This is a genomic window from Veillonella caviae (assembly GCF_003992125.1).
GTDB classification, from domain to species: Bacteria; Bacillota; Negativicutes; order Veillonellales; family Veillonellaceae; genus Veillonella; species Veillonella caviae.
This window is the reverse complement of sequence record NZ_RQUY01000010.1, coordinates 1-57,671: the sequence shown is the minus strand read 5'-3', so window position 1 is coordinate 57,671 and position 57,671 is coordinate 1. Positions and strand designations below refer to the sequence as shown.

Annotated in this window: 47 protein-coding genes and 1 tRNA gene (1 of these 48 running past the window's edge); 2 read left to right on the top strand and 46 right to left on the bottom strand. The window is 38.0% G+C overall.

Annotation, left to right across the window (positions count from 1 at the left end; genetic code table 11):
* From EO120_RS04945 to thiT, 31 genes are all read right to left on the bottom strand, one after another.
* A protein-coding gene (locus EO120_RS04945) for a BamA/OMP85 family outer membrane protein (RefSeq protein WP_127134369.1) crosses the window boundary here: on the bottom strand, nt 1-2,092 show its 5' portion. 80 nt of this gene lie to the left of the window's left edge; 2,092 of the gene's 2,172 nt are visible here — the first part of the coding sequence; the start codon lies at nt 2,090-2,092; the stop codon falls past the left edge of the window.
* Between the two features lie 154 nt (nt 2,093-2,246).
* Nucleotides 2,247-6,527, bottom strand: coding sequence for a translocation/assembly module TamB domain-containing protein (locus EO120_RS04940; protein ID WP_127134368.1), 4,281 nt, complete (start codon nt 6,525-6,527; stop codon nt 2,247-2,249).
* Between the two features lie 203 nt (nt 6,528-6,730).
* Nucleotides 6,731-8,194, bottom strand: coding sequence for a TolC family protein (locus EO120_RS04935; RefSeq protein WP_127134367.1), 1,464 nt, complete (start codon nt 8,192-8,194; stop codon nt 6,731-6,733).
* A gap of 23 nt (nt 8,195-8,217) precedes the next feature.
* Nucleotides 8,218-9,480 carry an MlaD family protein gene (locus EO120_RS04930; RefSeq protein ID WP_127134366.1) on the bottom strand — a complete coding sequence of 421 codons (1,263 nt, stop codon included), beginning with the start codon at nt 9,478-9,480 and terminating at the stop codon, nt 8,218-8,220.
* Nucleotides 9,480-10,238, bottom strand: coding sequence for an ABC transporter ATP-binding protein (locus EO120_RS04925; protein ID WP_127134365.1), 759 nt, complete (start codon nt 10,236-10,238; stop codon nt 9,480-9,482). Before EO120_RS04925 ends, EO120_RS04930 begins: the two co-directional genes overlap by 1 nt.
* Nucleotides 10,239-10,259: 21 nt before the next feature.
* Complete coding sequence (locus EO120_RS04920; RefSeq protein WP_127134364.1) at nt 10,260-11,021, bottom strand: MlaE family ABC transporter permease; 762 nt, start codon at nt 11,019-11,021, stop codon at nt 10,260-10,262.
* Nucleotides 11,022-11,032: 11 nt separating this feature from the next.
* A complete protein-coding gene (locus EO120_RS04915) occupies nt 11,033-12,967 on the bottom strand; it encodes a SpoIVB peptidase S55 domain-containing protein (protein ID WP_127134363.1) in 1,935 nt (644 codons plus the stop codon).
* Between the two features lie 11 nt (nt 12,968-12,978).
* Nucleotides 12,979-13,263: a biotin/lipoyl-containing protein gene (locus EO120_RS04910; RefSeq protein WP_127134362.1), complete on the bottom strand. Its 285-nt coding sequence runs from the start codon at nt 13,261-13,263 to the stop codon at nt 12,979-12,981.
* Nucleotides 13,264-13,347: 84 nt separating this feature from the next.
* The gene (locus EO120_RS09310; protein ID WP_241234890.1) at nt 13,348-14,208 is read right to left on the bottom strand and encodes a phosphodiester glycosidase family protein; all 861 of its coding nucleotides are present in this window, start codon (nt 14,206-14,208) and stop codon (nt 13,348-13,350) included.
* Nucleotides 14,181-14,681 (bottom strand): AMIN domain-containing protein, encoded by a 501-nt coding sequence (locus tag EO120_RS09305; RefSeq protein WP_241234889.1) that lies wholly within the window; start codon nt 14,679-14,681, stop codon nt 14,181-14,183. Before EO120_RS09305 ends, EO120_RS09310 begins: the two co-directional genes overlap by 28 nt.
* A 33-nt stretch (nt 14,682-14,714) precedes the next feature.
* Nucleotides 14,715-15,845 carry a rod shape-determining protein gene (gene mreB / locus EO120_RS04900; protein ID WP_420906950.1) on the bottom strand — a complete coding sequence of 377 codons (1,131 nt, stop codon included), beginning with the start codon at nt 15,843-15,845 and terminating at the stop codon, nt 14,715-14,717.
* Nucleotides 15,846-16,176: 331 nt separating this feature from the next.
* A complete protein-coding gene (murA, locus tag EO120_RS04895; RefSeq protein ID WP_127134361.1) occupies nt 16,177-17,442 on the bottom strand; it encodes a UDP-N-acetylglucosamine 1-carboxyvinyltransferase in 1,266 nt (421 codons plus the stop codon).
* Between the two features lie 245 nt (nt 17,443-17,687).
* Nucleotides 17,688-18,650 (bottom strand): class II fructose-bisphosphatase, encoded by a 963-nt coding sequence (glpX, locus tag EO120_RS04890; protein ID WP_127134360.1) that lies wholly within the window; start codon nt 18,648-18,650, stop codon nt 17,688-17,690.
* Between the two features lie 120 nt (nt 18,651-18,770).
* On the bottom strand, nt 18,771-19,415 hold the full coding sequence (gene fsa / locus EO120_RS04885) for a fructose-6-phosphate aldolase (RefSeq protein WP_127134359.1): 645 nt from the start codon (nt 19,413-19,415) through the stop codon (nt 18,771-18,773).
* 122 nt (nt 19,416-19,537) lie between these two features.
* The gene (gene serS / locus EO120_RS04880) at nt 19,538-20,818 is read right to left on the bottom strand and encodes a serine--tRNA ligase (protein WP_127134358.1); all 1,281 of its coding nucleotides are present in this window, start codon (nt 20,816-20,818) and stop codon (nt 19,538-19,540) included.
* Between the two features lie 170 nt (nt 20,819-20,988).
* A complete protein-coding gene (locus tag EO120_RS04875) occupies nt 20,989-21,942 on the bottom strand; it encodes a cation diffusion facilitator family transporter (protein WP_127134357.1) in 954 nt (317 codons plus the stop codon).
* A 97-nt stretch (nt 21,943-22,039) separates the two neighbouring features.
* Nucleotides 22,040-23,359, bottom strand: a complete 1,320-nt coding sequence (potE, locus tag EO120_RS04870) for a putrescine-ornithine antiporter (RefSeq protein ID WP_127134356.1) — start codon at nt 23,357-23,359, stop codon at nt 22,040-22,042.
* Between the two features lie 59 nt (nt 23,360-23,418).
* Nucleotides 23,419-25,593, bottom strand: coding sequence for an ornithine decarboxylase SpeF (gene speF / locus EO120_RS04865; RefSeq protein ID WP_127134355.1), 2,175 nt, complete (start codon nt 25,591-25,593; stop codon nt 23,419-23,421).
* Nucleotides 25,594-26,005: 412 nt separating this feature from the next.
* The gene (gene lysS, locus EO120_RS04860) at nt 26,006-27,526 is read right to left on the bottom strand and encodes a lysine--tRNA ligase (RefSeq protein WP_127134354.1); all 1,521 of its coding nucleotides are present in this window, start codon (nt 27,524-27,526) and stop codon (nt 26,006-26,008) included.
* 25 nt (nt 27,527-27,551) lie between these two features.
* Nucleotides 27,552-28,025, bottom strand: a complete 474-nt coding sequence (greA, locus tag EO120_RS04855; protein WP_127134353.1) for a transcription elongation factor GreA — start codon at nt 28,023-28,025, stop codon at nt 27,552-27,554.
* Nucleotides 28,026-28,230: 205 nt separating this feature from the next.
* Nucleotides 28,231-29,553: a nucleobase:cation symporter-2 family protein gene (locus EO120_RS04850; protein ID WP_127134352.1), complete on the bottom strand. Its 1,323-nt coding sequence runs from the start codon at nt 29,551-29,553 to the stop codon at nt 28,231-28,233.
* 68 nt (nt 29,554-29,621) lie between these two features.
* Entirely contained in the window at nt 29,622-30,242 is a 621-nt protein-coding gene (locus tag EO120_RS04845; RefSeq protein WP_127134351.1) for a cyclodeaminase/cyclohydrolase family protein, read from the bottom strand.
* Nucleotides 30,243-30,389: 147 nt separating this feature from the next.
* On the bottom strand, nt 30,390-32,060 hold the full coding sequence (locus tag EO120_RS04840; protein ID WP_127134350.1) for a formate--tetrahydrofolate ligase: 1,671 nt from the start codon (nt 32,058-32,060) through the stop codon (nt 30,390-30,392).
* A gap of 287 nt (nt 32,061-32,347) precedes the next feature.
* A complete protein-coding gene (locus EO120_RS04835; RefSeq protein WP_127134349.1) occupies nt 32,348-33,622 on the bottom strand; it encodes an SLC13 family permease in 1,275 nt (424 codons plus the stop codon).
* Nucleotides 33,623-33,748: 126 nt separating this feature from the next.
* Nucleotides 33,749-35,017 (bottom strand): SLC13 family permease, encoded by a 1,269-nt coding sequence (locus EO120_RS04830; RefSeq protein WP_127134348.1) that lies wholly within the window; start codon nt 35,015-35,017, stop codon nt 33,749-33,751.
* A gap of 100 nt (nt 35,018-35,117) precedes the next feature.
* The gene (ttdB, locus tag EO120_RS04825; protein WP_127134347.1) at nt 35,118-35,729 is read right to left on the bottom strand and encodes a L(+)-tartrate dehydratase subunit beta; all 612 of its coding nucleotides are present in this window, start codon (nt 35,727-35,729) and stop codon (nt 35,118-35,120) included.
* Nucleotides 35,729-36,631: a L(+)-tartrate dehydratase subunit alpha gene (gene ttdA / locus EO120_RS04820; RefSeq protein WP_127134396.1), complete on the bottom strand. Its 903-nt coding sequence runs from the start codon at nt 36,629-36,631 to the stop codon at nt 35,729-35,731. Before ttdA ends, ttdB begins: the two co-directional genes overlap by 1 nt.
* A gap of 415 nt (nt 36,632-37,046) precedes the next feature.
* Nucleotides 37,047-38,081: an AraC family transcriptional regulator gene (locus tag EO120_RS04815; protein WP_127134346.1), complete on the bottom strand. Its 1,035-nt coding sequence runs from the start codon at nt 38,079-38,081 to the stop codon at nt 37,047-37,049.
* A gap of 14 nt (nt 38,082-38,095) precedes the next feature.
* Nucleotides 38,096-39,313 (bottom strand): molybdopterin molybdotransferase MoeA, encoded by a 1,218-nt coding sequence (locus tag EO120_RS04810; RefSeq protein ID WP_127134345.1) that lies wholly within the window; start codon nt 39,311-39,313, stop codon nt 38,096-38,098.
* Nucleotides 39,294-40,487: a molybdopterin-guanine dinucleotide biosynthesis protein MobB gene (locus EO120_RS04805; protein WP_127134344.1), complete on the bottom strand. Its 1,194-nt coding sequence runs from the start codon at nt 40,485-40,487 to the stop codon at nt 39,294-39,296. The genes EO120_RS04810 and EO120_RS04805 overlap by 20 nt, the downstream gene beginning before the upstream one ends.
* Nucleotides 40,480-41,010 carry an energy-coupled thiamine transporter ThiT gene (gene thiT, locus EO120_RS04800; RefSeq protein WP_127134343.1) on the bottom strand — a complete coding sequence of 177 codons (531 nt, stop codon included), beginning with the start codon at nt 41,008-41,010 and terminating at the stop codon, nt 40,480-40,482. The genes EO120_RS04805 and thiT overlap by 8 nt, the downstream gene beginning before the upstream one ends.
* Nucleotides 41,011-41,271: 261 nt before the next feature.
* Here thiT and EO120_RS04795 point away from each other — a divergent pair, with 261 nt between their 5' ends.
* A complete protein-coding gene (locus tag EO120_RS04795; protein WP_127134342.1) occupies nt 41,272-42,258 on the top strand; it encodes a GMP reductase in 987 nt (328 codons plus the stop codon).
* A 146-nt stretch (nt 42,259-42,404) separates the two neighbouring features.
* Here EO120_RS04795 and EO120_RS04790 read toward each other — a convergent pair whose 3' ends face one another.
* From EO120_RS04790 to ilvB, 11 genes are all read right to left on the bottom strand, one after another.
* Entirely contained in the window at nt 42,405-43,583 is a 1,179-nt protein-coding gene (locus EO120_RS04790) for a M20 metallopeptidase family protein (RefSeq protein WP_127134341.1), read from the bottom strand.
* 202 nt (nt 43,584-43,785) lie between these two features.
* Nucleotides 43,786-43,968, bottom strand: coding sequence for a hypothetical protein (locus EO120_RS04785; protein WP_127134340.1), 183 nt, complete (start codon nt 43,966-43,968; stop codon nt 43,786-43,788).
* 37 nt (nt 43,969-44,005) lie between these two features.
* A complete protein-coding gene (locus EO120_RS04780; protein WP_127134339.1) occupies nt 44,006-45,196 on the bottom strand; it encodes an aspartate aminotransferase family protein in 1,191 nt (396 codons plus the stop codon).
* 107 nt (nt 45,197-45,303) lie between these two features.
* Complete coding sequence (gene argB / locus EO120_RS04775) at nt 45,304-46,164, bottom strand: acetylglutamate kinase (protein WP_127134338.1); 861 nt, start codon at nt 46,162-46,164, stop codon at nt 45,304-45,306.
* Between the two features lie 115 nt (nt 46,165-46,279).
* Nucleotides 46,280-47,230 (bottom strand): N-acetyl-gamma-glutamyl-phosphate reductase, encoded by a 951-nt coding sequence (gene argC, locus EO120_RS04770; RefSeq protein ID WP_127134337.1) that lies wholly within the window; start codon nt 47,228-47,230, stop codon nt 46,280-46,282.
* 123 nt (nt 47,231-47,353) lie between these two features.
* Entirely contained in the window at nt 47,354-48,364 is a 1,011-nt protein-coding gene (gene argF / locus EO120_RS04765) for an ornithine carbamoyltransferase (protein WP_127134395.1), read from the bottom strand.
* A 125-nt stretch (nt 48,365-48,489) separates the two neighbouring features.
* Nucleotides 48,490-49,677: a M20 metallopeptidase family protein gene (locus EO120_RS04760; RefSeq protein ID WP_127134336.1), complete on the bottom strand. Its 1,188-nt coding sequence runs from the start codon at nt 49,675-49,677 to the stop codon at nt 48,490-48,492.
* 262 nt (nt 49,678-49,939) lie between these two features.
* Nucleotides 49,940-51,262, bottom strand: coding sequence for a purple acid phosphatase family protein (locus EO120_RS04755; RefSeq protein WP_127134335.1), 1,323 nt, complete (start codon nt 51,260-51,262; stop codon nt 49,940-49,942).
* A gap of 178 nt (nt 51,263-51,440) precedes the next feature.
* Nucleotides 51,441-52,037 carry a beta-class carbonic anhydrase gene (locus EO120_RS04750; protein WP_127134334.1) on the bottom strand — a complete coding sequence of 199 codons (597 nt, stop codon included), beginning with the start codon at nt 52,035-52,037 and terminating at the stop codon, nt 51,441-51,443.
* Between the two features lie 149 nt (nt 52,038-52,186).
* On the bottom strand, nt 52,187-52,696 hold the full coding sequence (gene ilvN, locus EO120_RS04745) for an acetolactate synthase small subunit (protein ID WP_127134333.1): 510 nt from the start codon (nt 52,694-52,696) through the stop codon (nt 52,187-52,189).
* A 9-nt stretch (nt 52,697-52,705) separates the two neighbouring features.
* Nucleotides 52,706-54,433 carry a biosynthetic-type acetolactate synthase large subunit gene (gene ilvB, locus EO120_RS04740; RefSeq protein ID WP_127134332.1) on the bottom strand — a complete coding sequence of 576 codons (1,728 nt, stop codon included), beginning with the start codon at nt 54,431-54,433 and terminating at the stop codon, nt 52,706-52,708.
* A gap of 184 nt (nt 54,434-54,617) precedes the next feature.
* Between ilvB and EO120_RS04735 the strand changes: the two genes are divergently transcribed.
* Nucleotides 54,618-54,896 (top strand): glutaredoxin, encoded by a 279-nt coding sequence (locus EO120_RS04735; RefSeq protein ID WP_127134331.1) that lies wholly within the window; start codon nt 54,618-54,620, stop codon nt 54,894-54,896.
* A gap of 151 nt (nt 54,897-55,047) precedes the next feature.
* Here the strand turns inward: EO120_RS04735 and EO120_RS04730 are convergent, their stop codons facing one another.
* The 4 genes from EO120_RS04730 to EO120_RS04710 all read right to left on the bottom strand — a co-directional run bounded on the left by EO120_RS04730 (nt 55,048) and on the right by EO120_RS04710 (nt 57,374).
* Entirely contained in the window at nt 55,048-55,755 is a 708-nt protein-coding gene (locus tag EO120_RS04730) for an NAD(P)H-dependent oxidoreductase (protein ID WP_127134330.1), read from the bottom strand.
* Nucleotides 55,756-55,832: 77 nt separating this feature from the next.
* Nucleotides 55,833-56,165, bottom strand: a complete 333-nt coding sequence (locus EO120_RS04725; protein WP_127134329.1) for a nitrous oxide-stimulated promoter family protein — start codon at nt 56,163-56,165, stop codon at nt 55,833-55,835.
* Nucleotides 56,166-56,387: 222 nt separating this feature from the next.
* A tRNA-Arg gene (locus EO120_RS04720) sits at nt 56,388-56,462 on the bottom strand.
* Nucleotides 56,463-56,651: 189 nt separating this feature from the next.
* The gene (locus EO120_RS04710) at nt 56,652-57,374 is read right to left on the bottom strand and encodes a DUF4198 domain-containing protein (protein WP_127134328.1); all 723 of its coding nucleotides are present in this window, start codon (nt 57,372-57,374) and stop codon (nt 56,652-56,654) included.
* Nucleotides 57,375-57,671: the final 297 nt, after the last annotated feature.

Below are 57,671 nucleotides of genomic sequence, written 5' to 3'. Positions count from 1 at the left end.
GTGTAGTGACACGGACGCCGGCACCAACGCCATAGTTAAAGGATTTTTTACTATCATACCATGTAACATTAGGCGCATCCCAAGCATCACCGATATCAGCGAATAAAACACCAGTGACTTTTTTAACTAATGGGAATCGGAATTCCAAAGTAGCATTATACATTTTTTTACCGCGGAATTGGTCATCTTCATAACCACGTAAAGAGTCTGCACCACCTAAAGTGAACAATTGGCTATATGGTGCATCACCTTGGATAAAACCTGCACGAGCACGGAATGCCAAGACATTTTTAGCACCTATTTTTTTATACATCCGCGTTTCAGCAGTAAATTTATAGAAATCAAAATCACCGCCTAAGCCATGACCTGCCCATTGTGCAGTATAAGAAATACGACGACCACGAGTTGGTTCATAAATATTGTCACGGGAATCATATACTTTTTGCCATGTAGCAGAATTAATACGTCCAAAGTTGTTTTCTACATAGTTATCATCGGCAAAATTATAGCTGCCATTATCCCAACGATTACCTGCCCCAGCATTTCTGTCATATCGGTATCCTGAACTGTCATCATCATCCCATTTATATTCATCTTTACGAGACTCTAGGGTTAAATAATCACGAGTATATTCTCCTGTTTGGCGTCCAAAAGAAATGTTAAATCCACGAGATTTTTTATTATATTCTGCCACTTCAGAACCATTTTCATTGTAATCAGTGTATTCATCTTCGCGATTAAAGTATGAAAAACCAAGGGAAGTCCCTTTACTATCAATCCAAGGTTTCAAATAAGATACTTGATAATTTTTGTAATTATCTTTACCTCCGATTTCCCAATGTACTTTAAATTTATCACCTGTACCTCGGAAATTTTCTTCCCCAAATTCGATAATACCCACCAAGCCATCAGATTTAGAGTAGCCTGCACCTAAGGTAACAGTACCTGTTTTATGTTCTAACACATCGACTTCGATAATAACATTATTAGGATTTTCATTGCCTGGTAACATTCTTACATTTACATCATCAAAGAAACCTAAGTTATATACCCGTTCTACAGATCGACGAACCAAGAACTTGTTAAACGGTTTACCTTTCTTTTGTACAAATTCCCGAGTGATAACCTTATCGCGAGTCTTTTTATTTCCTGCAGGGATGATATCTTCTACTACACCCTCTACTACGCGAATATGGAGAATACCATTATCATCTACTGCCACGCCATCTACGTGAGCCAACATATATCCATCGCGCGCATATGCAGCATTAATACCTTGAATTTTTTGTCCCACATAGACAGAGTTTAGCACTTGATCTTGTGGTAGAGCCATATAATTAGTTAATACTTCTGATGTATAAACAGTATTACCTTCAAATGTAACACCATGCACAACTGGATTAACGACTACTGCAAAATCTAATTTTACACCTTCTGGAACGGTAGTAAAAATTGGGTTAACTTCAGAAAAATAACCTGTATTACCTAAATTTTGCACATCTTTAAGTATATTATCAACGGCAACTACATCGCCTACCTTCTCAGTAAGAATCGGCATTAATTGTACCGCTTGTGCTTCAGATACACCAGAAATAGAGATGCCAGAAATTGTTTTACCAACAAACGGATTTACTGTTTCTGCATTAACAGATGTTACATATTGTGCCTCAATAGATGTAACAGTTTGTGTTTGACCATTTTCCGCAGCTTTGTCCAAATCTGTACCACCAGTAGTTTTGGAAATCATTTTAACTTGATTGTCATCTGTTTTTAATGCTGCATTATTAACGGTTACTGTACCATCAGAACCTTGTACAACAGTACCATCTTGAGATAATGCAGTATCCCCACGAGCAGCTAATATTGCCGCATCAGTTTCATCAGCAGCATTAGTTACAACTGTATTTTGTTCATTATACAGATTTGTTTCTGTGCGCACATCTCGTCTAGTAGCCATATCAGTACTAGTCACTATATTCATATCTGGAGTATAGCCTGCTTGTATTTCTGCAGCAAATACACTGCCAGTCCCCATAATGGTAGTCAATACTGACGCTGCCAGCATACTTTTATAGGCTTTCTTTGTTAACATAAATTCCTCCTAAAATCTATCCCTCTTAAAGAGTGTTAAATCTTTATTATTATAGCATATAATACTGGGAATGAGTACTACTTTAAATCAATTTTATAAAATCAAAATGACTATAACGAAGACAAATATAAGTATCTCCGTTATAGTCATAACATTAAAATTCGCGTGTCCAACGACCACCTAAATATGTATTCCCTTTAGAAGTATGCCAACTTGTCAATTTCAAATTTCTCTTTACAGAATACTCTACACCATATTTAGTTTGGCTATTATTAATTCCTTGTGTATAAGTGATCATCGTTCTAGGCAAGATATATTTACCTATTTCAATATTATAATGGCCTGCTGTATCATGGTTGGTCGGTTCATCAGGATCGATAGATCCAGTTGTTATATTAACACGATCAAGTCCCAAAGTATTTTGCAATGCATCTTGAACATACCCGAACGCAAACATCTGCACGCCAGCAACTGCTATAGCATTTGCATCTTCATTAGAAATGGAGCTACTATTAGTTGATGTACCTCTACCAAAGGTTAGCATAGAAATAATTTGTTTTCTTGATAGTTGCGGATCAGATTTAAGTGTTAAATTCATTTGATCCACAGTACCATTGACACCAATCATTATCGTATAATTATTAGTCGTCGTTTCCGCATCTAATTGAAGTCGTGGTAAATACGAACCATTTACAAAATTAGCCGTTCCTTTTGTAATAGCGAATGTATGACTTAAGTATTTAAAAGTACCATTATCCACATTAAACTGACCACGAGCTTCCGGATAAAATACAGACCCACCAAAATGTACATCGCCACCAATGGTCATATCGTATAAAGTTCTATCATAAAGCCGTACATTTTTGCCAGCATGTACAGTAACATCCATACCAAGATTTTTAGTACTTTCACTACTTTCATAGGAAAGCGGAATCTTAAGTTTCATATCCTCTAGATCAATATGACCCATCAATGTAGGAATTCCATCTCTATCAGCAATATATAGTTCACCTTTTAGAGGACCTGATACATATTCATTAGCTAAATCAATACCTTCTAACTGAGCTGCCATCCGATAATTAGTCATTATATGACCTTCCCAATTAACCTTAGCAGCAAGACCTGCAGTCCCCTTACCCATTATAAAACGAGATTGGAAATCGCCTTGTTGTCCTGAAAAAATAAGGTCTGCATCGATATTATTTATTGGGTTTCCAATTTTATCAATGCTAATCATTCCATTTCGGATAGATACAGTGCCATACGCCTCTGGTTGATCAATGGTTCCTGTAATATGAACAAGCCCTTTTAATTGTCCAGTCGCATCCTTTACTGATGATAACATCAATGGAAGTACGGCCATATCAGCATCATTAAAGTCTATGGTCATATCCATAGCTTTGCTATCATTAGCATCTAAATAACCAGATGTATAAATAGCTGCCAATGGGATTTTACCATAAGCACTTAGTTTGTAAACTCCTTTATCACCTTGAATACGTTGGATATTAATTACACGATTTTCCATTGTTGCCAACATAAATGCTTGATCAATGGAAACACCATTAAATGAACCATCTACAAGACTAGCAGATAATTCAATTTTAGGATTTTGTGTTTTCCCCGTCATATTTACAACACCTGTAACCGAACCGGTAGCATTAATATCCTTACCAATCAATGGGATGAATTGTTTCACATCTACATTGCGAAGAGCAACTTGTATATCTGAATCGCCATCTAAATCCATAGATCCCCCTGCAGCAATAATCCCATCACCAACAGGTAGTTTCATCGTTTTAACGGTTATTTTACGGTTTTCTAATCCTGCATCTACCTCTGCATCCCCAACAACTTGTTTATCAATAGTCACATCTTTTACGGTACCTACGACATGCACGCTAGGATTATCACGGGTACCAGCAATATCCATAGCGCCATTTAAGGATCCATCTAGATTTGGCACTGATTTTCCTAAAAGTTCAAGTAAGTTATTAACACGACCGCCCTGTACATCTAAGGAGCCAAATAAACGATGATCCCCGACTAAGGACATGCCTCCTTTTGCCTTATAATGACCGCCATTTTCTTCATCAAAAGAAAGGTTCTCGGAATTTATGACCGCCGAGTCAATATATAGCATACCAAATAAATTAGAAATAGTTTCACCATTTATGGTAAGCGCTTTCGAATTAATCACACCATAAAATCGAGGGTCATTTACATTTCCTTGAATTCGACCCTTAGCCGATACATACCCATCTACATCGTAATCAGTATTAATAAGCAATCGTTTTACATCGATATCATCGCCTACAAAATCAATGTCAAGCTTATCCCTAGATGCCGTACCACTACCAGTTATTGTGGCACCATAACCTTTGATGCTAATAGAGGATAATCTTAGCTCTTGATTATCTACGGTATAAGACGCACGAGCATCACTGATGAGCTTGCCATATAGCGAACCATCATATAAATGTGATTCTCCCACAATACGAGGATTCTCCACAGTACCAGTAATTTTATTATGTGTTTCAAACCAACCTGTAATAGGCACATCAGTGAACGGTCTAATTAAATTCTCAATCCTCGTAGCTGTCGCATTGAGTTCTAATTCTAAAGATTTAGTATCTAACCCAAAGGTACCATCCATAGCATAGTTGCCATTACCATCACTAATACGACCATTATTTATAGCCAATACACGATTTGCAACTTCAAAATCAGCGTTAATAGAATTGAAATGTGCACCACCATAGTGAAGCTCTCCACTAGCGATAGAACCGACTATATTCGGATTATCTATAGCCCCTTTTATAGTAGCAGTTGCATTTATATAACCATCAATATCAGCACCTACCAAATTTTTAAAGTTCGATACATCTAGTAAATTGCCAGATACTGATAAATCCAAATCAGAATCTAGTAAGGTACCATAACCACTGAAAGTACCTGTTCCCACAGCGCCATTGAGGGCCACATTTGTGGCATTTCCATCATAATCAAATGTTCCCTGTACAGTATCGATGGTAACACCACGTACAGATACAGTATCAGCTACAATAGATCCTTGTAAGGCAGTAACGGTATTATTCTTACCTACCGCTTTAACAGAACCATTTAAAATGCCCGCCATCGGTTCAGGTAATCCTGCACTAGCAGCTGCTACATTCACATTATGCATCGTCATAGAAACATCAAAATCACTTGAATCGATGCGATATCGCCCCTCGCCTTTGATATGACCATCGCCAATAAATGCTGTACCTTGTTTTAACGTAACCACACCATCAGTGTACATCACATCCGCTTCGGCATTATCAATAAAATAACCATTGTACCCAAGACCACTACTTTTAACAGAAGCAATAACCAAAGGGTTTACACTAGTGCCTCCTATATGAGCACGACCACCTACAGTACCTGTTATCATTTGTTCTGTAAAAGCACCTATATCAGCAGAATCAACTACTACATTAAGATTCAAACCAACATCATCCGATTCAATATCAACTAAACCATTAGTTTTTACAGTTTGATTATTAACGAGAAATGCACTACGAGAAATCAATATATGTTTATCTTGTAAAAATACACGGCCATTACCATTGGCTAAAGAAACTTTTTTATTACCGTATAAAACATTCCCTGCCACATCTTCAAACTGTACGCTACCCGCTAAGGAATATATACCATCGCGAGATGTAACCTGAATCCTAGCATCTTTTAAAATACCTGTAGAAAATGTTACATTTTTATTTACAGGTAGTAACTCGATAAATGGCGCCACATTTAGTTGATTAGCCGAAACAAAGATGTCAAAGTTATCTTTCTTGTTCATATCAATAGAGCCATTGGCATTAAACGATTGATTATCTAACGCCCCTGATATAGTTCCTTTAGAAATCGTATCTACATCGATAGATAATACACCATCAAGGTTTGTTATGGCATGTGTATTGCCATTTTGCCATTGCAATTTAGCAGTCCCATTATGTACTATCACATCGCCATTAAAGGATTTTTTAGAACTATCTTGACTCGATTTAATCAAGGTTGTTACGTTCCAAGTACCATCGGGCATCTGCCATATATGCACATCTGGGGCATCTAAATCAACAGTACCTATAATCCCAACACCACTCGTATTCCCCCATACAATAGAAGGTATAGACGATAAGTTTAAGGATACAGATGCATTCGGGACAGTAGCAACTAAATGCTCATCCGAGTCACGAATAACAAGATTTTGCAAATGCACATCACCATTCCAGCCAACAGATAGCGAATCGTATTGAACACTGCCATTAAGGGATGTATGTAATTGTTCTTGTACAATAGGTGCTACGTATTGGTTAGCTATAGGATTAACAGCACCTACTGAAATACCTAATAAAGCAGCACAAACTAAGCACCATTTCTTTCGCATCATGGAGCACTCCAGATTACAAAATAACCACATTATATATGTATAATTTTACCATAAACCAGACATTAACAATAGGTATATATTATATTTTATAAAGCCTTTTTCTGCCACCTTTACAGTATTTTCTTTGAAATAGAACATTAATATGTATAATATAATTACAAAAAACGACGTCCTATACTGGACGTCGTTTTCTACATATTATATTAATTACGTGTATTACTTAAGGCTGCCAATTCAGCTTCAGCACCACTATTGGCAATCACAGCTGCACCTTCACCAACTAGAGTTTCTAAAGGTATCCCTGTAGCTTGTTCAAGAGCAGCAATGCTTACATTGTATTTATACAATGCTTGAACGTAGTTGTTACGAGCTGTAGTCAATGTAGTTTCTGCATCAAGTACATCAAGATTAGTACCTACACCAGCACGATAACGTAATGTAGCAATGCGGAAATTTTCTTGACCTTGTGTTACTGCCGTTTGTGTACTTGCAATAGTTTGCTCAGCAGAACGCAAATTTAAATACGCTTGTTGTACTGCAAGATTCACGGAATCAACAGCAGCTAAGTTAGCTTCTTTCGCTTTTTCTAAATTTGCTTCGGCTTGTTTAATTGCATTTTGAGTAGCGCCACCATCCCAAATACTCCAAGATGCACCAGCGCCAATACTCCAAGATTTGTTGTCACTACCAATATAGCCATCTGTATCAGCATAGCCACGACCTGCAGAAACAGATACGGTTGGTAAATACCCATATTTTGCAGATTTAACAGATTCTTCTGCAGCTTCTACTTGCATAGCGGATTGTATTAATGCAGAACGGTGTAACATAGCATATGCTTTTGCTTGTTCTAATGTAACATTGTACGGTCTGTATTGTAAGTTTTGTTCCGCTGTAGTAATCACTGTTTGCACCGGATAGCCGATAACATTGTTCAAATTAGCTTCAGAAAGATTAGCTGTATTTTGACGTTCTACCAATGTAGTTTGAGATTCTGCTAAATTAGTATTTGCTGCCAATACATCAGAATTTGCTACTAAACCAACATTATATTGTGCATTTACATTATCAACATGACCTTGGTAGTCACGAACAGCTTGATTTGCTACTTCTACTAAATTACGATTCATAATCAAAGTATAGTAACCATTAATAGCATCATATTTCGCTTGTTGAAGAGCTTCTTCGTAAGCAGCACCAGCACCTTCACGAGAATAACGAGCAGAATCAATGGATGCATCTAGTTGAGGGCTAAATACAGGTGCCGATAGTTTGAAACTATGACTTCCATTTTTACCATTACCCGTATCTCCACCACTACGCGTACCGCTCCAACTATATGTAAAGGACGGATTTTTCCCAGCCGCCACTTGACTTACATTAGCTTTGCTTGCCTCATAACTCCACATAGATTGCTTTGCAGTTCTATTATTTGCTAATGCTAAAGCTACGGTATTCGCTTCATTTAATGCAATAGACGATTCATAGGTTTTAGCACCTTGAGCTGCTTTTTGAGCTAATTGTTTTTGCGTCAATTGAACTGCTTCTTTTTGATATTTTGATAATTTGGCACTGTTATTCACAGATGTAGACACAACGTCTGTCGCAAAAGCGCCTGTTGTAGCCATAGAGAGAATAATAGCTAAGGAAAGGGCTTTCTTATTCATGAGTTTACCTCCACATAAAGTGTTTAAAATACTTGTTTAATACCAAAGTAGGTGCCTCCATTAGATGAACCAAAAGGTCTCGTCATTTGTACTACACCATACGTGTCTTTATTTATTCGTATATCAGAACGCAATCGGTATTTACGATGATTTAAATCATACATAACAGCAGATAGTGAAAAAGACCCACGTGGATTATAGTCAATTCCCACCCCTAGCTTATTTTCAAAAATACCGCCACGGACTAACCATTTGGATGCGATGAATTTACCACCATTTAAATCAAAATCAGATCCATCACCTAAATTAGAAACTCCAATTTCTCCCATACCTTTATCTGTAAATAAACGTACACGACCATTTACGCGCAATTCATTCTCATTAGTATTATAAAGTAAATCCATAGAAGGTTCTACTTTAAGGGAAGACTTTTTTTCAGAATCTTCTCCTATTTCGCCTTCTACGTTTCCTGATTCACTATGATAAGCCTTACCGCCCATCAATTTATTAACACGTGCAGAAATCTGCGCCGTATTATGCAATGTTTCTTTTAAATTGTCTTGTGCTTTTGGATCTGTTACAGTTCCTTCCATAGTACGTGCCATATTATCTACTCGTTCTGTGGTTTGTTTAATATTTGTTAAAATAGCACGCATATCTTCACCAGCATTACCATCTGCATTAAACTGTTGCGCCGCTGCATTTAATTGCGCTGTCACATCAGCCATATTTTGTGTAATAGCCACTGCATTATCTGCCATAGTAGCCGTAGATTGCAATGAATATTTTAGTGCACTTTGCGTTTGAGGGTCACCGATAATATTATTGATAGATTGCAACATTTGCTCTGTTCCAGCCATCAGCTTTTGCGCGCTGTGCATAGCTTTATCCATCGCATCTGCGCCTTCACCTTTAACAGCATCGCCGTCATGCAAATACACTTTAGAACTACCTGGTGAAATTTGAATAAATTTATCGCCTAAAAAACCATCAGAACCTAGTGTAAATTGAGAGTCAATTGGAATTTTAGTATTATCATCGACTTTCATACTCACCACAACACCTGTAGATGTAATTTCAATATCTGATACAGTACCGATAGCTACACCAGAAAATTTAACTTGGTTCCCATTTTTCAAACCATTTACTTGTTCAAAATCACCTGTAATAGTCATTTGTGGTTTCCCGAAAACATCTACTTTTCCCACAAATAAAATACCTACAATAAATAATACTATACCAATTATTGTGAAAGCCCCTACTTTGGCTTCCGTTGTCCACTTCATTATATGTCTCCCCTTGTTACTATATCGATAGCTTCTGCTTCACCATTTATAAATTGTTGTACCTTTGGATGTGAAGAATGCTTAAACTCTTCCGCTGTTGAGATTTCAACAAATCGTCCTTTATCGAGTAAAGCGATTCGATCGGCTACATAAAATGCGGACTGCATATCATGCGTAACCACTACAGATGTACAACCTAATCGTTCTTGCATACCTCTAATGAGCATACTAATGGTACCAGACGTAATCGGGTCAAGACCAGATGAAGGTTCATCATATAATATCAGCGTAGGATCTAATGCAATAGCTCTTGCCAAACTAACACGCTTTTTCATGCCTCCAGATAATTCATTGGGCATATAAGATTCATAACCACTAAGGCCTACCCACCCCAAGCGTTCACTCACAATATCAAAGATTTCCGTCTCTGATTTTTGTGTATGTTGTCGTAAACCAAAAGCTACATTCTCCCCTACATTCATAGAGTCAAATAATGCAGAGTATTGAAATACCATCCCCATCTTTTGGCGCACCTTATTAAATTCTTCTTCAGAAATAGTAGTAATATCTATGCCATCTACTATAATCTGACCAGATGTAGGTCGTTGTAAGCCAATAAGCAAACGCAAGAGTGTACTTTTACCACTACCACTACCACCTAAAACAACTAATGTTTCGCCATCAGCTATAGTAAGATTGATAGAGTCTAAAATCACTCGAGAATCATAGGCCACAACTACATCATGTAATTCTATCATATATGCCTCGCGTAAAGATTTTTAATAAAGCAAAGAAGATAAGAAGTAATTCAATACAAATACTAAGATAATGCTAGTTACAACAGAACTAGTAGTGGAAAAACCAACTGCTTCTGCACCCATTTTAGTTTGCATCCCTTTATAGGCACCAACCAAAGCAATGACTGCACCAAAAACGCTAGATTTCACTAAACCTAATGTAAAATCAGAAATAGTAGAAAACATTTGTATGGAATCTAAATAAGTAGTAGGTGCTAATCCTTTAATTGATGTGGCTACAAAATAGCCACCTCCAATGCCAATCACAACACCATAAAAGGCAAGGATAGGGACCATAAGCATACAAGCTACTACACGAGGTACAACTAAATAAGCAATCGGATTCACGGCCATAACGCGGAGTGCATCAATTTGCTCAGTTACCTTCATCGTACCAATCTCTGCAGTAATAGCAGCACCAACACGACCAGCCAAGACGACTCCAACAAGAATAGGTCCTAATTCACGTCCCATAGCCACTGCCATCAACCCACCTACAGTGCTTTGTGCACCGTATTTAATAAGAACATCTGTAATCTGCAAGGTCATAACGCCACCAGCAAATAGTAATGTTAAGCTAATAATTGGCAGCGAATCTACCCCAAGATGTGCCATTTGTTGCAATACATGCCAAATATTTAGCATTCTTAATTGTTTTATAGTTTGCCAAATCAGAAGCATAGCCGTTCCCACTTGAGATAGGCCATTGATTACTTTACGACCTAGCACTTCAAATACGTTCACCGTGCTCCTCCTTACTTAGCTACATCTTGTTTATTTTTGCTACCCGATACTTTTTCACTATCTTTTGAATGCTCTAGTTTTTCTAATTCTAATTTATGTTCCATTTTCGCCTTAGCTTTCGCTTCTTTTTCACGTTTTTCTAACACTTTATCTCGCTTACGTGGATCCATAACTTGAATTGTAAATTGCCCATCACCTTGTACAATATATTCTGTATCAACTGCAGTTTTTTCCTTTTTCTTATCATCATCTTTACCATCGCCAATATCATCAGTAGATTTCTTTTTCTTAATCCCCTCTGGTGATGGTTTCTCTTCTACATCTCGTAGTTTTGCTTTTTTTACAGCTTTTGTAGATGATTCTTCATTAACTAAGCTAATACCATCTTCTAAGAATTCAACAACAATTTGATTATTCGTATCTGTTTTTTGCAATTCATCAAACAAATCGTCAAAATCTTTATATACTTTTAATCGACGTATTACTTCATCAGTAAGATTGTATTTCTGTTTTTCCAGTACATATGGCAAAGGAATTTCTCCACCACCACGAACTTCTAATGTATAGGTCCCAAGAGGTTTATCTTTAGGAACAGTAAAGAAAATTTCCTTAACGATTTTATCGCCACGATATGGTTCAAGAACGACATCGATAACAATGGTATCTCCTGGTGAAACAATAGTAGAAGATGCAGTGGCATCAATGAGCTTAGCTGTTTTCTTATCTTGTGTTACCTTTGTTTTCACCTGAATATCAGTAATTTCATAATCAATAAAACGATTATTCATCAACACGTCAATAACATTATAGAACTCATCAACTGTTTTTTCACTAATAGAATCAGAGCTATAGAACATATTCGTTCTAGTTAATGATTTTAAATTTTTATTTCTAGGCGTAATAGTATAACTAATAGTAGCTGTACCAGAACCACTACGATCCAATGTTTTATTAAGCATATTATATAAAGACGTAGCCGCTAATGTAGGGGTCATCTCCTTATCTTCAATAACTTTCACATTAGAGACTGTATCTCGCCCCATATCTAAATCAATTAGATTAAATCGCATTGGAATGCCACTAGAAATAACACCAGATACACCAGCAATACCAGCACCACGATCTTCTGTTACGGTCCCGATTTCACTACCCATAGATCCTAATTTAAAAGCTGATTCATAACTTTTAACTACGGTAAAAATATTGGCATTATGCATAAAATAATTAGCTGAACCATGTTTTAAAAATGGATGTCCAAAAGCTACTATTTGATTACCATCTACATAAGTAACAGTACCAATAGCACCAAGTTTTAAATCACCATCTACTAAGAGAGCTGCTACAGAACCACCATCTACAAGTGGTTTAGCTATATCATCACCACTAGAGGAAGCCGTATCATAGGTTTCATAATTATATTGTGGTAATTTAGATTTAAAGTAATCCATCGATGTTCTATCAAAACCATAAGCCATCAATGGTGTTTTCATAGGGATTAATTGTTGGTCAGACCATATGTTAGTCAGATTTTTTTCATACGGAATATTCCATAGTTTCACCATATCTTCGATAGGTGTAATCATACCAATAGTACCATCTGCAAAACCCCAACCATAAGCTACAGCACCAACTAACTTACCATTGATATATACAGGGCTACCACTCATACCATGTGCAATACCACCAGTCTGTTCCATTACAGGGCCTGAGAATTTTGCCAATATCAAATGACCCGAAGGACCTTTATCCTTCATAACACCTAATACCTTTACATCAAAAGCAGAAATGGTATCTCCCACAATTACTGTTTTTGCTATACCTTCCATACCGGTCTCAACATCACTAACAGACATAAAATCTACAGCCTGCACCGATGTTAGAGCACTACAGAAGAAAAGCGCCAGTATCGTTTTTCTATACCGACGCCAAGAATGAGTAAACTTCATTCCTATCTCCTTTATTTGCTTTCCACTGTGACAACGACTTGGTCACGAGAAACGTCAGATCCTACTGTAACATTCACTGCAGATACAGTACCAGTTACAGTAGATTTAGCTGCCGCCATTGGACCTGCTAAGGTTTCTACAGTTACTAATGTCTGTCCCTCTGTAACAGGCGCACCAACATTAACAACAGAAGCTACTTTACCTGTTAATACACTTTGATATGATACAGGGGCCGCCATTGCAGAAGTAATGCCTATTGCTGTTAATGCAACTAAGGCTAACATTGTTTTTTTCATAACGCTCCCTCCTTTTTTAATTAGATACATAAGTGTATTATACTAAATTTAAATGTTTTTCTCAAACAAAATTGCACACAACTTTTATTTGATAAGCAATATATTTTTATATTCTGTGTATTGATTGTCAGTTTTATGAATATAATCTCGATTAACTGTTATATCAACACCACCTTGGTTAGATAACTCAAATCCATTAATAGCCCCCATAGAAGATAGTAATGCTGCACCCTCCTCTAAGGTAACCCCCACCGATGTAGGTAATGCTTTGTCAACAACAGCAACCACTAACTTTTCATCCTTCGTAGTACCTATTAACGAACGACTTTCATTTAGCGAATGGCTAGGACCTACATAATGCCCCTGCTTCAACACCAATGTTCCTCCCTCAAACAAGGATCCCCCATCAGTATCAATTTTAGCTAACTCTGGTCTCGTTTCTAGTACAACAGGGGTACCTACTTTCAAAGTTTTTAATGCTTTAATCGCTTCGCCATGTGCAGAAAGGACATATCCCCCCTCAGTTATGGGCGAATTCCCTTTTGATAGATTTACCACTTTCCCAGACTTAACAGTCACTTCATAACCATATTGATTGGTATTGGTAGAGGAACCATACTGATTTGTATACAATGTTAACGTATTGTTACGACGCGGTTCATTAACAGCAGAAATCAACAATGTATCGTTACCAGCTTTTGCTTGTAACAAAGGTCGCTTCTCTTCTACAAAATAACCTCTACTAGGCGTATATCGCAACACCCCAGTAGATTGTATTTTATCAACATCCGCTTCACCTGTTTTGCTCACTGCATATGGTTTATCAAAATTAGCATTTACCGTCTTTAACCCAACTGCCGCTACATGAGATTGACCAATTTGAGACAATGCTATACCTTGTGTAGAATTGATAATTTTCATAGGCGATTCATTACTAACCACCATAGATAACGCCTGAATGATACCTTCTGCACAGTACTTTTAATTTTTGATATTTGTATAGAGTCGTTAATGTTTCGAGTCGTCTTTTGACTATAATCAGAAAACATATCCACCACAAGACGTTCTGGTTTAGATAAAGTAAAAGCATGATAATTAATATCTTGATTACCTATCAATTTAACTTGTAATCCACCGTTAATTGTGGTAAACCCAATACCTTTTAGCACTCCCTTTTGATTGGTATCCCTATCTATGGATTGATTAACTTTATTATTTGTATTCGCTAAATTCAAGGTTACCGTATTAGTCGTATCATTATAAGATTTAGTCCAAGACAGTGGCAATTCTGTCAAGTCTAATACAATACGGCTCGTGCCATCATAGTTAGATATCCGAACAGCTGTTAAATCACCTGCGAAAGCTGTATTCCCTAAAATAGTGGTTGCTAATACTGCTAACAGAGTTCGACGAATCATAAAGGCTCCTTTCTCTATTGTAACGTTGCATTATTATTGCAAATCTTCTAATGTATCACGAAGAGACGCCATTTCATCCAAAGCTTTAGCCACCCCTTTTATAACTGCATACCGAGGATTTTCCACTACATATGCCGCAATGCCAACAGAGCGAGTAATCACTCGGTCTAAACCGTCAATTAATACACCGCCACCCGTTAGAATAATACCATGATCACTAATAGAAGCTACTAACTCTGGAGGTGTTTTTTCTAATATTCCCTTAACCCCCTCCAGAATACTCATCACTTGTGATTCTAAGGCACGTTGAATTTCCAGAGACGTAAGGCTTACGGTCTTAGGCAGTCCTGATATAACATCACGACCGCGAATATCCACTATTTCCTCTTGAGAACGTCTGTCTACAGTGCCTATGGAAACCTTTATCTCCTCAGCCGTTAAGGGCCCAATAACTAATTTCTTTTTTCTTCGTACATAACGAATGATAGAGTCTGTAAAAGTGCCCCCACCAATACGAATAGATTCACTCACTACAACACCGGTATCAGATAGAACTGCAATATCTGTAGTTCCACCACCAATATCAACTACCATAGCCCCAACTTGTTCTGCTTCATTTAAATTAGTTCCCATCGCAGCAGCTAAAGGCTCTTCTATGAGTACGGTTTTTTTAGCCCCAGTACGAAGAAGAGCTTCTAAAATAGCACGCTTTTCAACAGGTGTAATCCCTGATGGTACACATACGACAATACGTGTTTTCATAAGCCGAGACGCAGGTACTACAGAGCGAATAAAATATTTCAGCATAAACTCGGTCATATCGTAATCAGCAATAACTCCAGCCTGCACAGGATGAATCACAGAGATACCTCTCGGCGTACGACCAATCATACGACGTGCTTCTTCACCAACTGCAAGTACATCACCAGTATGAGTCTCTTTTGCTACACATGAAGGTTCATCAAGGACAAGCCCTTTTCCTTTCGCATAAATCAATACATTGGCGGTACCTAAATCAATGCCCAAATCAAATGTCAATAATCGGCCAATCTTTGCGACTGCTTCACCTACATTAACAGGCGACACTATTCGCTTCAATGTCATAGCCGGTGTCGTTTTTGCAATAGGCTCCATTCGTTTTTCTTGCCGTTCTTTACGACGCATAGCAGTAACCTTAACGGAGGCACTACGAGTCGTACGATTTTTTACAAGTTCTTTTAGTTTACTATCAATACGACTCAATACAGGTTGTGATGCAATCTGTTGATTAATTCTCTTTTTACGCCGAATAATACGACGCGAGTTAGCCTGTGAATTTATTGTGGCATTACGGCCATGAAGGGCGTCCACATCAGAGTGTACACTACCAGCACCTTCTATATAACTGGAAGCATCCTCACTCCCACTATTATTCGCCAATCTATTTATGCGACTTGAAGCCGGCACTTGTTTACGCCGGCTTCGTTTCAATGTATTCTGTTTTTGGTTCCTATTCTTATTCGTCAACCCGAACAATATCGGCACCTAACCTTTTCAATTTACCCACTAAATCATCATAACCACGGTCAATGTGATGTAACCGACCAATTTTCGTAGTACCTTCTGCAGCAAGACCTGCACAAACAAGGGCTGCACCAGCTCGTAAATCTGTAGCGTTTACCTCAGCACCATGCAATGTCGGCATTCCTTCAACGATAGCTTTACGATTATCGATATCAATATGAGCCCCCATTTTACGAAGTTCCGCAACATGCATAAAACGATTTTCAAACACCGTTTCCGTTACAGTACTCGTACCTTCTGCAATGGTTGTAAAAGCCATAAATTGTGCTTGCATATCAGTTGGAAAACCTGGATATGGTAGTGTTTTAATATCTACAGCTTTCAATCCTTTACCAGAACTAATAACGCGAATACCATCAATATCTTCTTCTACAGTTACTCCTGCTTCTTTCAATTTCGCTACCACTGGTTTTAAATGCTCAGGCAATGCGTTTTCTACAAACACATCACCACCAGCCATAGCCGCTGCAATAAGATATGTACCAGCTTCAATACGATCAGGAATTACTGTGTGAATGGCACCATGCAAAGATGGTACACCTTCGATGCGAATTACATTTGTACCAGCACCTCGAATATTAGCCCCCATAGCATTCAAAAATGTTGCTAAATCAACAATTTCAGGTTCTTCTGCAGCATTTTCGATAATCGTTTTACCTTCAGCCATAGACGCAGCCATAATTACGTTTTCAGTAGCCCCTACACTTGGGAAATCGAGGTAAATTTGGGTGCCTTTTAAACCATTTGGCGCTTCAGCACACACATAATCTTCGGTTACTTCAATCTTAGCGCCCAGTGCCTCAAAGGCTTTTAAATGTAAATCAATAGGACGTGCGCCAATAGCACAACCACCAGGCATATAAATTTTAGCAGCCCCTTTACGAGCCAATAATGGTCCCATTACGAGGAAGGATGCACGCATTTTTCGAACTAATTCACTTGGTGCTTCTGTAGCAGTTAACATGGATGCGTCAAAGATAATCTCCCCATCAGCATCATTACGAGTGATTTTTACACCTAATGATTCAATAACTTGGGAAATAGTACCTACGTCTTCCAAATTAGGAATGTCCAATAACTTACTTGGTGTCGACGCCAATAGTGTAGCCGCAATAATCGGAAGGACCGCATTTTTAGCACTACTTACACGAATTCGCCCTTCAAGTCGATTACCACCTTTTATGATTAGCTTTTCCAAAAGAATTCCTCCTACACATCTTATAGTTAGCAGCCAAAGCTGTATATGTCATACTGTTATATACTAAATCTTATTATACTATTTTTACATAGTTCTCATCAAGTAAAATCCCCTAAGATTAATGGATAGTCTTAGGGGATTTTTACGGAGTTCATATACAATTATATAATGCTTAAACTACTGACCTTATAGTCTCAATAAAGTATCTTTATCATTGACAAGTAAAAAGTAAGCATATATTTCAATTAACGAGCTTTCAACGTTTTTAATTTCTCATCCATATGAATTGTATCTAAGAATCGCACAGTTCCAGTTTTAGAACGCATCACAATAGTATGTGTACGAGCACCACCAGGGAAATATTGGATTGGGTTTAGCAAATTACCACGAGTAATAGCTGTAGCTGCAAAAATAACATCGTCGCTACGTACCAAATCATCTAATGTCAACACTTGATTTACATCTTTAATGCCCATTTCATGACAACGACGAATTTCTTCTTCCGTTTCTGGTTTCAAACGTGCTTGCATATCACCGCCTACACATTTAAGAGCAGCTGCAGCTAAGACACCTTCTGGAGCACCACCAGTACCTACTACCATATGTACACCAGAGCCTTCGATACAACATTCCATTGCAGGATTTACATCACCATCAGAAATAAGCATAATGCGAGCCCCTAAATCACGAGCTTCTTGCATTAAACCATAGTGGCGTTCACGATCAAGCATAACAAGGTTAATTTCATCTACATTACGTTCCATCTTAGCTGCTACAGATTTAATATTCTCGGTTAACGACTTATTAATATCAATAGCTCCTGCACCGCGAGGACCTACGCAAAGTTTTTCCATATACATATCTGGCGCATGCAACAAACCGCCTTTTTCCGCAATAGCCATAACTGCAATAGCACCATTTTGCCCTTTTGCAATTAAATTTGTCCCTTCAATAGGGTCTACTGCAATATCTACTTCTGGACCACCGGCACCAACATGTTCACCAATATATAACATAGGTGCTTCATCGATTTCACCTTCCCCAATAACTACAGTACCAGAAATACGTACCGAATCAAAGGCTTGACGCATAGCATCAACAGCGAGCCCATCAGCAGCATCCTTTTGACCACGACCTAACAAACGCCCACTGCGAAGTGCAGCTGCTTCTACAACACGAGCAAATTCTAAAGACAATGTACGATCCATCTTAAGACCTCCTTATAAGAGATATGTATTCAACGGCTCTGTATTAGGGCCTTATTTCTATCCCCTTTAATCCCTAACAACTCCAAAACTAAGTGATACCAACGGGATAGAGTAACTATATTATTGATTAGCTTGATTCCAATCAGCCATGAATTTTTCTAATCCAGCATCAGTCAAAGGGTGTTTCATAGCTTGTAACAATACTTTATATGGTACAGTGGCAATGTGAGCCCCCGCTTTAGCACATTGCATAATATGCAATGGAGTACGCACACTAGCGGCAATAATTTCGGTATCAATACCATGAATAGCAAAGATTTCCGCAATATCTTGAATCAATGTTAATCCATCCATACTAATATCATCAATACGGCCTACAAAGGGACTTACATATGTAGCGCCAGCACGAGCAGCTAATAAAGCTTGATTAGCAGAGAAAATCAATGTTACATTTGTTTTGATACCTTCTTTTGAAAGTACTGCAACGGCTTTCAGCCCTTCTGGTGTCATAGGTACTTTGATGACTACATTAGCTCCTAACTTTACAAGTTCATGAGCCTCTTGTATCATGCCTTCTGCATCAGATGCAATGACCTCAGCACTAACAGGTCCATCTACATGTTCTGCGATTTCTTTGATAACTTGTTGCAAATCTCGTTTAGCTTTCACAATCAACGATGGATTTGTAGTTACACCATCGATAAATCCAAAAGAATAGGCCTCTTTAATTTCGTCAAATTCAGCAGTATCGATAAAAAATTTCATAACAGTTCCTCACATAACTATTCAAACTATCCGCTACCAACATATGCATATAGAATTCCATAACATATACTAAGCTTCATATTAATGCCAGTATCTAATCTCTATTAGCAACTAAAAAGATTTTATTTCGCTGGAGTAATAACCTCTACGCCCCCCATGTATGGTACGAGAACCTTAGGGATTACCACAGAACCATCTGGTTGTTGATTATTTTCTAAAATGGCAGCTACCGTACGCCCCACAGCAAGACCAGACCCATTCAATGTATGAACAAATTCAGGTTTTCCTTTTGGTCCGCGACGGAATTTAATATTCGCACGACGTGCTTGGAAATCAGTCATATTAGAACAAGAAGAAATTTCACGATATTTACCTTGTGCAGGCATCCATACCTCTACATCATAGGTTTTTGCAGAACCAAAGCCCATATCACCAGTGCAGAGAGTGATTACTCGGAATGGCAGTTCCAAGAGACGCAATACGTCTTCTGCATTATCAGTCAATTTTTCTAATTCTTTGAAAGAATCTTCTGGCTTTGCTAATTTTACCATTTCTACTTTGTTAAATTGATGTTGACGAATCAAGCCTCGTGTATCACGACCTGCTGAACCCGCTTCAGCACGGAAACATGCAGTAAAAGCAGTGTAATATTTAGGTAAATCTTCTTCACTCAAAATCTCACCACTATGGTAGTTTGTCAATGTTACTTCTGCAGTAGGAATCAAGAAATATTCTGTATCCTCTACATGGTACATATCTTCAGCGAATTTAGGCAGCTGCCCTGTACCTGTCAATGTTTCTCGAGTTACCATATATGGTGTCATCATTTCAGTATAACCTTGTTTATCTACATGAAGGTCTACCATGAAATTGATAAGCGCACGCTCTAAGCGAGCGCCTAAACCTTTGTACACTGTAAAACGAGCCCCACTCATTTTAGCTGCACGGTTAAAATCAAGAATATCTAAATTTTCCCCTAAATCCCAATGCGCTTGTGGTTCAAAATCAAAGGTCCGAGGTTCACCCCATTTACGTTGCTCTACATTTTCTTCTTCATCGGCACCAACAGGTACGGATTCATCGCACATATTAGGTAACATCAATGCCGCATCACGAAGCGTAGTTTCTACATCTCGAATACGTGTATCTAAAACAGAAATATCATCACCAACACGCTTCATTTCTGCAATTTTATCATCAGCATTTTCTTTATTACGCTTTAGTTGGCTAATCTCTTCTGTTACAGAATTGCGCAGTGCTTTCAATTCTTCTACTTGTTGAATTAATTGCTTTCTTTCATCATAAGCAGCCACAAGGGTCTCTAAATCGCCTTTAGTGTGACGATTTTCAAGATTTTGTTTTACCAAATCGAGATTTTCTCGTACAAATTTCAAGTCTAACATAGTATCAGCCTCTTCTAGTATGACGGACAAATTAGTATTTCAATACTGTTAAGTATACCACAAAACCAAAGACGATTCATTATCTATCTACTAAATAGAGCATGAATCGTCTTTATTATATATAAAATTGTACTATCTCCATACATATGAATTGATTAAAGTTTCATCCATTAATCATCATCTTCTTCATCGAGTAAATAGTCTTTTGCCATCCATTTACGAGTACCCGTAAAAGATATAGTAACCCATTTTTCCGTAGGATTTCCACCAATTTCTTCATCGATTTCATTACGAATAGCATCTAATTCTGCAATAGATTGATATGGAAAATTCTTTCTAACTAAAATATCGATTTCAATGATACGCGTATTCCCATATATTTGTACGCTCGTCACATAATCTTTAAAAGAATACTTCTCCATAAATCGATCCATTATTTCTTGCACTTCATTATGTAATGATGTAGGTGCCCACCCAAGGATTTGTTTTGTAGAGGGCACTAAAATTTCAATAACAGATGGAACCATTTGCAATGCCAACACGATTAACACAATAGGGTCAATATAAACCGCCCAGTGCTCATATGCCGTCCCTTCTAGAAGTATAGCTGCAATGAAACTAATCAGAATAGCTGCTTCTAGCCATGCATCTACATACCAACTTACATTATCAAATTTAATAAGATTCGACTGTAAGCTTTTATTGACTCGCTTTACATAGAGATAATATGCCGTATCAGCAATAGTAAAAAATACCGCATAATATATGGCTGGCCCAAAATCTACATGACGTCCTCCATTAAGCAAATCTGTGACACCACTAAACAGGGCATACACCACTATGAGTAATATGAAAAAACCTTCTACAGCAAGTACAAGAGGTTCAAACTGCCAGTATCCAAATTGGAATCGTTTACTCGTCTCCCTTGCCACAAGCTTGGCAGTCATAAGCATCATGATTTTTATAATTACATCTACAAAGGAGAATACCCCATCTAGTAGTACTGCACTGGAACCGGTTATAACCCCCATAATAGTACCACTAATAGCCACTAAGGACATAAGTGCTACGGACTGCATCAATAGTTTTTGTTCAATAGAACGCCTTGCGCCTAATATATCCATAATAATCTCCTTTCTTCAAGTCTGTTTCTTTATTATACACCACCTTGCAGTATAATGCGAAAAGAGGCGCCAATGCGCCTCTTTTACAATAGATATATTATTTACCAATATTCTGCTCTAAATCAAATCGATCAGATACAAAGCCGTACAAGGTCCAACCTGCAAAGGTTACGATAGAACCATATGTCATAGCCTCAAAACCAGATGCATAGAGAGCGTATAAGCTATACAAAGAACCGACAAAAGCAATCAATGTTGTAGATTTCAATTCTGTACCAGTCCGTTTTGCTGCTTTCATCAATACAATAATGGCACCCATAGATAATAAATAAGGAATAATATTAGTTACTACTGCAAGGTTTACAAGAGTTTCAAACTGTTCGCTTAAAGAAGGACTAATTGTCATCAAACTCATAAAAGATTGCATAATAGTAATAGTAACCATGCCTACTACTGGAGCCTCTTTAGATGTAATTTTACTAAATAATTTAGGGAAATATCCTTCGTCAGCAGCACCTTTGAAAACATTGGCAATGGTAAATTGCCACCCCAACAAGGAGCCAAAACAAGACATTACCATAAGACCCATGACAACTTTACCAATGGTAGAGTTAAACATAGAAGCAAATGCCAAACCAAATGGCGCATTACTGTTCACCAATTCATTAGCTGAAACAATACCAAAAATCATATTAGTAGATACAATATAAATAGCAGCAGCACCTAATGTTCCACCAAGTACAGCTTTAGGTACATTCTTTTCAGGATTATCTACGGCATCCGCATTAGCACAAGCAGATTCGAGTCCTAGAAAGGCCCACAAGGTCATTGCAATAGAATTAGTAGCCGCTTCCATAAAAGGCATATTGTGAACATTCCAGTTAGCTGTATACATATCTGCAGAAAAATAAGCCCAACCCAATGTACTAATAACTAGTACAGGAGCAATAACCCCCCATACAGTAAAGCTCGATACGCGACCAGTAATACTAGCACCACCAAAATTTAGCACCGTTGCCAACCATAATGTAATAATCGTATAAATACAAGTCATGAGTGGTGTCAATTCAGCATCCAAAAAAGTCGCCGCATAACCAACTGCAGAAATTGCAATAGCAATATTAGCAATTAACAGAGAAACCCCATATGTATAATTGGCCATAAAATTCCCTGCTTTACCAAAGGAATAGTCTGCGTAGCCACCCATGCCACCGCCTTTTTTACTGTACATACCACATTTAGCAAATGCATAAGCCAAGCACATAGAACCTACGGCAGTAATCAGCCAAGATACGATAGATAACGCACCAACCTCTGCTAATTTCGTAGGTAACATAATAATGCCGGAGCCCATCATATTAACAGCGGTTAGTATGGTTAGCTGTAATACAGACATTTTATTTTTACTAGTACTCATAATTCATGTCACCTTTTCCATAAATGATATCTAGCCGAGCCGAAGCTCGGCCAGAATAATTATTTTTCAAATTCTTTTTTCAATACATAACCAAAGGCTTTTTTCGACCCATCAGGTTGTTCGGTAATATATACCCCCTGAATTTCTGGAGCAAAGCCTGGCAATTTATTAATACCCTCTTCTAGTGCTAAGAAATAGTCACAAGCGGTACGAGACCAACGTTCACCTGGTTGTACACACAATACGCCTGGTGGATATGGTAAGGCACCTTCTAGTGCAATACGACCTTCCGCTTCACTTAATGGAACCAATTCACCTTTACCACGTTGGAATTCGAAATTAGCTTCTTGTGGGTTCATTACATATTCTGGTAAGTAATCATGTAAGAATAGACGTTGTTGTAAAGTACTTACATTTCTATCTTTGTAGAAATCATGCATTTCTTGGCATAATTGACGGATGTGATAACCTTTATATTTATCTAAATTGTTGTAATAAATGGAAGGCAATACATCTTGCATTGGTGCGTCTTCCTCAATAAGACGTTCAAATCTGCAGAGTTGAGCAACTAAATCATCCATTTTGGTTTTGGATTCAGCAGGCGTCATTAAGAATAGAATAGTATTCAAATCACATTTTTCTGGAATGATACCATTTTCACGTAAATAGTTTGCCAAAATATTAGCATGAATACCAAAATCTTCATATTCTCCAGTTTCTACATTAATACCTGGTGTAATCAACTGGAATTTGCAAGGGTCGATAAAATATTGACCTTTTCCATAACCTTGGAAAGAGTGCCATTTTGCACCTGGTTCAAATGCGAAGTAATCAACATCTTGAGCCATTTCTTTCGTGTCCCCATCTTCCCATTTTTTACCATGTACAATTGGAGGCACTAATGGACGAAGATATTTACAATGTTTTAAAACCGATTTACGAGCATCGATAACAGTTTCTACACAATCTACCCACAATTTTTTACCTGCTTCACCTTCATGGATTTTGGCATTAATATCTAGGGATGCAAATAATGGATAGAAAGGAGATGTAGAAGCATGCATCATAAAAGAGTTATTAAGACGCTTATGGTTTACATAACGATCTTGCCCTTTAATATGCTTATCTTTTTTATGAATTTGAGATGTTTGAGAGAACCCAGCTTGCTGTTTATGTACCGATTGAGACACTAGAATACCAGGATCATTTGGACCTAATTCAAGAAGCAGTGGACTACAATCTTTCATCATAGGGATAAATTGTTCATATCCTACCCATGCAGAATCAAAGAAAATATAATCGCACAAATGTCCAATTTTATCTACTACTTGACGTGCATTGTAAATGGTACCATCATAAGTGCCTAATTGAATAACAGCAAGTCGAATTGGGCGTTGTGCTTTCGATTTTTCAGGATCTTTTTCAGCAACTAAATTCCGAATATACTGTTCATCAAAGCAGTGTTCTAAAATGCCACCGATAGATCCAAATGGATTGCGTGCCGTTTCTAAGTAAACTGGAGTAGCGCCTGATTGAACGAGGGCGCCATGGCAAATAGATTTATGATTATTGCGATCATATAGAATAATATCACCAGGTGTAAGCAATGCATTAAGCACAACCTTGTTAGATGATGAAGTGCCATTTAATACGAAATATGTTTTATCCGCATTATACACTTGTGCTGCATGTTGTTGTGCTTCACAAGCATATCCTTCGTGAATTAAAAGATCCCCTAACTTGACATCTGCATTACAAAGATCTGAGCGGAATACATTTTCACCATAGAAATCATAAAACGCACGGCCAGCTGGATGTTTACAGAAGAATTGACCCCCTTGGTGACCTGGGCAGTCAAACTGGGAGTTTCCATCTTCTACATAATCAGCTAACGCTCTAAAGAATGGTGGCAACATAGATTTTTCATAATTAGCTGCCGCCGCTTCAATTTGACGTTTATATAAATCAAAGTTAGTAGTGGAGCCATCAATTACACGCTCTACTTTACCTACAAAGGACTCTACGTTAGCAGATTGATCAAATACTACTAAAAATACAGGAATTCCAAAAGAGCGAACTAATTCGTTTTCTAAAACAGCTGTATCAGACTCGCTAATCACAATAGCCCCTACATCAGTAAAATCAGTCTGACTCAAATCAACGCTTTCACGCCCCTCCAAAGAGCCAAAATAAAACTGCGCTTTATGGGAAAAAGCAACTTTCATGTGTTTCATAATGTATTCCTCCCAAATAAACAACTTTAACTTTTCTTTTATTACTCAATAATATACTAACAATATATTAATTTTTTCGATGAGATCCCTCATTATATGGACGCGTCTGTAAATGGGAAATATTCTTATCTTCACGTCCATATTAACATGTTTAGACCATATTTAATAGTGCTTAACTATACATATTTTGTATTTTGTATTATTCAAATGACTTTTAATCATATATTCTTTTTTATTTGTTTATAAATTTTATTTATAAGTTTATACCAAGCTATATCCCCTTCTAAATAAATATAAAAACGCCTATAGCCCTTCTCCGCCTCACCAACATTAGACTTTAACAAAGCTAATATTAGTAAACAGAATCTAGACTATAGACGTTTTAATAGTTTTATACCAACTAGTTTATATACTATTCAGCACCAAGTTCTTCTTGTTCTTGCACTTTTTGTACTTCTGGTTTCATCAATGGGAATAATAATACATCACGAATGGATGCGGAATCGGTTAAGAACATAACAAGGCGATCGATACCAATGCCAAGACCTGCTGTTGGTGGCAAACCATATTCCAACGCAGTTACATAATCATTATCCATACGATGTGCTTCATCGTCACCAGCTTCACGTTCTTTCAACTGTGCTTCAAATCGTTCTTTTTGATCGATTGGGTCATTTAACTCGGAGAATCCATTGGCCAATTCACGACCATAAATAAATGCTTCAAATCGTTCTGTTGTTAACGGTTTTTCACGGTTCAATTTTGCCAAAGGAGAAATCTCTTTTGGATGACCATAGACGAAGGTTGGTTGAATCAAATTTTCTTCTACATAATCTTCAAAGCAAGCATTCATAATTTTACCAATGCCATCGCCAGCACCGTATTCTACATTCAAGCGATCCGCAATAGCACGAGCTTCTTCCAATGTTTCAATAGCATCGAAATCTTCGCCAGTGTATTTTTTGATACCTTCTTGCATAGTGATACGATTCCAAGGTGGAGTCAAATCGATTTCAGTACCTTGGTAATTGATTTTAGTCGTACCTAATACTTCTTTTGCACAGTAAGATACGATATTTTCTGTTAAACGAATTACATCTTCGTAGTTACCATAAGCTTGGTAAGATTCCATCATCGTAAATTCTGGATTATGACGATTATCAATACCTTCATTACGGAAAGAACGGTTAATTTCATATACGCGCTCTAAACCACCTACGATAAGGCGTTTCAAATATAACTCTGGAGAAATACGCATGTAAATATCGATATCAAGCGCATTGTGATGAGTAATGAATGGGCGGGCTGCAGCACCACCAGGAATAGCATGCATCATAGGTGTTTCTACTTCCATGAAGTTTTGTCCATTCAAATATTCACGCACTTTCGCCACGATTTTAGTACGTTTAACAAATGTATCACGCACTTCTGGATTTACGATTAAATCTACATAACGTTGACGGTAGCGAAGTTCAGTATCCTTCAAACCATGCCATTTTTCAGGTAATGGACGCAATGCTTTAGACAATAGTGTCAATTTATTTACTTTAATAGTAGTTTCGCCCATATGTGTTTTAAATACGTGACCTTCAATACCGATGATATCACCAATATCAAGCATTTTTACGTATTTATAATTATCTTCACCAAGTACGTCTTTGCGGAAATATACTTGAATATCACCAGACAAATCGCGAATATTAGCAAATGCTGTTTTGCCATGAGAACGCATAGTCATCAAACGACCAGCTACAACTACTGGTTGATTATCGTAGTTGATAAAGTCATCTTTAATGTCCTTTGCATAATCCTTTACGATAAAGCGTTCACCGAATGGATAAATGCCATCCGCTTCATATTGAGCCAATTTATCGCGGCGAATTTGCATTTGATCATTTAATTCTTCTTGGGTATTTTTAAGTTCTTCACTCATGGTATCGCCTCTTCTTTTGGTTAAATTATTGGATTGCTAACACTTTGAACGTTACAGGACCATCTGGAGTAGTTACTTCTACTTCATCGCCTTTACGTTTTCCCAAAATTGCTCTACCTACAGGAGATTCATTAGAAATGCGATTATTAAAAGGATCCGCTTCAGAGGAACCAACGATAACATATTCTAATTCATCATTATACATAGTATCTAGTACAGTTACTTTGCTACCTACAGATACAACATCACCTTTTACAGATTCATCAATAATTTTTGCTGTGTTAATTTTATTTTCTAATTCAGAAATGTGACCTTCGATGAAAGCTTGTTCATTTTTAGCATCATCATATTCGGAGTTTTCGCTAATATCACCATATTCGATAGCAGTCTTAATGCGTTGAGACACCTCGATACGGCGTACAGATTTATAATACGCAAGCTCTTCTTCTAATTTCTTCAAACCTTCGGCGGTAAGTAATGTTTCTTTTACGTCTGCCATGGGTACCCCACTCTTTCTACGTATAAATAATAAGAAAAAGTGCCACAATACGATGACACCTTATCTTTCGTCTTCAAATTTTCTAGTCAATTATATAAGAATACCATCATTTTGTCAACGAAAGTCCATGGAACTATAACAGGGGCTGTAATAAAACAGCCCCTTCTTGTGAAAGCACCAGTTAATGGTATATATAGTTTTAAAACTAGCGGCGACCTATACTTTCAAATTCATCGCCTTGACTAAGACCATTAAATAAGAGATTAAGGAATATCGCCATCACACTGCCAAAAGTAATACCTGATTTTAACAAGATTTGTGCCCATGTAGGGAATTGATCATAAAAATTAGGTGCTGCCAATGGAATCATAGAAACACCAATACTGATAGCAACGAGCATCAAGTTATGGTTGTTATCAAATGATACTTTACCTAAAGATCGAATACCGCTAGCAATAATCATGCCAAACATAGCAATACCAGCACCGCCAAGTACGGCATTAGGAATACATGCTACGATAGCAGCTAGTTTAGGAAATAAACCTAATAAGATTAAAATGACTCCAGATGCAGCTACAACAAAACGGCTCTTTACTTGTGTTACTGCAATAAGACCTACGTTTTGAGCAAATGCAGTATATGGAAAGCTGTTCAAGATACCGCCAATCACAGTAGATAAACCATCGGCACGAATGATAGATGCCAATTCTTTACGACCGATTTTTTTATCTACGATTTCACCAATAGCAATACTATCACCAGTAGTTTCAACCATAACTACAAGCATAACTACAATCATAGATAATACGGAAGCCCAATCAAAGGTTGGCAACCCAAAATAGAATGGTTCAATAACAGAAATCCAATGAGCTTTTCCGACTTCATTAAAATTAGTAACCCCCATTGCCATAGCAATAACAGTACCAGCAATCAAACCAATGAGGACCGATAGGTTTCCTACAAAGCCTTTCGCAAAACGATGAGTAAATACTACGATAAGAAAGGTAATAAAGCCAAGCCCAATATTAGTAAAGCTACCAAAGTTAGGATTACCTACACCGCCACCCATCCATTTTACCGCCACGGGCATCAAATTAATGCCGATAATCGTAATGATTGTCCCTGTTACAACAGGAGGAAATAAACGAATCAAACGACTGAAGAATGGCGCTACGAGGAATGTAAAAAGACCAGCAACAATAATAGCACCATAAATAGCGGTCATACCGTGTTGCGCACCAATCATCGCCATCGGACCTACAGCGGCAAAAGTTACACCTTGAATCATCGGAATACGTCCACCGATATTACCAAATCCAAGACTTTGGATCAATGTAGCAATACCACAAGTGAATAAATCTGCCGTAATTAAACGAATTAAATCCTCTACAGGTAAATTCATAGCTTGTGCAATAATAATCGGCACAGCTACGGCCCCTGCATACATAGCCAATACGTGTTGTAAGCCATAGGCAAACAGCTTCGGCACAGGCAACATACTGTCAACAGTATTCTTTTGTTCTGTCATGATGTACTCCTATATAAAATCCACAAACATTACTTATTTATTTTATCGTATTGTTCGGATTTTAACAATTAGAATTTGCAAAATTTAAGAATTTCTTCTTCTCGTTTATCTAATTGAGATTCCACATCATTCATATAACTATTGATTTCTTCAACAAAATTCGCATCTTTAATCCCAGCCAAATTAATCCGAACGTTGAGAAATGCAGATTTAACAGCCGCCCGTGCATTAATAGCAGCAATAGCGCCATCTGTAATGAGGTTCTTATTTCCTTTTGTAACGGCTTCATAGGCTAAATCAAATATACCATAGCTAATTTTACCAATTTTCAAAGGCACATTAGCAGCATCTTTATAGGCTTGTTGTAATGCTTCTGTACGTTTAGCTTTTTCCGCATCTGTATTTTTTGGCAATCCAAGAGCATCCATAAATGTATTAAATACATTCGCATCAGCTTGTACCAATGCTAATGCCTCTTCTCTAATAGTTGCAGCCTGCTCTTGTAAGACCTTCATGTCGCTTTGCACATCTTCATAACCTTTTTTATCAAAGGTTAAATTAGCTACCATTTCGGCCAATGCTACACCAGTCGCCGCAGTCAATGCCGCAATAGCCCCACCGCCTGGTGTTGGTTCTTTTGATGCTGTAGCAGCTACAAAGTCTTTTACACTGCATTCTAATAAATTCATCGTCCTTCTCTCCTATTCAAATGTATATCTATAGTCTATTAATACCTATAGATATACTATCTATACCATATAAAATCACTATATAAAAAAGAAATAAGGTGATTACCCACCTTATTTCAAATGCACTAATTCTATCATCAATAATGTTTAAAACAATCCCGTAATTGTACCATCTGCCTTAATATCCATATTAAGTGCTGCAGGACGTTTAGGTAGACCTGGCATAACCATAACATCCCCAGTACGGCATACGAGGAATCCTGCTCCATTAGCCACACGAATATCGGAGACAGTAATATCAAAACCTGTTGGTGCACCTAACAAACTTGGATTATCCGACAAAGAGTATTGTGTTTTTGCCATACACACAGGTAAATCAGCAAGCCCCCAATCTTGTAATTGTTTAATTTGCTTCTTCGCCTTATCTGTAAAGATAACCCCATTACCACCATAAATAGTGCGGACAATTTTACCTACTTTTTCTTCAATACTGTCAGTCACATCATAAACAAATTTAGATGTAGGATTGCTAGTAGATACAAGTTCTACCACACGTTTTGCCATATCTATACCACCGTCACCGCCTTTTTCCCAACATTCATTGAGTTCTACAGGCACACCGTAGTCAGCGCATAAACGAGTTAGTTCTGCAATTTCTGCATCTGTATCAGTGGCAAATTTATTGATTGCTACCATAACAGGCACATTAAAATAGCGCATATTTTCAATTGCTTTTTGCAAATTACTGAAACCTTTAGTAACAGCCGCTACATTTTCTACATTCAAATCTTGTTTAGCTACGCCACCATGCATTTTAAGGGCTCTCAATGTGGCGACAATAACGATAGCATTAGGGAAAATATCACCATATCGACATTTAATATCGAGGAATTTTTCCGCTCCTAAATCGGCGCCAAAACCAGCTTCAGTAACAACGATATCCCCTAATTTTAAACCGAGTTTAGTAGCTACTACAGAGTTACAACCATGGGCAATATTGGCAAATGGGCCACCATGAACGATAGCTGGTGTATGTTCTAATGTTTGTACAAGATTTGGTTTTATGGCATCTTTCATCAATAATGCCATAGCACCTTCACAACCAAGCTGATGTACATACACAGGTTCGCCTTGCAAATTAGGACCGATAACAATGCGGCCAAAACGAGCTTTTAAATCGTCTAAATCTTTTGCCAAGCATAAAATAGCCATAATTTCAGACGCCACAGTAATCATAAAATGATCTTCCCGAGGGAACCCGCACACTTTGCCCCCCATGCCAACAGTAACATTCCGTAAAGCTCGATCATTCATATCAAGAACACGAGTCCACGAAATTTGGCGCAAATCGATAGCTAATTCATTACCCTGATGGATATGATTGTCAATCATAGCAGATAATAAGTTATTAGCTGCTGTAATGGCATGCATATCACCAGTAAAATGAAGATTAATATCATCCATTGGTACCACCTGTGCATATCCACCGCCAGCAGCACCGCCTTTTATACCAAATACAGGTCCTAAGGACGGCTCACGCAAAGCAGCAATGGCATTTTGTCCAATTTTATGTAGCGCTTGTACGAGGCCAATAGTCGTAGTGGATTTCCCCTCTCCTGCCGGTGTTGGCGTTATAGCCGTAACAAGGACAAGCTTACCATTATCTTTCTGTTCTAAGCGTTTAATAGCATCGAAAGAAATTTTCGCCTTATAGTGTCCATATTGTTCAATATCATCAGCTGTGAGACCACATTTATCAGCAATAATTTGAATCTTTTCCATCTCATTTTGTTGAGCAATTTCAATATCGCTTAGCATAATACCTCCTATATGTACTCATTTATGTCTACTGTAAATGTATATTTGTACATCTATTACTGTTCTATTATATGTGAAAGCAGCGATTCTGTCTAACATTTTATGTACTTATTAATATATTGATTCTTCTTATGAAAGCACTAATCAGAGTCACATCTCCACAGACTTAGTAAAAACATAATATTCCAGTCTATCATTTATTAACGATTGCAACACAAGCTTTCACAGCCTATATAAAAGAAAACCGCCACAATCGTGGCGGTTTAGTATGACATACCTATATAAAATTATGGGTTAAAGGGAAATAAAATTGGCAATAATACCAAAGACACGATAGCAGATACGATAATCAACGGTAACCCTGCTTTTACGAAATCTTTGAAGCTATAACCTGCTACATTATAAATCATTGTATTTGCTGGCATACCTATTGGAGTTGCATATGCAAGAGAACTAGAAATAACGATAGCCACAAGAATAGCACGAGGATCATACCCAAGAGTAGACGCCAATGTTAATCCAATTGGTGCCAACAATGCAACATCTGCTGTATTGGACATGAAATTTGTCATAAATACAGACAACCAGAACAATACAAAAAGCAATACAAATGGATTTGGTGTATCACCTAAACCTTGAACAATAAGATCCGCAATGAAAGCCCCTGTACCAGATTTCACCATCGCTGTGCCCAAAGCTAAAGAACCAGCAAAGAGCAAGATGGTTTTCATATCGATAGATTTAACAGCTGCAGTTTCACTGATAACGCCTGTCGCCACAAGTACTAAAGCACCTATCCAAGAGCTCACAGCAAGAGAAACACCTATTTGCTTTTCAAAAATCATCGCTAAAATAGTTAACACTAGAACCACACCAGCAGTCCATTTCTTCCATGTAGGAATGTGACTATAATCGTCATTTTCACTGTAGTTAGCATCTGGTGTACGGCTTGGTGTTTCTGGCAAGAAACGTTTACCAATTAAAGCGTAAAAAATAGTACCTACGATGAGCATTGGCAACCCAACCCAACCATAGTCGAAAAAACCAAAAGAGCCTAAACCTGCTTGTTGCAAGTTAGAGTTCGCAATCATGTTACCTGGAGAGCCAATCATGGAAATATTACCACCCATAGCAGCAGCAAATACGATTGGCATCAAAAATTTGGTAGCATTAAAGCCGCCTTTTTTACAAATCCCCATAACAACAGGAATCATAACAGCGGCAGTACCAGTATTGGACAAGAAACCAGACATAATACCAGTAAGCATCATAATAGCAACGATAAGAATGGTTTCATTTTTAGCAAATTTATTTACTACATTACCAACAGTAACGGCAACACCTGTTTCAAAGAAGGCTGCACCAATGATAAACATGGCCATAAATAAAATAACATTAGAATCAACAAAGCCTGCAAAAGCTTCTTTTGCGGTCAATACACCGGCAAGGTGTAAACCTACAGCAGTAATCATCGCTGTAACAGACAAAGGGAGCTTCTCCATTGCAAACATTACGATAGCAAATACGAGAAATCCCAATGTGACCATAATACTGTAATCCATGAGAACTTTCCTTTCATAGTAGTCATACCTACATAGTATATATGACACACGCCTCATATGTAAATGGCTATTTTAGCAAAAAACGACAATACTAGATGGGATTTCAAAATTAGCTAGTTCTATAAATTAAAAGGGAAATAAAATTGGCAGCAATACGAGGGCCACAATACTAGACACGATAATGAGTGGCAATCCTGCTTTCACATAGTCCATAAAACTATATCCTGCAATATTATATACCATTGTATTCGCAGGCATACCAATTGGTGTAGCATACGCTAAAGAGCTAGCAATAACAATGGCTACTAATACTGCCTTAGGATCGAACCCCAATTGATTAGCTAAGGATAAGCCGATAGGCACAAGTAATGCACAAGTCGCTGTATTAGACATAAAATTCGTCATAAATACACCGAGTATAAATAATACTACGAGAACAACTAACGGAGATGGACTTGCCCCTAAACTATTTACAATTAAATCAGCAATCACTGCTCCCGTCCCAGTGCTTACCATCGCATCACCAAGAGCCATAGAGCCAGCGAACAATAAAATAGTTTTCATATCAATAGATTTAACAGCTGCTGTTTCACTGATAACACCAGTGGCAACTAACACCAAGGCACCAATCCATGCACTGACATAGAGCTTAACACCTAATTGCTTTTCAAAAATCATAGCTACAATAGTTAAAATCAACACCAATGCAGCAGTCCATTTTTTCCAACTAGGTACGTGACCATAATCATCATTATCATTATAACTAGCATCCGCTTCATGACTTGGTGCATCTGGTAAGAAACGTTTACCGATAACGGCATAGAAAATAGTACCAATTAAAAGTATTGGTACTCCTACCAATCCATAATCAAAAAAGTTAAACGAGCCTAACCCTGCTTGTTGCAATCCCGCTTGTGCAATCATATTCCCAGGTGCACCAATTAAACTGAGATTACCACCCATAGCTGCTGCAAACACAAGAGGCATCAATAATTTTGTTTGTTTAAATCCACTACGTTTACAAATACCAATAATAACCGGAATCAGTACCGCTGCGGTACCAGTATTCGATAAAAATCCAGACATAATACCCGTAATCATCATAACAGCAATAAGCAAAGTCGTTTCTGTTTTTGCGAATCTGTGAACTACATTGCCTACCTCTACAGCCACGCCAGTTTCAAAGAAGGCAGCACCAATTATGAACATGCCCATAAATAACAATACATTAGCATCTACAAAGCCTGCAAAGGCTGCTTTGGCAGACAGTACACCGCTAAGGTGTAAACCTACAGCTACAATCATAGCCGTTACAGACAAAGGAATCTTTTCCCATGCAAACATAATAATGGCAAACACTAAAAATCCTAAGGTAATCATTACACTAGTATCCATAGGTACCTCCCTGTGCAATATATATGCATAACAATTTGAAAGTGAGTACAAAAAAGGAGGATTGTACAATCCGTGTATAATCCTCCTATGTAATTAAATATTATTTAATGAAACTTACGTGCTTATATATTTCTTCCAACACTTCTTCTTTTTTAGCGTTGTATTCTACTTTTTTATTTTCAAAGTAGTTATCTCCATTAGCATCGATAGATACGATGAGTGGGCCGAATTCTTTCACACGACAAGTCCATAATGTTTCCGGCATACCGAGTTCACGCCAATTAGCAGACTCAATTTCCTCTACTTCTGTAGCAGCAAGTACAGCATTACCTGCTGGAAATACGCAGTGAAGAGCACCAAATTCCTTGCATGCACGAGCTGTTTCAGGGCCCATACCACCTTTACCAACGATGAGACGCACGCCCGTTTGTTTAACAAATTCGTATTCGAATTTTTCCATACGCATAGATGTAGTAGGACCTACGGAAATCATTTCAAATTTATCATCGCCATGATCGCGTACGATTGGGCCAGCGTGAAGAATAGCACCTTCACGTACATCTACAGGCAATTCACGACCATATTCTACTAAACGACGATGAGCAACATCACGACATGTTGTAATATGGCCATTCAAATAAATGATGTCCCCTGCTTTAATACCATCAAGATCAGAACGTTTGATAGGTGTAGTCAAAATATGTTTAGCCATTAGAATGTCACTCCTTTGTGAGAAAGAATTTCGTACTTACCATCTTTATCAAATACCATGTGGCCCCGACGATGGTTCCAACAACCAACGTTAACAGCAACAGAAATTACAGATGGATGTCTAGAACCATGTTCAATATTAACGCCCATAACCGATTTGTCACCACCCATACCTTGTGGTCCGATGTGCAACGCATTAATACCATCTTCTAATAATTGTTCCATATATGCCGCTTTTTCATTATCCGCTTTAGAAGATACAGGACGCATTAATGCTTTTTTAGACATCATCGCTGCGGTATCAATAGAAGTAGCAATACCAACGCCCACTAAAAGTGGAGGGCATGCGTTTAAACCGTAGCTAGTTATAAGGTCTAATACAAATTTAGCAACCCCTTCATAGCCTTCACCAGGCATCAATGTCTTACCAGAACCAGGCAAGGAGCACCCGCCGCCAGCCATATAAGGAAAAATCTCTACATCATCTCGATTTGGTACGATATCCCATGTAATATACGGTGCTGTACGACCGATATTTTTCCCAGTATTAAACTCATCAAATGTTTCTACACAATTGTGACGTAATGGCGCATCTTGTGTTGCTTTGTAGGTAGCATTGCGTAGGATTTCTTCTAATTCACCAAGTAATGGATAGTTAGAACCTACCTTAACCCAGAATTGTAATACCCCTGTATCTTGGCAAGAAGGACGATTTAATTCAAAGGCCAAATCTTGGTTTGTCTTCATAGTTTCATAAATCGTTTTTGCTAATGGATTTTTCTCGTCTGCAGCAAGCTCTTTAATTTTCGCTTCCACATCATCAGGTAACTTCTTCGCCACATGAGCAATAAATGCAGCAATGACTCTTGTCATCTCTTGTACTTGTTGTTCTTTTGTACTCATCATAAACCTCCTAATGGGACTTTAATTTGTTTCACTATAGTAAGGAACTTTGTTTCTCTTTATGCTTTTATTCTACTTGATTTTACAAATATAACTATCCATAGAAGTAGATGTTTTTTTATTTATAAAAGCCACATCACCTGTAATTTTATCTAAAAAATCCCCTTAAGATATCCTATGGATTCTAGAAACCTCCCCTCACCCAAAATAAAAAAGACTATGTAACTATCAAGCTTCATAGTCTTTTCCCCTGCATTATTAGTAGGATTCAGTAATATACAAAATCACCTACTCCCAATATTTTTATATTCCAATTTTTTATTCAGTAAATATTTACAGTTTTAAATACCATTCCATGGGTTATGTAATACAATAAAATTTCCGTTAATCAGTTTATATAATGCAATTCTAAGCCTCATGTAATAGAGCATAGCAGTTTTTCCAATTCTTTTTGTAACTTAAAAAGCTTAGTTTCTGCATCAACTTGCTGCTTAATGCGTTCATTATCTCCACATACATTCATTTCCTGACTCATAAACTGCAATATAGCTACTACGTCCTCCGAATTAACTGAAACCATTTCTTTCCAATTATGCAATTTCGTTTGTCGCCCTATATCTTTTGCTACAGAACGATATTCCGAAGGAGTCGTATGAAATTGCTTTTTAAATGCCACATTAAAAGCCTTTATATCTGCAAAACCGACACGACTAGCAATGCGTGAAATCGGTTCATCTGAATTTACAAGGCGTACCGTAGCCTCACGCAATCGCAATCTCAACAAATACTCAATAAAAGATACACCCATTTGTCGTTTAAAAAATTGAGATGCATACCCCACATTATAACCACCAATTTTAGCAATATCTTCTAATTCAATCTTGTGCTGGTAGTTATCATCAATATAGGCAATCATTTTATCAAAAGTTGTAGAAGAACTATCTTTCGACCTTACTAATATGGATTCTTCTTTTTTCTTCCATATTTCTTCATACATAGACAATGCTAAAGCTGTAAAGTATTGTTCCATCTCTAATTTCTGAATGGGATTCTCCTCTTTACATTGCGTAAGCATCATAGCGCCTATACGAGCACGCAGTTGAGTGAAAAACCTATCATCACGACTTTCCTTTGTGGAATGAATCACAAATCGATATGAATCAAAATGTTTATCAAAATCGGTAAAATATTGACGCCCTACATGAACAACTATAGCCATCGTATCCGGTTCGAGTGCTAACGTAGCATGACCAACTTGAGGTGAAATGATAACTGTATCCATAGGATTCATTTTGAATACCTCTGCATTGCAACTCATTTCCATCGTTCCTTTTAACAAAACAAGCACCTCTACTTCATCATGCCAATTATAATGATAGGAACTCACTTTGTATACATGACTACTGAATTCTATATGATTGTGTTGATAGGTATAGTGAAAATAATCCATAAGCCTCTTCTTATTTATAGTAACAAAACCTCTATGTTATGTCCCTCATTGACCTCATGTACACCTTGCGGTATTTTTGCTAACGCTGTAACCCCAGCTAATCCAATCATATGACTACTATTAAATTGTTTACTAGCTTCGAATACAGGCGTACTGTGATTAAATAATACACGTCCTTGTATATAACGATCAAAAGGGTTATGTTTACAAATAGTATGCGCTACAGTACATGATATGATAGGTGGTGCATAATCCGTTACGCCCTTATAATACATCAATGTCGGTTTAACTACTAAATGAAATCCATTATAGGCAGCCCCAGGATTACCAGATAAGCCAAAAATTAGTTTACCATTATCCGTAACAGCACCATAACTAGCCGCCCCCGGCCTCATAAGAATACGTTTATATAGAGAATTAGCACCTAACTTTTCAAAAATAAGAGGCATTGTATCAAATAAACCTACTGATACACCACCAGAGCTAATAATGATATCCGCATCTGTTGCCAAATCCATAACGACTTGTATTTCATCACTTAATCGGCGGGGATTATCATTAACATGATACTGTGTTATATTAAAGAACCCTGCATCGCGCAATAAACCAGATAACATAATACGATTAGAATTATATACTTGTCCATCTTGCAAAGGCATACCTGGCTCAATAATTTCACGCCCGGATGTGAGAAGCAACACCTTTGGCATAGCATAAACAGGAATGTCCGTATAACCTAATCCTCCTAATACAGTTTGTACCTCAGTATTTATGATAATACCTTTGGGCACTACAATAGTACCGGCACGACATTCTTCACCGCGATAAATTATATTACCACCTGATTTCACCTGGCCGTATATTACTAGTGTCGACCCTATTGTCCCATCAGTTTGTACCTGCTCTTGCATAACTACTGTATCACAATCGATAGGTACAGGGGCACCAGTCATAATACGTACAGCATGACCTTTTGAGATAGGTTTATCCCACACTACACCGGCACCAATGATACCATCAATAACATATTCACACTGTCCCTCTTCATAAGATAGTGCATAACCATCCATAGCGGATTTATTAAATGCTGGTATATCTACAGGTGCATAAATAGGCTCAGCTACGACATAGTGCTGAGCCTCTTCTACAGGTATTCGAATTATATTTTGTTTATGAAACTGTAATACTTCACGCCACAATAAGAGGGCGGTCTCAACGGAAACGACGTCCATGGCTAACTCTTACCATTCTTTCTATCTGTTCTACTAACTTCGGCAATGTATAATCCAAGGTATCCAAGTCTACAAGAGCTACACGATCTTCAGCGTTACTAATACATACTTCATTGTTATCATAAATAGCAACATTATTATCTTCACTCACAGGATTATGTTGATCATCAGTGTAACTATGCTTTATCACAGAGGATTGTACCACTTCAATGATAGGACATATACCTTGACTTCTCGTTTCTAGTATAACAATATCTACTGGCATTTGCTGTGTCAAATGATACAGATTCGTCTGACCTTCAGTACGAAAGCGAATAGCCGTTTCTGTAGGACCTGCAATAGCCACCGCATTAGCGCCTGCATCGAAAGCTTTAGCTGTATCAGTACCCTCATGATCCATGTAAAAACCATGTCCATCGCTTTTTACGACGCCTACGGATAGCCCTTTTTGTGAAAGCACTTCTACTAATCTTGTAACAACGGTTGTTTTACCCGTTTTTCTTTCTTTCGATACGACAGTAACTACTGGCACTAATCGTTCTGTATTGAGCATTTCTGCCCGAGCCCACACATATTCATCAAAATGATTTACATTGCGAAAATAATCAACGTCTGTTGTAGCTTGTACTACTGCTACGGAACCAATCATATGTAACGCATGATGTAATGATACATCTTCACCGTTAAGGACCTGTTGCAAAGATTCCACAATATGACGTTGATAAATACCTGCCATAGGTTCCAAACGATTACTTTCCCCCATAGGAACGATGGCATTCCAAAAATCGTCCACATCATAGAGCCAACGATAATATAAAGAAATATCCATAAAAGGCATATCCACAGCTAACAAACCGTAAGCCGAACTGCGACCTACCGAAAGAGCACTATAGAGCCCTCCTACTGGGCCGGATCGCCTTACAGCATCCCGAACGATTGAAACCTTATTGCGCTCTTCATTCGATAATGTGTCGAGAATATCCTTTTGAATAGCATAACCAAGACTTTCATCATCACCGATAGAAATCAAAATATCTTCTATATCGTGTTCCAATGCATTGCGAAGAGCGTGGGATATGAGGCTTTCACCATTAGTCCAAGGCAACAAAGCCTTATGACGACCCATGCGAGAGCTGAGACCACCTGCTAATATGATTAAACCTAATTTAGACACCGCGTTTTAAACCTCGTTTTACCGCTTGGTAGATAAGTACTAACACAACAATATTAATAATACCATCCGGAATCATGTAGGACGCATTATAAATCATCGAATAAATCCATGGATTTTGACCTTGTGGTGCATAACTAGCAAACACCAAGGCACCACTCGTAACGGAAGCACACCAACGCAAGACAATAGCCACGATAGAACCACCGATCAATCCAGATAAGGAATCCTTGAAATAACCACATATACCAATAATTCCATAAGCGAGGATATAATCAAGGATAATGCTCAAGTAATGAATAGATGATTTAAAACCTAATAAAAAATGGAGTATGCCATAAACAACGCCGGCCAAAATTCCCCTCGTTCCGCCCCATCGATAAGCAAAAAGCATAAGAGGAACCAACGAAGCGGCCTTAATAGATCCGCCTTGAGGCATATGAAAAATAGTGATAAATGACAATACCTGTGCAATAGCAATGGCTACACCGGCCTCGGTGAGCATTCTTGTTTTTGATTGACCCATAACAATATTACCTCCTATCAATAGTACTTCTATTATAGCGTACTACTGTTTCTGTTGCATTATTTTATATATTTTATTATGTCTGTGCTCTAGCTCATCTATGTCTTATTGTACATACACTTTAAATAGTCTGCATATCATTAACCTGACTAATAATATATAAACTATAATTTAATATTCGGAATGTATTGAAAATTCAAAGCAAATTCAGTATAATAGTACAGGTTCATCTTATTATACCTCAAAGGAGATATAGAAACTATGATTAATACAACGAACATCTTTGATTACGAAGACGTACAACTGATTCCTAATAAATGCATCGTAAACAGTCGTAGCGAATGCGACACACAAGTAACTCTAGGCAATCGCACATTTAAATTACCAGTAGTTCCTGCGAACATGCAAACTATCATCGACGAAGAATTAGCAGAAAAATTAGCAGAAAAAGGCTATTTCTATATCATGCATCGTTTCCAACCAGAACGCCGCTTAGATTTCGTAAAACGTATGCACTCCCTTAACCTCTATTCTTCTATTTCCATCGGCGTAAAAGAAGAAGAGTTCACCCTCGTTGATGAATTAGCAGCAGCCAATCTCATTCCTGATTACATCACTATCGATATTGCACATGGTCATTCTAACGCAGTTATCAACATGATCCAATATATCAAAAAACAATTACCTACAACCTTCGTTATCGCTGGTAATGTTGGTACTCCTGAAGCAGTACGCGAGCTTGAAAACGCTGGTGCCGATGCTACTAAAGTAGGTATTGGACCTGGTAAAGTTTGTATTACTAAATTAAAAACTGGCTTCGGTACAGGCGGTTGGCAGTTGGCTGCTGTTCGCTGGTGCGCAAAAGCCGCTACTAAACCTATCATTGCTGACGGTGGCATCCGCGACCACGGCGACATCGCAAAATCCATTCGCTTTGGCGCTACTATGGTTATGATTGGATCTCTCTTTGCAGGTCACCAAGAATCTCCTGGGGAAGAGAAAATCGTTGACGGCAAAGCTGTAAAAGAATATTTCGGTTCCGCTTCTGAATTCCAGAAAGGTGAACGAAAAAACGTAGAAGGCAAAAAAATCTTCATTCCTTCTAAAGGTTCTATTTTCGATACTTTAGTAGAAATGGAACAAGATTTGCAATCTGCTATTTCTTATGCTGGTGGCACTACATTAGGCGCTATCCGCAAAGTAGATTACGTATTAGTTAAAAACTCCATCTTTAACGGCGACCGTTAATAAGAACATATCAACAAAAAAGTATCTTTGGGGATTCTTTTTCTATAAAAACAGAGAGTAGCTAATCTTTAAGATTAACTACTCTCTATTTTTATGAGGGGCTGTAACAAAACAATACCCACATTTTTATTCCTCTACAAACTAGATTATTTATTTTCTTGTAACCACGCAATAGCATATTCCGCATACACCGCTGACGCCGCCGACAGTACGCTATCATCCATGGTGAATCGATTGTTATGATGATCATAAGTTGCTTCTACATCAGGATTCTGAATGCCGATGAAGGCAAAGCAACCTGGTTTTTCTTGTAAATACCACGCAAAGTCTTCGCCAGGCATAACTTTGCGCATTTTGGAGAGTTTATCAGCACCTAGCGTATCGATAACTACGCGTTCTGCCAATTCACTAGATGTTGGGTCGTTAATAGTCGGTGGTACCCTTTTTTCGTAGTTTAATTCAGCTGTAGCACCATAAGCAGCTGCTGTATATTCTACAATGCGGCGTATAGAGTCGACAATGTATTCTTCTTGATGAGGATCAAAAAATCGTACAGTGCCTCCCATTGTGGCTTCCCCTGGGATAACATTCCACTCTGTTCCAGAATGGATATTGCCAATGGTAACAACCACCGAATCTAAGGCACTCACATTTCTGGATACAACAGTTTGCAAGTTAAGCACAATAGCACTGGCCACTACTACTGCATCAACAGCTTGATGCGGCTGCGCACCATGACCTTGCTTACCAGTTACCTTAATATTAAATATACTACTAGCCGCCATACGCGGACCTTCTTCTACAGAAATAAATCCTGCGGGCAAATCAATCCATACATGACCACCAAAGATAGCATCAATTTTCTCATACCAATCGCCAAATTTAATAAAATCTGGCGCACCAGCCCCTGTTTCCTCCGCCGGTTGGAATGCGAGATATACTGTGCCTTCAATGCGATCTTTCATAGACATGAGCATTTTCGCCGCCCCAAGTAAAATCGCCATATGTCCATCGTGACCACAGGCGTGCATTTTACCATCTACGTCAGATTTAAAATCAAATGTATTATGCTCCTGTACAGGCAATGCATCAATATCAGCACGAAGGGCAATAGCTTTACCCGTTTTATCACCTCGGATAATGCCGATAAGACCAGTACCACGGTCCGTATCCACTTGTACTTCTACGCCCATTGCTTCCAATTCTTTTGCCAACGTTTTTGTTGTTTCAAACTCCTCATTACTAAGCTCTGGATGTTTATGGAAATATCTACGCCAATCTTGGACGTAGAACTTATATTGTTCAATTAAATCACGACTATGCATAATAACCTCTCTAATCAAATATATTGTATCGGTTCAATGCACCAAATCTATCAACTATCATAGCAACGATTCATCGTGTATCATATTATAACTGGCAGATTCAGCACTATATCATACAATAGATAACACCCCATAAAAACAGGAATAACCTATATATATACAAAGAAAACGACAGCCCTAAGGTTGTCGTTTTCCTATAGTTTTATCGATTGCGCAACACCGCTTGTACCGCCAAGGATACAACAGCAGTAGCTACTGCTACACAAGCTGTAATTTTTACAGTGGTACACAATTCATCTTTTGTTGGTTTTGCTTTGCTTGCAATGTCCAATGTTTTAGCCACTGCTGGCACTAACACTTCATTGCGTAAGGATTCTGTATTCATAATTACTCCTCCAATATAGACTATTTATTCTAGGGTATCATGAATGAGCTAATTCCGCAATGACTTCACCGAGAATTGTAATAGCTTTTTCCAATTGTTCTTGTGGAATATTAAGAGCTGGTAATAGACGTACTTTGTTTTTTGCAGATAAAACTACAACGCCTTTTTCCAAACATTTAGCAATAACTTGTTTAGCGTCTACCGTCGTTTCAATGCCCAGCATAAGGCCCATACCACTAATACCAATGACACCAGTTTTTCCTACTAACATAGATTTTACAAATTCGCCCTTAGCTTTTACAGAATCTAAAAATTCTGGTGTTAAACGATTTACAATAGTATTTGCAGCGGCCGCGCAAATCGGATTGCCACCAAACGTAGTAGCATGAGCGCCAGCATTCAACACAAATTGTGTTTTTTCATTAAATAAAGTAGCCCCCATAGGTAATCCTCCAGCTAGGCCCTTAGCAGTAGACACGATATCTGGCTCGATACCGAATTGTTGGTATGCATAGAAAGAACCTGTACGACCATTCCCAGTTTGCACTTCATCAATGAGGACTAATTTATCGTTCTCATGAGCAAACTTTGTCACAGCCTGTACAAACTCCTTGTCTAGTGGCATAACGCCACCTTCCCCTTGGATAGGTTCCATCATAATAGCACATACATCTGGTCTAGTTAGCACTTCGATAGCTGCATCAATGTCATTGGCAGGTGTATGAAGAAAGCCCTCTGTAAATGGGAAAAAATGTTGGTGGAACACATCTTGACCTGTAGCTGATAATGTTGTAATAGTACGGCCATGAAAACTATTCACCAATGTAACAATAACATGACGGCCCTCACCATATTTATCATGACTATATTTACGAGCTGCCTTAATGGAGCATTCATTAGATTCAGCACCAGAATTAGAGAAGAATACCTTTTTCATTCCTGTTGCTTTGCAAAGAAATTCAGCCAACTGAATTTGTGGTAATGAGTAATAGAGATTAGAAATATGGTTTAATGCATGTGTTTGTTTTGTTACTGCTTCAGACCATTCTGCATCATCTACCCCAAAAGCTGTAACACCAATGCCAGAACCTAAGTCGATATATTCTTTACCGTCCACATCCCATAATAAAGAACCTTTACCTTTTTCAAAGCATACGTTAAACCGACCATAGGTGTTGGCAATATACTCCTTATCTTGTTGTTCAAATTGTTCTGTTTTCGTAATCATACGTCCTCCAATATAACGATGGTGAGCCCGCCCATAGCAGCTCACCATAGCTATTTCAACTATATACTCAAAGTAAATCATGCAATTCAATTACTTCACTAAAAGGATTATTCTTTTACAAACATAGTCCCTAGACCTTCATCTGTGAGGAGCTCAATTAAAATGGCATGCGGTATTTCACCATTTATGATAAATACCTTTTGAGCCCCTGCTGCAATGGCCTCTAAACAGCAATCCACCTTTGGAATCATACCACCTGCGATAATGCCTTCCACTTTTAATGTTTCTGCTTCGGCTACGGTGATGCGAGGAATCAACGATGATGGATTGTTCACATCCCGAAGCACACCATCGATATTTGTCATAGCCACCATTGTTTCGGCCTTAAGAGCACCTGCAATTTTAGCGGCTACCGTATCAGCATTTACATTATACACTTGTCCATCAGCTCCACAGCCAATAGAGGAAATAACAGGAATATATCCTTTACTAATAACATCATCAATAATAGCAGTGTCGATTACATCTACTTCGCCTACATAGCCTAGTTCATCATTTTTTTGATGCACTTGAATCATATGACCATCTACACCGCACAGACCTACAGCACGACCACCAAAGCTAATCAAATCAGCTACGAGCCCTTTATTAACCTTGCCAGCTAATACCATTTGTACTACGTCCATTGTATCCTTATCAGTAACGCGTAACCCATTTTTAAATTGGGACTCAATATGCATCGCCTGAAGGGCATTGTTAATATCAGGCCCTCCACCGTGGACGAGGACAACTTTTACCCCAACTAATTGCAGTAAAAGCAAATCGTTCATAACGGATTTTTTCAATTCTGGATCCGTCATAGCATTACCGCCGTATTTTACGACAACGTATTTATCAGTGTATTGTTTAATATACGGTACGGCAGCCGTCAAAATATGGGCTCGCATCGCATTTGTTACGGTGTTCATAATAACTCCTACTCATCCTATACTATTGCGTATCAAAATCCATTTGGTGATAACTAGTAACTACGCATGTTATCAAAACAAAATGAATCCTAATACGTCATCGACCTATGCTAATTTATAAGGACAAACCAGTCTCCTCGGGCAATCCCAGCGCAATATTCATACATTGTACAGCTGCACCAGACGCGCCTTTGCCAAGATTATCAAACACGGCATGCACCATAATACGATCGTCATTACCTGTCACAGATATAACCATGCCGTCTGTATTACTCAACCGGTTAGCATTGAGGAATGACTTGTTATCCTCCGCCACATTGAGAGGTGCTACAGTAACGATTTTACTACCCTTGTAAAACGTATCTAATGTTTGATGCACCGTTTTCAACGTACTACCTGATGAAAGTAAGCGTTTATGTAGCCCTACGGTAACCTCCATGCCACTGTAGTAATCATCAACGATAGGCATGAAAATAGGCGCATCTGTAAGACCACATACATGCATCACCTCTGGTAAATGTTTATGCCCTTGCCCCAATCCATATTGACGTGGCGCGTAAAGAAAATAATCCTTTGGTGATGATTCATATTGATTGATCATCTTTTTACCGCCTCCACTATAACCAGTTAGAGAGGTAATAGTGAAAGGGTAATCACTAGGTACAATACCAGATTTTACAAGAGGCGCAATACACGCAATCATCCCACTAGCATGGCACCCAGGGTTTGCAATATGTTTCTTCTCTTGAATGCCCCCTCGATAATCGTCCCCTAATTCAGGAAATCCATAAGCCCAGTCCGTATCAGTTCTAAACGCTGTAGATGTGTCAATAATTTTACAATCATAATCGCCGATAACCGCTACTATGTCTTTGGATGCACTATCTGGTAAACAAAGGAATACAATATCTGCTGTTTTAGCGATAGCTGCAATTTTATCTATATTTTTTCTATCTCCATCTTCGATAGACAGTAATTCAATGTCCTTGCGGCCTTGTAATCGTTCATGAATTCTAAGACCTGTTGTACCCTCGTGTCCAACAATAAATACTTTGTATGGATTCATATGTGTCTTCCTCCCCATTGTATCAATACGATATAGCTATTCCTAATGTGGCTATAACACTTATTACAAAGGATTATATCCAATACTAAAATCTCCTATATCATACATACATCACGTTATAAGCTAATCCATAGGATAATCACCAAAAGTGGCTACCATCACGGCTTTGATAGTGTGTAAACGATTTTCCGCTTCTTCAAAAGCTAATGAATTAGGCCCTTCAAATACATCTTCTGTCACTTCAATGCCATTCATACCGAACCGTTCAAAAATATCTTTTCCTACTTGTGTTTCTGTATTGTGGAATGCAGGCAAGCAATGGCAGAATTTCGTATTCGAATTACCTGTTAATGCCATCATTTCCGCATTTACTTGAAATGGTTTAAATGTATTAATCCTCTCTTCCCACATATCATATGTATCGCCCATAGTCACCCATACACCTGTATAGATAACATCGAGACCTTTTACGCCTTCTGCTACATTATCAGTACACGTAATTGTAGCACCAGTTTCTTTAGCTACCTTCAAACACGCTTCGTAGAATGGGCCTTCCGGCCAATATTGTTTAGGTCCAATGAGTCGGAAATCCATACCCATTTTAACAGCACCACTCATCAATGCATTACACATATTCGATTGACCATGACCTACATAAGCATAAGAAATTTCATTTAATGGTTTGTCAATATTTTCTTGCAGTGTCAAGAAATTCGCCAATGTTTGAGTTGGGTGATCCATATCAGTAAGTCCATTCCATACAGGAACACCAGAAAAATCTGCTAATGTATCTACATCATCTTGAGCAAATCCACGAAATTCAATGGCATCATACATAGAACCGAGAACGCGAGCAGTATCCTTTAAGGACTCTTTTTTATTCATTTGAGAACCTGTAGGTCCCAAATACGTCGTATGAGCCCCTTGGTCTGCGGCACCAACTTCAAAAGCACACCGAGTACGGGTAGAATCCTTTTCAAAAATGAGAACAAAGTTCTTGCCTTCCATAGTTTTAATTTCTGTGCCTGCTTTTTTATCTGCTTTTAATTTAGCAGCTAAGTCCAAGTAATATTTAATTTCTTCTGGTGTATAATCTAACATCGTTTTAAACGATTTATTGTGTAAACTCTTCATCATAACTCCTTCAAACTCTATATCTCTATGAGTTATACTCCATTTCTATAGATAGGCTACCACTCGTAGCAATGTATCCTATAACAATCAACAAATACCCTCTAACATTACCAACTATGTAGAGCCTATGATTTTGGTTGTAAAAATTCTCCTGCAATGCCCGCCATCATAACGATGCCCGTTTCAATAATGCTTTCATCAATGGTGAAAGTATCATTATGCAGTGGTGGATTCCCTTCAAAGCCAGTCCCTAACCAAAGGAAGGCACCTTTAATTTTTTGCAAGTATGCGGAAAAATCCTCTGCCGCCATGGACGGAAATTCTGGATGTACCACAGCTTGTGGCCCAATGTATTGCTCCACAATGGCTGTGGCATAGTCAATGGCATCTGGATTATTAATGGTGGATCCATGTCCTCGTCTAAAATCGAGTACACTAGTGGTGCCAAACATCATATCGAGGGCCTTAAGGCTTTCACCAAGGCGACGTTCAATATAATCGCGTTTTTCCGGCGCATAGGTACGGCATGTTCCTTCTAAGAATGCATCGCCAGCGCCTACATTGTATCGGTCACCAGCGTTGATAACGCCGATGGTACACACTAGATTTTCCATAGGATTCGTTTCACGAGCCACGACGGATTCTACATTGACAATCCAATTAACAGCTGCCACGATAGCATCGATACCATTATGCGGCTCTGCACCATGGGTAGATTTCCCCTTAATATGTACCTTGAAATGATCCGACGCAGCCATGAGATTCCCTTTTCTAAGGCCCACAGTACCCACAGGCAATTGAGGCCATACGTGAAGACCGTAAATTTCATCAACATCATCGAGTATACCACTGTCTACGATACCTTGCGCCCCTGGAAACAAAGCTTCCTCTTCAGATGGTTGAAATACAAGTTTCACAGTGCCATGTAATTGCTCCCTAATATCATGTAACACAGCTGCAGTACCCAATAGTATTGCCACATGACTATCATGACCGCACGCATGCATAATGCCATCATTTTCAGAAGCAAAAGGTAATCCTGTTTTTTCATGTATTGGCAATGCATCTATATCCGCCCGTAACGCAATAACAGGGCCTGTGTGAGAGCCCTGTATAGTACCGATAACAGCATAATCGGAAACATCATTTTTAAAAGGTATGCCCAATTCAGTCAACACCGATTGGATATAGAGGGATGTTTCCTTTTCCTCGCCAGATAATTCCGGATGAGCATGTATATGTCGTCGCCAAGCAATGACTTGCTCTAAATACTTGGCCGCAGTTTCTTTAATTAATAATTCTAAAGAATGCATAGCGCATCTCCTTTTCGTACTACTCTTTTATACATTATTATGTATAAATATAAATCATATTTGTATTATAATACCTCCCCATATATTAATCAAGTATTTATTTCAAGAAAAAGACCTATTAATGTAAAAAACTTACAATAATAGGTCTATATTTATTCACAAAGAAATTTCATTTATACTTATATCGATTTAATAATAGTATTTTTGTATTATAGTATACAAACTACCCACCATGTTTATGACGATTGGCAGAATAGCTATGTTATTTATCAATACTTACCTCTTCTAATACAGTACCATCTGGCAAATAAGATTTCACAATTAACTGATTTGGACTCACATCAAGAGTCATGTAATTATTCGTTTCCGGTTGCGGAGCTACATATACATCTAATGGATGTTGTTGCCATAAATTAGGATAGCGCACATCTCCTGCAATACCAGTAATGATATATAATGGTCCTGTCGCATCTCGTTCAAAATTACGAATATGACCACGGTCACGATAAGTATGTAAATGGGCAGACAATACGAGATCCACATTATACTCATCAAAGATTGGCATGAATATGGTACCTTCTTCGCTGAATCCAGATTCACGATCGGTGCGTCCATTAATGGCATATTGGAATGGGTCACGATGCATTAGCACAACGGTCCATTTCTTCGTATTTTTTGACAAATCATTAAGCAACCATTGAATTTGTACATCGTAAAGATCAGGGTGATGTGTATCGCTATTATCGGCATGGTTCGCTTCAAAGAATTGTGTATCCAATACTACGTAATGCACATCACCATAATCATAGGAATAATAGCGACGGTCAAAATTTTCACTGCCATTATCTGGTACATCAAAATAGGCTAAATAGGCTTTTGGTTCACGCATTTTCCAATTTAATGCATACATTTCATGATTCCCCATCATCGGTGCCAATGGAATACGAGAACTCAACGGTTCCACAGAACTAAGCCATGTGTGCCATTGCGATGCTTCTTCCCCATTGTCTACTAGGTCCCCCATACTCAAATACATGACTGCATTAGGATGACGGGCAGCAGAATCTTTTACGATTTGTTCCCACCCAGAATAATCAGCCGATTGGGAGTCAGGATAAATCAATACTTCATAACTCCCCTTTTCGCTAGCCGTTTGTAATGGTTTCCAATCACTACGACGGTCGCTATCATAACCTACACGATATTCATACTTCGTGTCTGGTGTTAAGTCTACCAAGGTTGCTTCGTGAATATACGTAGTAGAACCATCGTCTGTAAAGCTTACATTCGTAGCTGGTGCCGATAGCAAAGCATCACTACCAACAAGGCGATATTCGACCATAGCACTCTGTTCACTGTTATCAGATTGCCACATAATAGTACGGCTCGTCGCATTATCTTTGCCCACTATTTGGCGAATATAACGCGATTCTGATGATAATAAAGGCTTTACTTCTGCCCCTTGCACAACAGAAATAAACCGATTAACGCCGTTGAGAATAATACCATATTGCATCACCCCTACAGTAATAGCGCCAATGAAGACTAATCCTAGGAAGGCACCAAAAACGTTCTTTTTATTCATATAAACCTTTCTCTCTATATAGACCCCGCTTTTATAGGGGAAAACTTTTTACTTTAATGACATCAATGCTACAACTTAAACTTAGCTTTAAGTCAATATGTATTATATAATAGAGAATACTTAAAACTTATAGCTATCTATATATTTTATATATAGAAAAGGAGGCTCTCGCCTCCTTTTAATCTATGGATGTATCGTAATATTGTTTCATTTGATTATAGCCATTCACAATAACCTCAATTTCTCCTGTACGAGGATGAAAAATAAGACCATGAATAGGTACATCTTTGGGAATAAGAGGATTGATACGTAGTTCATCAACAGTTTCCTCTACATTTTCTGCAGGATGCGTAAACCCATCTGCCCAATGTTCCATCTCACGTTTTACCATGTGAATCGCTTCTGGCGCAATGCCACGAGCCAACATTTTTTCCGTTAAATCCTTTGCGGTCGTTTTGGCCATGCCACATTCGTAATGACCGATAATAAAAATTTCATTGACCCCTAATTCATAAATACATACGAGAAGGCTGCGCACTACACCATCAAAGGGCCCTGTAATACAATTTCCCGCAGTTTTAACAATTTTTGCTTCACCACGCCCAATATCCATGGAGTCTTCTAAAAAATTGACAAGACGCGTATCCATGCAGGTAACGATAGCCATTTCACGACTAGGCATTTTACTGCATTTCGTATCTGTCTCTACATAACCTGTATTTTGATCCTCTACATATTCCTTATTATGCTTTAAAATATCTGCTAATAAACTCATAATACCTCCTATATATAAAAAGGCCCTGGCATAGCCAAGACCTTTTATGCTTTGTGCTCATCCTTATTATAACATACACCAAGGATACTTATTAATTTATTCTACTCATAAGTGATTCATAGTCAATCCTTGTAGCTATTTTTCAATACCTATCGATCCGGCGTTGACAACGCCTCAATAGCTACGCTGCCACCGCGTACTACTTCGATACGATTAACGAATAAATCATTAAACAAAGCAATCATATCATTATTTTTAGACACCGTTTTCACACATTGAACGAGAACTGATTTACGATTGTAATCTATAATGTCTAAATCAAAGGTTTCAGCAATGCGGAAAATCTCTTGTTTATCTGATTCTTTGCAGCTATTCACCTTAATAAAGAGCAATTCTTTTTTCGTAATAGCCATATTTGTAAAATCGATAACCTTAATAACCTCTACGCTACGGTTCAATTGTTTAATGATTTGTTCATGCGTCAAATCATCACAAGTCAGCTCGATGGTCATACGAGACATAGTTGGGTCTTCCGTCTCCCCAACAGTCAATGTATCAAGATTGTAATTTTTTCCCGCAAAGAGGCCCGAAATTTTAGCAAGCACACCGATTTGATTTTCTACATATGCCGAAATGCAACGCTTTTCTAAATGTAACATAGAGCCTCCTCATTTCTTATCTTTCAACATCATATCGCTTAGTGATTTACCAGCCGGCACCATGGGCATTACATTAATCTCTGTAGGAATAATACATTCAATTAATGTTGGACCTTGTTTAAAATTGTCCGCTTTTGTGAAAGCATCCTCTAATTCTTCTACCTTCGTAATACGAATACCTTGGGCTCCGTAAGCTTGTGCTAATTGCACAAAGTTTGGCACATATTCAAATTCACCATTATCGATAGACTCTCTAGTAACGATAGCGCTTTCATCCATCAACAAATTCGTGCACGCATAGCGTTTATCATAGAACAATTGCTGCCATTGACGGACATTGCCTAAATAACCATTGTTCAAAATGATGAGAGTCATCGGCAAATGGTAGTGCATAGCGGTAGCAAATTCCTGAATATTCATTTGTACACCACCATCGCCACAGATGGCAAATACACGCGCCTCAGGATTCCCCATTTGTGCCCCTAGTGCCGCAGGGAAACCGTATCCCATAGTGCCAAGACCACCAGAAGTCAATAATTGATGGTTTCCATCAATTTCGAGAAATTGGGTCGTCCACAATTGATTTTGCCCTACATCGGTAGCCACAATAGGACGATCATAGTGATTATTAATATATTGAATCACGCGCTCTGGTGTAAGCCCCTCAATATCGGACTGCGTTACAGGCTGCTCCTTTTTTAATTGTTGTAATTGTGTAGACCAGTCACCTAAATCATGAGGTTCCATATATTCCAATAATTTTTCAATAGCCAATTTAGCATCGGCTACGATAGGAATATCGACCTTAATATTTTTAGAAATAGACGCCGCATCAACATCGATGTGCACGATTTTACAGTTTTGTGCAAAAGTGCTTAATTTACCTGTAATGCGGTCATTAAAACGAGTTCCGATGGAAATCATCACATCACAATCGGTGAGAGCCACATTCGGTGCATAACCACCATGGATACCTACATTACCTAAATAAAGAGGATGGCGAGAGCTAATAGCCCCTTTCCCCATTAAAGTAGTTACTACAGGAATACCCGTTTTATCCACTAACTCTGTCATCACATCGTTAGCACCACTAATACTAATGCCCCCACCCAACAAAAATAATGGGCGTTTCGCCTTGGATATAATAGAGCATGCCTTTTTGATTTGCCCAATATGTACCGTTTCATTTGGTTTATATCCACGAATATTAACCTCTGTAGGGTATACATCAGATCCCATAGCTTTTTGAATATTTTTAGGAATATCTACTACCACAGGGCCTGGACGACCAGTGCGAGCAATATAAAATGCTTCTTTCAGAATACGTCCTAAATCCTTTCTGTCACGTACTGTAACAGCATATTTACATACATTGCGAACAATGCCAACAGTGTCAACCTCTTGGAACGCATCATTCCCCATTAAAGACAAGTCGACTTGCCCTGTAATACAAACCATAGGAACACTATCAGAATAGGCCGTAGCAATCCCCGTAACAAGATTTGTAGCACCAGGACCAGACGTAACCATACAAACACCTACTCGACCAGTGCTACGCGCATACCCATCGGCAGCATGTGCCAAAGCCTGTTCATGGCGTGGCAAAATAACCTTCACTTGATCTTGTTTATATAATTCATCCATTATATCGATGGTAGCTGCACCAGGATAGTTGAACAAAAACTCAACTTGTTCCTCTTGCAAAGCTTTCACCACATAGGCAGCACCAGAAATCATAGGACCTCCTATTCATGCAAATTCATGTGCATTCTCATTCATATTAACCATTATATCTAAAAAATTGAATGTTGTTACAAACTGTGATATACTCAATACTATAACATATCTTGCAATTTGTGAGTATGTCTTATAGCTTTTAATCTATATAAATTATACATATTTTCTGAAAGGACTGATTCTCATGAAAGAAATCTTAGGTTTCCACTTGAACGGCTGCCCTTATTGCATGAACGCTTTTCGCGCTATTGACGAATTAGTGGCTGAAAATCCAGCCTACGCTGATATCCACATTAAATGGGTAGAAGATCAAGATGCACACGAATTATTTAAAACACATCCATACGAATACTATCCAAATCTTTGGTTTGACCTTGATAAACAATATGAAGCTCAACCTGGTGAAAGCTATGACCAAACAAAAGCATTAATCAAAGCTGTATTTGATAAAGCTATTGCATAATATAAAAATATCTCCTTGCTACTGTTGTAGTGGGGAGATATTTTTATATTAACTAACCCACATATTATGTACACAATATCTAGTTACAGTCCTACAATGCAAAAACATGCTCCCTCATTAAGAAACAGCATGTTCTCGTTTATAATATATATTATTTTACGATAACAATTTCATCCATAGTACGTCGTGTTTTAGGTCGGCGCGGTTCTTCTCCTCTATATCCAAAAGCAGCCATTACAGCGATGCCAAATTGTTTCGTATCGAATAAACCTAATTCATCGCCTAAGAGATGAGTCATATTATCTTGATGGAATCCTTCTAATGGTACAGAATCGATGCCTTCATATGCCGCCATAATGAGCATATTCGCTAAAACGATATACGCCTGTTTAGAAGCCCAATCGAAAGCAGCTCGTTCTGATTCAAACGTTTTATAATCTTCTGTTGTAAAACGAGCGTAGAAATCTTTGTACAAATTCTGCACATCTTCAGGTAATTCTTTTACTTCATTTTGAATGTGTGTGATATAGTCAGAATCAATTTCTAGTTCTTGCTTACGTCTTGCTAAGATGACTACAAAATGACTGGCTTCAAGACCTGCTTGGATTCCCCAGCCCAAGGGTTTCATTTGTTCTCGAATCTCTTTGTTTTGAATGACCAATAGTTTAAATGGTTCAAATCCAAGAGATGTAGGTGCCAAGCGAGCCGCGTCTAAAATCGCATTCCAATCATCTTCACCAATAATCTTAGTGGAATCAAATTTCTTACATGCATGACGATACATCATAGCATTCAATAAATCTTGACGCTCTAAATTAGCGACGCTAGTATGTTTTGTTTCAATAGTGTACTTACTCATGTATATCTCCTTTTTTATATATTATCTATACGGTGTAGCTTACCACATCCGATAATCCGCAGTGTGCTATAACTACCCTATTTTGAACTACGCTTATCTTGCCATTCTAAGAACATATGACGTAGAACCTTAATAGGCGCTACCCATAACATACGTGGTCCACCATATCTCATAATAGCACGAATTTTCTCTCTATATATAGGTCCATAACAATGCGTTTTACAAACACTGCAAAAGGTCTTATGTTCCATATGAGGACAAACTTCTACACGATACTTTGCATAGCTCCATAGATCTTGGCATTCATCACACAATTCACCTCTCTGTGTATTATGTTTGTTATGACAGTAAATCCCCATAATTTGGCGCATAGTATCTAATTCCATTTTGCGCTTTTCATCTACTGTCATCTTACACCTCACAATTCAATCATGACCTTTTTCCTAATTTGCAAACAAAAAATGATGCACTTATATTGTACATCATTCTCATTCATTTTTATGTTACCTAAGTTACATTATATTATATTTTTTCAATATAGCTGATATACACTTATCTCATAAGTTGAATAAAATCATTAATTTTATAATGAAAAATAAAAGATCTCCATCCAGAAAGATTTCTTAATATTATGGTGCGCCTAGCAGGATTCGAACCTGCGCACCCGGTTCCGGAGACCGGCGCTCTATCCCCTGAGCTATAGGCGCATGGATACGTTACTGATTATACCATATTTCAGCTTATATTTATAGAACTAAATATTCTAAGTTTCATCAAAATTACCAGTATACCAAGAAGCTTTTACATCTCGTTGTTCACCGATAAACACAAGTACTTTGCTATCATAAAATTAACCCCTATAGCGTATGCTAAAGGGGCTAGTTTTGTAAATACTATTATTCCTCAGGATAAATAATAAAAGACAACGCACTGAAGTATTTGTTTTGCTCCCCTTTGATATCTGTAGGGAATGCGACCTCTACGCCAATTACATTTAAACCATCTGATGCTACAGTGATAGTAGCCTTACCATTTTCATCAGCCATACTTTCACCAGTCATATCATTAATCAAATCTCGAATAAGCGGCGCATTCGCATACGGTTTACCGTCTTTCAATACTTGAATTTCAAAGGTATCACCTTTTTTCAATGTCAATGGGTTGACGGATGGAACAATTTGAATGAAAGCACTGCTATTCACTAAAGGTTTAGCGTCCTTACTCCAATAATGCACATCATATTTCAAAGCGTGAGTACTTTTTGTAGCACCAGGTACTTCAGTAATTTTTTGATGTACTGTATTACCATCTTTGTCCTTCGTCCAGTATCCATAATCAAAATAGGTAGTAGTAACCCCTAAATTATCAGTAGGTACGATAGCGATATTTTTTTCGTGTTTCACAACTTTCAAAGGAATTTCCATGCCCATCGTATCATAGCCTTTAATGCTTTTTACCATGTCAGAACTATATGCATTGTCTACGGGACCTTCACCTAATACGAGTACCTTTTCATCGGTACGATTCGCGAAAAACACGCCGTGAGCGTCCGTCTGTGTACATACGCAACCTGTTGCAACGAGAGCAGCAAACATAGATGACAATACCTTCTTATTCATACATACCTCCATTAAGAATATCTATCAATAATAAATTACCTTTATTATATGCTTCTTTTATGCTGTCGCCTATACATGGGTATGTATATTCATAGTGATATGAATATTTTATATAGCTCACCGAATATATGCATGTAGCGAATAAATTATATAGATGACATCATTACACTAATTTACTAATCATAAGCATGACAATACAATCACAATAGCTACGTATACAAAGGGTTATAGGACAAAAAGTGTGTGTGACTAATCCCAATAAGTTGGAAAATTTGTAGACATATGTAGCTCATTCCA

What these genes read in the sequence shown, in the direction of transcription:
- EO120_RS04940 (WP_127134368.1), bottom strand. Translation starts at nt 6,527, where the DNA reads ATGATGCGAAAGAAATGGTGCTTAGTTTGTGCTGCTTTATTAGGTATT.
- EO120_RS04935 (WP_127134367.1), bottom strand. Translation starts at nt 8,194, where the DNA reads ATGAATAAGAAAGCCCTTTCCTTAGCTATTATTCTCTCTATGGCTACA.
- EO120_RS04930 (WP_127134366.1), bottom strand. Translation starts at nt 9,480, where the DNA reads ATGAAGTGGACAACGGAAGCCAAAGTAGGGGCTTTCACAATAATTGGT.
- EO120_RS04925 (WP_127134365.1), bottom strand. Translation starts at nt 10,238, where the DNA reads ATGATAGAATTACATGATGTAGTTGTGGCCTATGATTCTCGAGTGATT.
- EO120_RS04915 (WP_127134363.1), bottom strand. Translation starts at nt 12,967, where the DNA reads ATGAAGTTTACTCATTCTTGGCGTCGGTATAGAAAAACGATACTGGCG.
- EO120_RS04910 (WP_127134362.1), bottom strand. Translation starts at nt 13,263, where the DNA reads ATGAAAAAAACAATGTTAGCCTTAGTTGCATTAACAGCAATAGGCATT.
- EO120_RS09310 (WP_241234890.1), bottom strand. Translation starts at nt 14,208, where the DNA reads ATGGTGGTTAGTAATGAATCGCCTATGAAAATTATCAATTCTACACAA.
- EO120_RS09305 (WP_241234889.1), bottom strand. Translation starts at nt 14,681, where the DNA reads ATGATTCGTCGAACTCTGTTAGCAGTATTAGCAACCACTATTTTAGGG.
- mreB (WP_420906950.1), bottom strand. Translation starts at nt 15,845, where the DNA reads ATGCGTCGTAAAGAACGGCAAGAAAAACGAATGGAGCCTATTGCAAAA.
- glpX (WP_127134360.1), bottom strand. Translation starts at nt 18,650, where the DNA reads ATGGATCGTACATTGTCTTTAGAATTTGCTCGTGTTGTAGAAGCAGCT.
- fsa (WP_127134359.1), bottom strand. Translation starts at nt 19,415, where the DNA reads ATGAAATTTTTTATCGATACTGCTGAATTTGACGAAATTAAAGAGGCC.
- serS (WP_127134358.1), bottom strand. Translation starts at nt 20,818, where the DNA reads ATGTTAGACTTGAAATTTGTACGAGAAAATCTCGATTTGGTAAAACAA.
- EO120_RS04875 (WP_127134357.1), bottom strand. Translation starts at nt 21,942, where the DNA reads ATGGATATATTAGGCGCAAGGCGTTCTATTGAACAAAAACTATTGATG.
- potE (WP_127134356.1), bottom strand. Translation starts at nt 23,359, where the DNA reads ATGAGTACTAGTAAAAATAAAATGTCTGTATTACAGCTAACCATACTA.
- speF (WP_127134355.1), bottom strand. Translation starts at nt 25,593, where the DNA reads ATGAAACACATGAAAGTTGCTTTTTCCCATAAAGCGCAGTTTTATTTT.
- lysS (WP_127134354.1), bottom strand. Translation starts at nt 27,526, where the DNA reads ATGAGTGAAGAACTTAAAAATACCCAAGAAGAATTAAATGATCAAATG.
- greA (WP_127134353.1), bottom strand. Translation starts at nt 28,025, where the DNA reads ATGGCAGACGTAAAAGAAACATTACTTACCGCCGAAGGTTTGAAGAAA.
- EO120_RS04850 (WP_127134352.1), bottom strand. Translation starts at nt 29,553, where the DNA reads ATGACAGAACAAAAGAATACTGTTGACAGTATGTTGCCTGTGCCGAAG.
- EO120_RS04845 (WP_127134351.1), bottom strand. Translation starts at nt 30,242, where the DNA reads ATGAATTTATTAGAATGCAGTGTAAAAGACTTTGTAGCTGCTACAGCA.
- EO120_RS04840 (WP_127134350.1), bottom strand. Translation starts at nt 32,060, where the DNA reads ATGCTAAGCGATATTGAAATTGCTCAACAAAATGAGATGGAAAAGATT.
- EO120_RS04835 (WP_127134349.1), bottom strand. Translation starts at nt 33,622, where the DNA reads ATGGATTACAGTATTATGGTCACATTGGGATTTCTCGTATTTGCTATC.
- EO120_RS04830 (WP_127134348.1), bottom strand. Translation starts at nt 35,017, where the DNA reads ATGGATACTAGTGTAATGATTACCTTAGGATTTTTAGTGTTTGCCATT.
- ttdB (WP_127134347.1), bottom strand. Translation starts at nt 35,729, where the DNA reads ATGGCTAAACATATTTTGACTACACCTATCAAACGTTCTGATCTTGAT.
- ttdA (WP_127134396.1), bottom strand. Translation starts at nt 36,631, where the DNA reads ATGAGTACAAAAGAACAACAAGTACAAGAGATGACAAGAGTCATTGCT.
- EO120_RS04815 (WP_127134346.1), bottom strand. Translation starts at nt 38,081, where the DNA reads ATGGATTATTTTCACTATACCTATCAACACAATCATATAGAATTCAGT.
- EO120_RS04810 (WP_127134345.1), bottom strand. Translation starts at nt 39,313, where the DNA reads ATGGACGTCGTTTCCGTTGAGACCGCCCTCTTATTGTGGCGTGAAGTA.
- thiT (WP_127134343.1), bottom strand. Translation starts at nt 41,010, where the DNA reads ATGGGTCAATCAAAAACAAGAATGCTCACCGAGGCCGGTGTAGCCATT.
- EO120_RS04795 (WP_127134342.1), top strand. Translation starts at nt 41,272, where the DNA reads ATGATTAATACAACGAACATCTTTGATTACGAAGACGTACAACTGATT.
- EO120_RS04790 (WP_127134341.1), bottom strand. Translation starts at nt 43,583, where the DNA reads ATGCATAGTCGTGATTTAATTGAACAATATAAGTTCTACGTCCAAGAT.
- EO120_RS04785 (WP_127134340.1), bottom strand. Translation starts at nt 43,968, where the DNA reads ATGAATACAGAATCCTTACGCAATGAAGTGTTAGTGCCAGCAGTGGCT.
- EO120_RS04780 (WP_127134339.1), bottom strand. Translation starts at nt 45,196, where the DNA reads ATGATTACGAAAACAGAACAATTTGAACAACAAGATAAGGAGTATATT.
- argB (WP_127134338.1), bottom strand. Translation starts at nt 46,164, where the DNA reads ATGAACACCGTAACAAATGCGATGCGAGCCCATATTTTGACGGCTGCC.
- argC (WP_127134337.1), bottom strand. Translation starts at nt 47,230, where the DNA reads ATGAATCCATACAAAGTATTTATTGTTGGACACGAGGGTACAACAGGT.
- argF (WP_127134395.1), bottom strand. Translation starts at nt 48,364, where the DNA reads ATGAAGAGTTTACACAATAAATCGTTTAAAACGATGTTAGATTATACA.
- EO120_RS04760 (WP_127134336.1), bottom strand. Translation starts at nt 49,677, where the DNA reads ATGCATTCTTTAGAATTATTAATTAAAGAAACTGCGGCCAAGTATTTA.
- EO120_RS04755 (WP_127134335.1), bottom strand. Translation starts at nt 51,262, where the DNA reads ATGAATAAAAAGAACGTTTTTGGTGCCTTCCTAGGATTAGTCTTCATT.
- EO120_RS04750 (WP_127134334.1), bottom strand. Translation starts at nt 52,037, where the DNA reads ATGAGTTTATTAGCAGATATTTTAAAGCATAATAAGGAATATGTAGAG.
- ilvN (WP_127134333.1), bottom strand. Translation starts at nt 52,696, where the DNA reads ATGTTACATTTAGAAAAGCGTTGCATTTCGGCATATGTAGAAAATCAA.
- ilvB (WP_127134332.1), bottom strand. Translation starts at nt 54,433, where the DNA reads ATGATTTCTGGTGCTGCCTATGTGGTGAAAGCTTTGCAAGAGGAACAA.
- EO120_RS04735 (WP_127134331.1), top strand. Translation starts at nt 54,618, where the DNA reads ATGAAAGAAATCTTAGGTTTCCACTTGAACGGCTGCCCTTATTGCATG.
- EO120_RS04730 (WP_127134330.1), bottom strand. Translation starts at nt 55,755, where the DNA reads ATGAGTAAGTACACTATTGAAACAAAACATACTAGCGTCGCTAATTTA.
- EO120_RS04725 (WP_127134329.1), bottom strand. Translation starts at nt 56,165, where the DNA reads ATGACAGTAGATGAAAAGCGCAAAATGGAATTAGATACTATGCGCCAA.
- EO120_RS04710 (WP_127134328.1), bottom strand. Translation starts at nt 57,374, where the DNA reads ATGAATAAGAAGGTATTGTCATCTATGTTTGCTGCTCTCGTTGCAACA.